A 56,916-nucleotide genomic window follows, 5' to 3' on the forward strand; every position below is an offset into this window, starting at 1 on the left:
AACGCCTCAGCGCCGATGGTACTGCGTCTTAAGACGTGGGAGAGTAGGTCGCCGCCAGGTCACCACGGCACACGCCACGCCATCCAAGGACGTGGACGCAGCAGGTTTCACACACACTTGACAATCGACTTCATGAACGGCAAGGCCGGCGCTTTCCCCTGTGGGAGGCGCCGGCTTTTCGTTGTGCTTGAGGTGTCGCTGCGGGCCCCCTCCCTACCCCTCCCCCCTCCCTACCCCTCCCCCGCCGCAGGCGGGGGAGGGGTAGGGTTGCCGGAGCGGTGGTCGAGTTGGGTCAGGATCGTCTGGGCCTCGGTCAGCAGGGCGTCGCGGACGCGGATGTATTGGTCGAGGGAGGTCCCGGATCGTTGCCGCGCCTGCAAAGCGGCGATCTGGATGTCGAGCGCGTCGAGATCGCGGTCGATGCATTTCAGCGCGTTGCGCGCCCGTTGCTCTTCCTGCGCGTTCATGGCCACTCCTCCCGTGTCTGGTCTGGATTTCCGGCGAATCGCATCCGAACGAGGTACGGCTTTTTGTTTTGATCTCCCTGGCACTGCTTTTGCTGAACGAATTCCGTTCACGAGCGTCCGCTCGGCAAGCTGAGAGGGAGACTACGATGGCGTCACGCGGAATCAATGCCGGTTTGGTGATTACGGTCGCTCAGAGTGCCATCGACTTTCTGTGGTCGCATTGGGACGGCTCGTCCAAATCCGTCCGTTCGGCGCTGATGGCCTCGGAATTCTGGACGCTGCAAGCCTATGGCCGGCATGGCCAGTGGGTGCAGTCGGTCACCCGCGACGCGTTGGTCGAGTTTCTCGGCAATTACATCGACCGGCGCCTGGAGGTCGGCGACAGCGAGGATCGGGCGGTCGCCACCGCGGTTTACCGTCTCACGGGCAAGACGGTGGGTGCGGTCTGAGCGCAGGCTGAGGGCTGGGGTGCATGCTTTTTGTTCGGATGCCCATGGAGTGAGCAGTGCTTCCCATGGGCGTCCGGGAAGCGGATGTCACTCGGGATCGGACCACAGCTTGCCGCCGCTGGCCCAGTCGCTCTTCTTCACGTCGTGGAAGATGACATCGACCGCCTCCGGGCTGCAGCCGAGCACCGCGACCGAGGCGTCGGTGAGCGCCTTGGCGTAGGCGCGCTTCTGCTCTGGCGTGCGGCCTTCGAAAAGCTGAACGTTGATCAGCGGCATCGTACTTCCATTCCCTCTGTTGCGGACCGCGGTCCGGAAAGCTCAGTTTCTGTAGTCCGGGCAGCGCCGGTCCAGGCGTCGCAGCAGCGCCGGCCATTCCAGTTCGCCTTCGGGCTCCGGATCGGCGGTGAGCTGCCGGAAGGTCTTGTCGCACAGCTCCGGCGGCGGCGACACCAGTTCCGCGCCGGTTGCCTGCGCGGCGAGCTGCATCCGGCAGGCCTTGTCCAGCATGTCCATCAGGCAGAAGGCCTCCGCCACCGTGCGCCCGGTCACCAGACTGCCGTGGTTGTGAAGCAGCATCGCCCGGCAGGAGCCGAGATTGGCGACGAGGCGGACCTTCTCGCTGTCGGTCAGGGCCAACCCCTCGTACCGATGGTAGGCGAGGTCGCGGTAGAAGCGCAGGGCGTGCTGGGACAGCGGGAGCAGCCCGTCCTTCAGCATCGACACCGCCACCGCCGCCTCGTTGTGGAGGTGCATGACGCAGCGCGCGTCCTCGCGCGCCGCATGGACGGCGCCATGGATGACGAAGCCGGTGGCGTTCACGGGATGGGGGCTGTCGCCGATGATGGCGCCGTGGATGTCGATCTTCACAAGGTTGGAGGCGGTCACCTCGTCGAAGGTCAGGCCGAAGGGGTTGATGAGAAAGCGCCCCGGCTCCCCCGGCACGGCCAGCGAGATGTGGGTGTAGATCAGGTCGTCCCAGCCGCGCTCGGCGACCAGACGGTAGGCGGCGGCGAGATCGACCCGCGCCTGCCACTCGGCGTCGCTGTGGCCGGCGTCATTGATGCCGGTATCGGCGATGCGCGGTCCGGCATGGACGAATGATCCGCGGGTGTCGGTCATGGTCGGCTCCCGGTCTGTGCGATGAGCGGCGGAGCGTCGCACGGCGCGGCGCGGTTGTCCAAGCGGGACGCTGGAACTATTCCGGATTTCGGAAATCACTGGCCCGGCTTGATTGCGGTCCCTTAGACTGTGGGGCTTTCCGCCGCCGAGTGCACACCGATGACCATGACCGCGCCAGTCTCCACCCCGTCCGACCGCAGCGCGCCGGAAGGGGGCCGGATGGAGGATCAGGCGAAGCCCTCCATCCTCGTGGTGGACGACGAGGAGGGCATTTGCAGCTTCCTGTCGCGCGCGCTGGAGCGGCGGGGCTGGCGGGTCGAGGTGGCGGGCAGCGCCGAGGAGGGCGCCCAGAAGCTGGAGCGCATCCACCCCGAGGTGATCATCCTCGACGTCGCCCTGCCGGGCCGCTCGGGGCTGGACTGGCTGAAGGAGCTGATGGCCGGCGGCTATGCCGGCGAGGTGATCCTGGTCACCGCCTTCGCCGACATGGACACCGCCATCGACGCCCTGCGCTCCGGCGCCGCGGATTTCGTGCTGAAGCCCTTCCGGGTCGAGCAGATCCTGAACTCCATCGACCGCTGCGTCGAGCGCACCCGGCTGACCCGCGAGAACTACGTGCTGCGCCGGCAACTGTCGAAGAAGGACAGCGGGCGCGACGAGATCGTCGGGCGGTCGGACGCCATGATGCGGCTGCGCTCACTGGTCCAGCGGGTGGCGCCAACCCCGTCCACCGTGCTGATCCAGGGCGAGTCCGGCGTCGGCAAGGAACTGGTCGCCCGCGCGCTGCACGACCTGTCGCCGCGCGCCGACCGGCCCTTCGTGGCGGTGAACTGCGCGGCGATCTCCGCCGACCTGATCGAGGCGGAGCTGTTCGGCCACGCCCGCGGTGCCTTCACCGGGGCCAAGGACGCGCGCAAGGGCCTGTTCTACTACGCCCACGGCGGCACGCTGTTCCTGGACGAGATCGGCGAGCTGTCGCTGACGTTGCAATCCAAGCTGCTGCGCGTTCTGGAGGAGCGGCGCATCCGCCCGGTCGGCAGCGAGCAGGAGGTGCCGGTGGACGTCCGCGTGGTCACCGCCACCAACCGCGACCTGAAGGCGGAGGCCGCGGCGGGGCGCTTCCGCCCGGACCTGTTCTACCGGCTGGAGGTGATGACCCTGACCATCCCGCCGCTGCGCCAGCGCGCGGTGGACGTGCCGGAGCTGGCCGCGCTGTTCATGCGCTTCCTGCCGGCGCGGCTGGCCGTGCCGCCGCTGACCCTGACGCCGGAGGTGACGCGGGCGTTGATGTGCCACTCCTGGCCCGGCAACGTGCGGGAGCTGCGCAACTTCGTGGAGCGGTCGCTGCTGCTCGGCGAATTCCCGCTCGACGATCTGGACACCGCCAACGCCGCGGCGGTGGAGGCGGGTCTGGCCGCGGACCCCAGCCTGTGCGCCGCGGCGGTGGCCGGGAACCCACCCTGCGCGCCCTGTCCGGTCCGCCACGTCCGCATGGACGGCGACAGCGACGTGCTGCCGCTGGCCGAGGTGGAGAAGCGCCACATCCTGACCGTGCTGGCGCGCTGCGACGGCAGCAAGACGCGCGCCGCCGACCTGCTGGGGGTGTCGCGCAAGACGCTGGACCGAAAATGCGTGGAATGGGGGGTGTGACGCCCCAATTTCCGACGCCCCGCTCCAATCCGATGAAGCGGCTGGCGGCGGCCTACGCGGAGTCGGTGCGGCTCAAGCTGCTGGCGCTGGTGCTGGCGCCGCTGCTGGTCGGCGCGCCGGTGCTGCTGATGATCGTCTGGGCCTGGGGGACGCAGGGCTACGACCAGCTTCTGGTGAACAAGGTCAGCTCCGACCTGGGGACGGCGCGGCAGTTCTTCGACCGGGTGCAGATGTCGCTGCGCAACGGGCTGGAGGGGGTGGCGACCTCCCACCGTTTGGCCCTGGTGCTGGAGCGCGGCACACCGGCCGATCTGCGCCGGCTGCTCGACGAGGAGGCCGAGGAGCAGGGGCTGGACTATCTGCTGCTGCTCGACGCCGGGGGCATGGTGCGGGCGGGCGGGTCCTTCGCCGTCCCGGCGGACCGCAGCGGCTGGTCGGTGGTGCGCGAGGCGCTGCACGGCTACGCGCAGCACGGGCTGGAGGTCTTCGCCCCGGCGGAGCTTGAGGCGCTGAACCCGGCGCTGCGCCGGGCCGCCCACACGCCGCTGGTGCCGACCCGCGCCGCCCGGCCCGATCCGCGCAATGTCGAAAATCATGGGGCCGAGGACCGTGGGCTGGTGATCCAGGTCGCCATTCCCTTCGACGGGCCGGACGGCCGGCTGCTCGGGGTGCTGGAAGGCGGGGTGCTGCTGAACGGCAACCAGGGCATCGTCGACCGGCTGAACACCATCGTCTATCAGGACGCCTCGCTGCCGCTGGGCAGCCAGGGCACCGCCACGCTGTTCCTGGGCGACACCCGCATCGCCACCAACGTCCGGCTGTTCGAAGGGCAGCGGGCGCTGGGCACGCGGGCGTCGCAGGCGGTGGCGGAGAAGGTGCTGGACCGCGGCGAGCCGTGGCTGGGCTCGGCCTTCGTGGTCAACGACACCTACGTGTCGGGCTATCAGCCGCTGGCCGACACCGCCGGGCGGCGGATCGGCATGCTCTATGTCGGGTTCCTGGAATCGCCGCTGCGCGACACGCTGTACAAGGCGCTGGCCGGGCTGTTCCTGCTGTTCCTGCTGGTGTCGGGGCTGGGGACGCTGGTCGGCCTGCGCGGCGCGCGGGCCATCTTCCGGCCGCTGGAGCGCATGGCCGGCGTCATCGTCCGCATCGAGCGGGGCGAGGATTCCGCGCGCATCGGCCCCACCGCCAGTCGGGACGAGCTGGGGCGGCTGGCCCGCGCCTTCGACCATCTGCTGGATTCCGTGGCGGCGCGGCGGTGGGAGCTTCAGCGCTCCGCCGAGGAGCTGGACCGCAAGGTGGCGCTGCGCACCGCCGCGCTGGAGGAGGCCAACGCCACGCTGCGCCGCGCCCAGCAGCAGCTGGTGATGAACGAGAAGCTGACCGCCATCGGCGAGCTGACCGCCGGGGTGGCGCACGAGATCAACAACCCGGTCGCGGTGATCCAGGGCAACCTCGACCTGCTGCGCGAGGTGCTGGGCGACGGGATCGAGCCGGTGCGCCAGGAGGTCCGGCTGATCGACGAGCAGACCCGGCGCATCCACGCCATCGTGACCAAGCTGCTGCAATTCGCCCGGCCCGGCGACTTCGCCGGCTACGCCGAGCCGACCGACGTGAACGGCGTGCTGTCCGACTGTCTGGTGCTGACCCGGCACAACCTGAACCGGGCGCGGGTCGTGGTGACGCTGAAGGCCGAGGCGGGCGGGCCGGTGGAGATGAACCGCGGCGAGCTTCAGCAGGTGCTGATCAACCTGATCGTCAACGCCATGCAGGCGATGCCGGAGGGCGGGAGCCTGACGCTGGACAGCCGCGACATCGGTCCGGACGAGCGTTTGCCGGGGGCGGAGCCCTTCGAAGGGGTGCTGGTGGGGGTCGAGGACACCGGCCACGGCATCGCCGCGGGCGATCTGGCCCGCATCTTCGACCCGTTCTTCACCACCAAGAAGCAGACCGGGACGGGGCTCGGCCTGTCGATCAGCTACGCCATCGTCCAGCGCTACGGCGGGCGAATCACGGTGGAGAGCGTTCCGGGGCGCGGCACCCGCTTCACCCTGTGGCTGCGGCGGCAGGCCGTCTATTCCGACCAGCCGACCGCGCCCTTCTTCGCCGCCCAGCGGATCACCGCGGGGGGCTGATCCCCCTTGACCCGGCGTCTCTTTACCCAGCAACCGTCAGGAACGGGTTGACGCCGATGCGGCGGTACTCCTCCTCGCCCAGCAGCAGGTCGAGCGCCAGGGTGGCCAAGTCGTCGGCCACCGGGTCGAGGCTCGGCGCCTTGTCCAGGAACAGCAGCTTCAGATAGCTGTGGCAGGCGTCGCAGGTCTCCGCCCGCACCGCGCCGTTGGCCTCCGTGCCGTCCGCCCCTTCGACGAAGCGCTGGGACACGTCCTTGCCATCGCCGCAGGCCACGCAGGACGAGCGCACATGGTGCCAGGCGGTGTGGCAGATCCCGCAATGGAGATAGCGCAGGCCGCCGCTCTCCATGCCGACCTGCAACACCCCGGCGACCGGCGCGCCGCCGCAGACCGGGCAGGCCGTGGCGGTGGCGTGGGTGGTCACCGGCGCCGGGACGAGCGCCGCGGCGTGGCGCGTCCAGGCGGTCTGGAAGGCGGCGGCCAGGAAGGGTGCTGCGGCGAGGTCGCACTCCTCCAGCGCGTCGCCGGCCCAGCGCCCGGCCAGCGCCTCCAGGGTGTCGGCGTCGGACGTGGCGAGCGCGGTCAGGGCTTCGCGCGCGCCGCCGGGCAGGCTGCTCAGCCGGGCGGCCAGGGCGCGCAGGTCGGCGGCCCATTGCTCCTCCGGCGGCAGGGCGGCGGGGGTGGCGGCCACCGCCGCCTGGGCGTCGGCCAGCGTGGCGACGAAGCGCAGCCAATCGCCCATGGCGTGCCCCTCCGCCAGCGCGCGCAGGCGCGCCGCCCGCCGGGCGAAGATCGCCGCGTCGGGCAGGCGCAGCGGAGCCGGCGACTGGCCCGGCACCAGACCGGCGGCCGCCATGGCGGCGGCGGTCGCTTCGGAAATCGGAGCGTCGGAGGAAGAGGCGGTCATGGTGGCTTTCCCGGTCACGAATCACGAACAGTAAAGAAGGGATAGCACAGCGCAAGAACGGTGCCAGGGGGACCTGTATTCCCTCTCCCGCCTCGGGAGAGGGAAGGGGCCCACGCAAAGCGTGGGAGGGGTGAGGGTACCGGCAACGGGCAGGGGCGTTGATTCTCGGACGACCCTCACCCGGCTCTCAGCGGATGCCAGGGGCATCCGCCTGTCGCCGTCAGCGCTGGCTTTCAGCCAGCGTGAGAGGCGCCTGCGGCGCCACCCTCTCCCGGGGCGGGAGAGGGAATGGACACCCCCGACAGATTGTCCTCCACACAAAGGTTAGGGACATTTTGTCCATCGCCGGCTGGACAAAATGTCCCTCGGCGCGGTGCGGGCATGGCCGGCCCGTCCGTCCGCCCCAGCAAACTCCCCGCATTCCGCCCATGGCCCCGGCTGGCACGGAATCTGCCCTTTGGAGGATGCGCCGCTTCGGCCGGGTCACCCCGGACGGTGCGGCGCCCCGGCTCCAGGCGCACAAGCGCCGGGCCGGCACATCCTGACATCAGGGCCGACACCAGGGAGGTTTCATGCCCATCACACCCATGCAGGTATCACGGCGGCAGTTCTTGAAGGTCACGGCGGGCGGTCTCGCCGCCTCCAGCATGGGGGTTCTGGGCTTCCTGCCGTCCGAGGCGCTGGCCGAGGTGCGCCAGTTCCGCCTCGCCCGCGCCAAGGAGATCCGCAACACCTGCCCCTACTGCTCGGTCGGCTGCGGCCTGCTGATGTACAGCCTGGGCGACGGTGCCAAGAACGCCAAGGCCGAGATCATCCACATCGAGGGCGACCCGGATCACCCCGTCAGCCGCGGCTCGCTCTGCCCGAAGGGTGCCGGCCTGCTGGACTTCATCCACAGCCCGAACCGCCTGAAACACCCGGAGGTCCGCGAGGCCGGGTCCAACAGCTGGAAGCGCATCTCCTGGCATGAGGCGATCGAGCGCATCGCCCGCCACATCAAGGACGACCGCGACGCCAACTTCGTCACCAAGACCGCCGACGGCGTGACGGTGAACCGCTGGCTGTCCACCGCCATGCTGACCGCCTCGGCCTCGTCCAACGAGACGGGCATCCTGACGCAGAAGGTCATGCGGTCGCTGGGCATCGTCGGCACCGACGCGCAGGCCCGCGTCTGCCACGGCCCGACCGTGTCGGCGCTGGCCTCGACCTTCGGGCGCGGGGCGATGACCAACAGCTGGGTGGACATCTCCAACGCCGACTTCATCCTGATCATGGGCGGCAACCCGGCGGAGGCGCACCCCGTCGGCTTCAAGTGGGCCGTCGAGGCGAAGAAGCGCGGCGCGCGCATCGTCGTCGTCGATCCGCGCTACAACCGCTCCGCCGCGGTGGCCGACGAATACATGCCGATCCGCGCCGGCTCCGACATCGTGTTCCTGGGCGGCGTCATCAACTGGCTGGTCGCCAACGACAAGATCCAGTGGGAGTATGTCCGCGCCTACACCAACGCCGCCTACATCGTGAAGGAAGGCTACGGGTTCGAGGACGGGCTGTTCAGCGGCTACGACGCGGCCAAGGGCCAGTACGACCGCTCCTCCTGGAACTACGAGTTCGAGGCGGACGGCGTCACGGCGAAGACCGACCCGACGCTCCAGCATCCGCGCTGCGTGTGGAACCTGATGAAGGCCCACTACGCGCGCTACACGCCGGAGCTGGTGACCGACCTGACCGGCACGCCGAAGGACGCCTTCCTGCGCGTCTGCCAGCATCTCGGCTCCACGGCGGTGCGCGACCGGGTCGGCACGATCCTCTACGCGCTGGGCTGGACGCAGCACACGGTGGGCGCCCAGAACATCCGCACCATGGCGATGATCCAGCTCCTGTTGGGCAACATCGGCATGCCGGGCGGCGGCGTGAACGCCCTGCGCGGCCATTCCAACATCCAGGGCCTGTCCGACCTCGGCCTGCTGTCCACCAACCTGCCGGGCTATCTGACCCTGCCGTCGGAGAAGGCGCACCCGACCTTCGCCGACTACATCGCCAAGACCGCGCCGAAGGCGCAGGCGCCGGGCCAGCTGAACTTCTGGGCCAACACGCCGAAGTTCTTCGTCAGCCTGCTGAAGTGGTTCTGGGGCGACAAGGCGACGGCGGAGAACAACTGGGGCTACGACTGGCTGCCCAAGTGGGACAAGATGTACGACGTGCTGCAGGTCATGGACCTGATGCACAACGGCAAGGTCAACGGCTTCATCGTCCAGGGCTTCAACCCGCTGACCTCCTTCCCCGACGCGCGCAAGACGGCGGCGGACTTCGCCAAGCTGAAATACATGGTGGTGATCGACCCGATCGCCACGGAGACCGCCTCCTTCTGGCAGAACCACGGCGAGGTCAACGAGGTCGACACCGCGTCGATCAAGACCGAGGTGTTCCGCCTGCCCTCGACCTGCTTCGCCGAGGAGGACGGGGCCATCGTCAACTCCTCGCGCTGGCTGCAGTGGCACTGGAAGGGCGCCAACCCGCCGGGCGAGGCGAAGACCGACCAGGAGATCCTGGCCGAGCTGTTCATGGCCGTCCGCACCCTCTACGCCAAGGAGGGCGGCACCGCGCCGGAGCCGATCCTCAACCTCTCCTGGCCCTACAAGAACCCGCTGGAGCCGACGCCGGAGGAGCTGGCGAAGGAGCTGAACGGCCGCGCGCTGGCCGACATCCCCGACCCCAAGGACCCGGCGAAGTTCCTGGCCCGCAAGGGCGAGCAGCTTCCCAACTTCGCCCTGCTGCGCGACGACGGCACGACGATGAGCGCCTGCTGGATCTTCGCCGGCAGCTGGACGCAGGCGGGCAACCAGATGGCCCGGCGCGACAACACCGACGCGGGCCTCGGCAACACGCCGGGCTGGGCCTGGGCGTGGCCGGCCAACCGCCGCATCATCTACAACCGCGCCTCCTGCGACCCGTCGGGCAAGCCCTGGGACCCCAAGCGCACCCTGATTTCCTGGAACGGCACCGCCTGGGCGGGCGCCGACGTGCCGGACTTCAAGGTGGACTCGCCGCCGGCCGACGGCATGAACCCCTTCATCATGAACCCGGAGGGCGTCGGGCGGCTGTTCTGCACCGACAAGCTGGTCGACGGCCCCTTCCCCGAGCATTACGAGCCGATGGAAAGCCCGCTCGGCACCAACCCGCTGCACCCGAAGGTGGTCAGCAGCCCGGCGGTCCGCATCTTCAAGGCCGACCGCGAGCGTCTGGGCACCCATGACCAGTTCCCCTACGTCGGCACCACCTACCGCCTGACCGAGCATTTCCAGTTCTGGACCAAGAGCGTGCGGCTGAACGCCATCGCCCAGCCGGAACAGTTCGTGGAGATCGGCGAGACGCTGGCGGCGGAGAAGGGCATCCAGGCCGGCGACTGGGTCCAGGTCTCCTCCAAGCGCGGCCACATCAAGGCCAAGGCGGTGGTGACCAAGCGCATCAAGGCCCTGAAGGTGGCGGGCCGCACCGTCCACCAGATCGGCATCCCCCTGCACTGGGGCTGGGAGACGGTGGCCAAGAAGGGCTTCCTGTCCAACACGCTGCCGCCCGCCGTCGGCGACTGCAACACCCAGACCCCGGAATACAAGGCGTTCCTCGTGAACGTCGAGAAGATCGGAGTGGCGTAAGTCATGGCACTGCAATCCCTCGATATCCTGCGCCGGTCCGCCACCCCGACGCCGACCCCGCAGGCCCGCAACCCGCAGGAGGTGGCGAAGCTGATCGACACCACGGTCTGCATCGGCTGCAAGGCCTGCCAGGTCGCCTGCTCGGAATGGAACCAGCTGCGCGCCGAGGTCGGCACCTGCGTCGGCGTCTACGACAACCCGACCGACCTGTCCGCGCAGGCCTGGACGGTCATGCGCTTCAACGAGGTGGAGGAGAAGGGCAAGCTGGAGTGGCTGATCCGCAAGGACGGCTGCATGCACTGCGCCGATCCCGGCTGCCTGAAGGCCTGCCCGTCGCCGGGCGCCATCGTGCAGTTCAAGAACGGCATCGTGGATTTCCATCAGGAGAACTGCATCGGCTGCGGCTACTGCATCTCCGGCTGCCCGTTCAACGTGCCGCGCCTCAGCCCGGCCGACAGCAAGGCCTACAAGTGCAACCTGTGCTCCGACCGCGTCGCGGTGGGGCAGGAGCCGGCCTGCGTCAAGACCTGCCCGACCGGCGCCATCCAGTTCGGCAGCAAGGAGGACATGATCGAGGTCGCGGCGACCCGCATCACCGACCTCCAGTCGCGCGGCTACGACCAGGCGGGCCTCTACGACCCCGCCGGGGTGGGCGGCACCCACGTCATGTACGTGCTGCACCACGCCGACAAGCCGACGCTCTACTCCGGCCTGCCGGACAACCCGTCGATCAGCGCCGTGGTCGGGGTGTGGAAGGGCATGCTGAAGCCGCTGGCGACGCTGGGCGTCGCCGCCGCCGGCCTGTTCGGCTTCTTCCATTACATCACGGTCGGCCCGAACCGCGCCGATGACGAGGACGAGGCGGATCACGGCACGCCGCCGGCCCCGCCCGCCCAAGGGACCAAGCATAAGGAACGGGAGAACGCGCTGTGAAGACGTCGGAAAAGCTGATCCAACGCTACTGCGCCGCCGAGCGCATCAACCACTGGATCGTGGCGGTCTGCTTCGTGCTGCTGGCCATCTCCGGGCTGGCCTTCTTCTACCCGGCCTTCTTCTGGCTGACCGGGGTGTTCGGCACGCCGCAGCTCGCCCGCATCGTCCATCCCTTCGTCGGGGTGGTGATGGTCCTGGCCTTCGCCCGCCAGTTCTTCCGCTACGCCCACCACAACCTCATCAACAAGGAGGATGTGACGTGGATGATGTCGGTGAAGGAGGTGATGAAGGGCAACGAGGTCGGCGACATCGGCCGCTACAACGGCGGCCAGAAGGGCATGTTCTGGGTCATGGTGCTGTGCATGATCCTGCTGCTGGTGTCGGGGGTGATCGCGTGGCGGCCCTATTTCGCGGGCTACTTCCCGATCCCGATCATCCGCGTGGCGCTTCTGGTCCACGCCGCCAGCGCGCTGGTGCTGATCGCCAGCATCATCGTCCATGTCTACGCCGCGCTGTGGGTGCAGGGCACGATCCGCGCGATGGTCGAGGGCGTGGTCACCCACGCCTGGGCGCGCAAGCACCATCCGCGCTGGTTCCGTCAGGTGACCGGCAAGGAAACCGGGCATTCGTGACTCTTGAACCCCTCTCCCGCCCCGGGAGAGGGTGCCCGCGAAGCGGGCGGGTGAGGGTCGCGCAAGGGTCAGATGTTTTTCCTTGCCGGCACCCTCACCCTCCCACCGCTTCGCGGCGGGCCCCTCCCTCTCCCGGGACGGGAGAGGGAATATCTTCCATAAGGACACCGCCATGAGCCTCGCAACCGACGTCGCAGCGCCGTCCACCACCCACCGCATGACCGTCCTGCGGCTGGGTCCGGATGCCGCCCAGCTCTGCGACGACGCGGTGGTGGAGGAGGTGCCCGTCGCCATCGCCTACAACGGCATCGTCCATGCGGTGATGCTGGCGACCCCCGACGACCTGGAGGAGTTCGGCCTCGGCTTCTCCCTGACGGAGGGGATCATTGCCGACGCGGAGGAGCTGGACAGCCTGCGGGTGGTGGAGAGCTGCGACGGCATCGAGGTGCGCATGGAGATCCCGATGGAGCGCTTCATGGCGCTGAAGGGCAAGCGGCGCAGCATTGCCGGGCGGTCGGGCTGCGGCGTCTGCGGGGTGGAGAGCCTCCAGGCCATCGCCCGGTCAGGCCGCCCGGTTCCCTCGGGCGGGCGGCTGTCGGTCGGCGCGGTGGAGCGGGCGCTGGCCCGTTTCGCCGAGCGGCAGACCCTGCACCGCGCCACCGGGGCGGCGCACGGCGTCGCCTGGGTGGACGCGGCGGGGGAGATCCTGGCGGTGCGCGAGGATGTCGGCCGCCACAACGCGCTGGACAAGCTGATCGGCTGGCTGGTGCGCACAGGCGTCGACCGGCGGGGCGGCTTCGTCCTGACCTCCAGCCGCGCCAGCTACGAGCTGGTGCAGAAGGCCGCCCGGCTGGGCATCAGCGGGCTGGTCGCCATCTCCGCCCCCACCGGCATGGCCGTGCGCATGGCGGAGAGCTGCGGCGTGTCGCTGGCCGGCTTCGCCCGCGGCAACCGGCTGGTCGTCTACAGCCACGGCGACCGCTGGGTGTAGGCGGTTTCGGGACGGACGTCACGCAGGGGGGCGGCTTACTTCCCCTCGCCCTTTTCCCCACCCTTTTCCTCGCCCTCGCGCAGCCGCTCCAGGACTTGGCGCAGATCGCCGGGGTGGAGGGGCTTGTGCAGGAAGGAGCAGCCGCGGCGCTGGCCTTCCAGAAGCGCGCTCTGGGCGGTCTCGCCGCTGAGCACCACGGCGGGGATCTCGCGGCCGTAGAGGCGGCGCACCCGATCGATCACGTCGAAGCCGGACACCTTTCCAGGCAGCCGCAGGTCGGTCAGGATGACCGACGGCGGATCCGGCAGGGCGTCCAGCACCGCGAAGACCTCCCGCATGTCGCCCGCGGCGGCAACGGTGCAGCCCCAGCTTTCCAGGATCATCTGAAGCCCGGTCAGCACCATCGCCTCGTCGTCCACGGTCAGCACCGTCATCCCGGTCAGGGGCGGTGCCGTCGCGGTGGAGGGCGGCGGGGAAACGTGGCTGCACGGCGGCTCGGCAAGCGGGCTCGCGGCTTCCAGCGAGACGGAGAAGACGGTGCCGCGCCCGATGCGCGACCGCACCTCCACCCGAAGACCCAGAAGCTCCGCCAGCCGGCGCACGATGGCGAGGCCGAGGCCCAGCCCACGGGTCGGATCGCGGTTGGGGTTCTGGAGCTGGTGGAACTCGTCGAAGATGGCGGTCAGCTGCTCTTCCGGGATGCCGAAGCCGGTGTCCCACACGTCGACGCGCCAGCGGTTGCCGCGCCGCCGCATGGCGAGCAGGAGGCCGCCGTGCCGGGTGTAGCGGATGGCGTTGGTCAGCAGGTTGCGCATCACCCGCCCGAACAGCACCGGGTCGGTCTCCACCGTGCCGGGGCACAGGCGGGCGCGCAGGCGCAGGCCCTTCTCCTCGCTCTGAGGACGGAACTCCTCCACGAGTTGGCCCAGAAGTTCGTCCAGGGCGACCGGCTGAGGGTCCGGCGTCACCGTGCCGGCGTCCAGCGTGGAGATGTCGAGCAGCGCGTTCAGCAGCCGCTCGCCCGCCGTCATGGCGTTGCCCAGCATCTCGGCCGTGCTCAAAGCCTTCTCATCGGTGATCTGGCTGCACAGCGCGTCGAGGAACAGGCGCATCGCCTGGAAGGGTTGGCGCAGGTCATGGCTGGCCGAGGCCAGGAAGCGGGAGCGCGCGGCGGTGGTCCGTTCGATCTCCGCGCGCATCGCCCGCTCCATGCGGGCAACGACCCGGTCGTCGGGGGCCGCCTGGGTGGCCAGGGCCAGCACGGCGACCGTCTGCCCGCCCTCGATCAGCGGCACGCCCTGGAACGCCGCGGGATCGGCGTCGCCCACGGGCAGAAGCCCGATGCCGACCGGCCCCTCGGTGTCGCCGGAAAACAGTGGATCGACGGCGCCCAGCACCGCCGGCCAGACCGGTCCGAACCAGGCCGGGGCCGGCAGCCCGCCCGCCGCCGGCTCCTTGCCGAGGAGGGCGCAGAGCGCGTCGTTGGTGAAGAGGGTGGCGGCGTGCGGCGGCCCGGTCAGCACGAAGGCCGGCAGCGCGGCGGTGCGGCAGATGCGCAGCGCGTTCTCCACGCACTCCGTCTCCGCTGGCGCGGCGTCGATGCTGGTGCTGTTCCTGTGCCGAGGCGTCACGTCGGTCTCTCTAACCGCTGGAGCTGAAGGTATAGCACCTTAACCTTTGGTGCACTGGGGATGAAAGCGCCTGAAAGCCCTATACGCTCCTATGCGGAAGGCATTGGGGGGGACAGGCGGGTGAGATGGTCCTCCACCATGTATTTCCGGCGGAGCAGGGCCATCAGGCGGATCTTCAGGATGTCCATCGGCTGCGACTTGCCCACGAAGTCGTCGGCACCGGCGGTCAGGCTGGCGGTCAGGCGGTCGTCGCCCTCCTGGCTGGTCAGGATGACGATGTGGAAGAACAGGCCACGGCGCCGGCGGAAACGGTCGAACCGCTCGCACAGCTGGGTGCCGCTGGTGCCGGGCATCACGAGATCGAGGATCACGCAGTCCAGCCCGCCGTCTTCCAGCGCCGCCACCGCCTCGTCGGCGTTGCGCGCAGCGACGACGTGGCAGCCGTCCTCCTCCAGCTCGGCGCGCAGGAACTCGCGGTAAGTCGCGCTGTCGTCCACCACCAGGATGCGCGCCCGCTGCAGGATGTCGGACACGGTCGGCGGGGCGTTGCGCCGGTCGAGCAGCGCCATGGCCTGCTGCACCACGCCCTGGGAATCGGCGGGGTCCACCCGCTGCACGTCGGCGGGAACGCCGGACTCCGCCGCCCGCTCCGCCGACCCCAGCAGCATCGCCGGGGCCGGGCAGCGCCGCCGCAGCTCCGCAAGCGTGCGCGCGGCCTCGCCGTCGGCCTCCACCATCAGCAGGTCGAAGGGACGGCGCGACAGCTCCGCGACGGCGGGTTCCACCGTTTCGACGCAGCTCGCCTCGATGCCCTGCTCCTCCAGCATCAGCTTCAGGAGAAGTCCCTGCGTCTGCGAGGCGATGACGATCAGCGCCCTGGGTCCACTCATGAGGGCTCCACTCCCGTCGAAACCAGTTCCAGCAAACGGGCCGCCACCTTGTCGATGGGCAGCTCCTCGGTAACGCCTCCCAGCCGGACCGCGGTCCCCGGCATGCTGTGGATGACCGCGGTGGAGGCGTGTTCTGCGATGGTGTAGGCGCCGGCCCGGTGCATGGCGGTGAGGCCGCGTGCCCCATCCTCCCCCATGCCGGTTAGCAGCACGCCGATGGCGGTGGCGCCGAAGGCCGAGGCCAGGGAGGAGAACAGCACGTCCCCGGACGGCCTCTGGCCGCAGACCGGATCCGCCGTGGGCCAGCCGCATCCCGCCGGGCTCGGCGGTCAGATGAAGCTCGCCGGGGGCGACATAGACGTGGCCGGGCCGGTGCGGGGCGTCGGAGGCCAGCGCCACCGGCAGCGGCGTGACCGACCCCAGCCAGGAGGCGAAGCCGGCCACGAAGGGCGCGCCGATGTGCTGCACGACGAAGACCGGCAGGGGGAAGTTGGTCGGCAGCCCGCGCAGCAGCTTCACCAGGGCCGCCGGCCCGCCCGTCGAGGCGGTGATCCCCAGCGCGCGGAACTGCCGCTTCGCCGTGGACGGCGGCAGGGGCGGCGGGGGCGGGACGGCGGCGCCCTTGCCGCGGCCGCCGTCGCCACGGGTTTCCTCGTCGCCGCTCCGCGGGCGCCCGCGCTGCCGGATCACCTTCACCTGGCTCATGATGGTGAGCTGGGTGCAGAGATGCCGGGCGACGGTCTGGTAGTCGGCGCGGGCCATGCTGCCCGGCTTCTCCACCACCGCCAGCGCCCCGGCCTGGAGCGCCCGCATGGGGATGTCCAGGTCGCGCACGTCGGAGGCGACGACGACGATGGGCACGGGATGGTCGCGCATCAGCCGCTGGGTCACCGCGAAGCCGTCGATTCCCGGCAGGCGGATGTCCAGCGACACCACGTCCGGCCGCAGCGAGTCGACCATGCGCAGCGCCTGTTCGCCGGACGCGGCGATGCCGGCCAGCTCCAGCCGCGGGTCCTCGCCGATGACGTGGGCGAGAAGCTGCTGGACGACCGGCGAGTCCTCGACCACTAGGACGCGGATCTTGCGGGCGCTGGTCACAGCAGCCGCCGGATGCCGGCCAGAAGCTCGTTCTGGTCGAAGCGGGTCTTGACGATGTAGGCGTCGGCGCCGAGGTCCAGCCCGCGTTCACAGTCCTCGTCGCTGGCGCGCGAGGTGACCAGGATCACCGGCAGGTCGGAGGTCATGAGGTTGCCCTTGACGGCCTGGAGCAGGGCGAACCCGTCCATCCTCGGCATCTCCACGTCGCTGATGATCAGGTCCACATCCTCCAGTTCGCCGAGCGTTTCGACCGCCTCGCGCCCATCCACGCACAGCGTGACCCGGTAACCATGGGCTTCCAGGATGCTCTTTTCCAGGGTTCGCGTGGTGATGGAGTCGTCCACAACCAAAATGTGCGGGCGCCGCCGCGCCGACTCGTCGACCGGGCGGACCAGCGGCGGCAGCGCCATGCCGGGGCGCGGCGACAGGGCGGCGGGATTCAGCACCAGGGCCGGCGATCCGTCATCCATCAGCACCGTGCCGAGGAAGCGGGCGGCGTCGATTCCCACCTCCTCCGCCGGGGTGACCACCGAGTCGCGGGTGGCCATCAGCGCGTCGACGACCAGCGCGACCCGCCGCCCGGCGGCGCGCAGGACGACCAGAGCCAGCGGCGTCCCGTTGCCGGGCGGCATGGCGCCGTCGTAGCCCAGCAATGCCGCCAGCGGCGTCACCGGAACGTCCTCCTCCTCCAGCCGGATGGTCGGGGCGGCGAGGTCGGTGAACAGCGTGTCCGCCGGGACGCGCAGCACGCGCGCCACATCGTTGCTGGGAATCGCCAGGATGTCGTCCTGAACCGCCACGAAGACCAGCCGCTGGCTGAGCAGGCTGAGCGGCACCTCCACCGTGACGACGGTCCCGCCGCCCTCGCGCGCGGCCAGCGTCACCGAGCCCTGGAGCCGGGTCACCTCCCGTCGCACGATGGCGAGGCCCATGCCGCGCCCGGCGTATTCGTTCGCGGTGGGGGCGGTGGAAAAGCCCGGCTCGAAGATCAGGTCGAGCAGCCGTTCGTCCGGTGCCGAGTCCGCCTCCTCGGCGCCCAGCAGGCCGCGCTCGATGGCGTGGCGGGCGATGGCCTCGCGGTTCGGGCCGCGCCCGTCGTCCTCGACGCGCAGGACGAGGCGGCGCCCGACGACCGAGGCTTCGAAGCGGACGGTCGCCGCCGCGCGCTTGCCCGCCGCCACCCGCTCCTGCGGGGTTTCGACGCCGTGGCTGACGGCGTTGCGGGCGATGTGCAGCACCGGGTCCTTCAGCCGTTGCAGGACCACCCGGTCGGCCTGGGTCTCCAGCCCGCGGATGTCCGCCTCGACCTCCTTGCCCTGGGCGCGGCTGATGTCGCGGATCATCCGCCCGAGGTTGCTGAACTGCGACTCCGCCGGCAGCATGCGCAGCTGCCGCACCTCGTCCTGGAAGCCGCTGCCCCAGCGGCGCAGCGACCAGAGATGGCGGTCATGGGCGCGGTGCGCCGCGTCCAGCGAGGCGCCGAGCGCACGGAAGCGCCGCTCGAAGGAGGACAGCCGCAAGGCCGTCTCGTCGCCCGCGAAGCTGATGGGGCCGGCCCCCGTGGCGTCGTGGGAGCCGCCGCGGAGCAGGCGGGGCCGCATGGCGTGCCAGCTCCGTTCCAGCGCCCGCCATTCGCCGCGCAGCTCCCGCAGCTCGGCGACCAGGGCGGACTGGTTCTCGATCTCCGGCAGGAGGCCGGCGGCGGCGGTGAACAGCCGTTCCAACCCGGCGCTGCGGATGCGGACCAGGGCCGCGCTCTCGGCGGGACCGGCGGAGCGGCCCGGGCGCGGCGCGGCGGTCGGAGGGGCGGCCGGAGAGGTGCTCCGGGCGCCATCCGCGGCGGGAGAGGGGCGGCGCTGGACCGGTTCCGGGCCGCCGCCTTCGCCGCCCATGCGGGTCAGTTCGGCCAGAACCTCGGCGATGTCGACCTCGCCGCCGCCGCGGGTCGCCCAGGCCACCACGTCCTCGATGGCGTCCAGCGCGCGGCGCACCACGTCGCGGGCCGCCGCGTCGAAGGGCACGGTGCCGCGCTGGATGGCGATGAAGGCGGCCTCCAGCCAATGGGACAGCCGCTCGACCTCCGGCAGGTCCACGGCGCGGGCGGCGCCCTTCAGGCTGTGGGCGCGGCGGTGGATCTCCACCAGATCGGGGTGGTGCGCCGGGTCCTTTTCGACCGCGCGCAGGGCCTCGCGGATGGCCGCGAGATGCTCCTTGTGCTCCAGATCAAAGGCGGCGAGCAGGCGCGTGCGGATGTCGTTCATGCCGCCCGCACCTTTCGTCCGTCCTTGTCCGTACCCTCGCCGCCGCGTGCCGTCGCCATGGTCACACGCGGTAGTTCCGCACGGCCTCGACCAGACCCTGGCCGAGATCGTTGAGGTTGGTGGCGGCCCCTTCGAGCTGGCGGGTGCCGGCGGCGGTCTGGCTGCTCGCCTCGCGGATGTTCTGGAGCGCCTGGATCACCTGTTCCAGGCCGATCTGCTGCTGGTTGGTGCCGGCGACGATCTGCTGGAAGGCGAGCACGCTCTCCTGCACGCTCTCGGCGAGGTCGCGGATGGTCGACTGGGTGGCGTCGGTCTGGCGTTTGCCGGCGCCGACGCGCTTCACCGCCTCCTCCGTCAGCATGACCGAGGCGTTGATGCCGTGCTGGATCTCGCTGAGGTTGGAACGGACCTGGGCGGTGGCCTCCTTCGACTGGTCGGCGAGGCTCTTGATCTCGCTCGCCACCACGGCGAAGGTCCGGCCGTGCTCACCGGCGGCGGCGGCCTCGATGGCGGCGTTGAGGGCCAGCAGGTGGCAGCGCTCGGCGATGTCGTTGACGGTCAGGATGATCTCGCCGATCGCCTGGGTGCGCTCCGACAGGATGACGATGTTCTCGGCGACGGCCTCCGCCTGCTCGCGGATGGCGTCCATCGCCTGGTTGGTGTCTTCCACCGCCTTCAGGCCGGTCTCGGAGTTGGAGGCGGCGACTTGGGCGTTCTGCGCCACGTCCTGGGCGCGGCGGTTGATCTGCGCGCCGGATTCGGTGATCTCGCTGAGCGTCGCCGTCGTCTCCTCGACCGCGGCGAGCTGCTGGGCGACGCTGGCCGCCTGCTGCTGGGTGGAGGCGCGGATCTGCGCGGTGGCGGCGTGCATGCTCTCCGCCGTGGCGCGGGTGGTCTTGGCCATGCTGCGCAGGTTGCCGGTCATCTCGTTCAGATGCGTGCCGAGTTCGGCCAGCTCGTCGTCGCCGGGCACGACCACCGTCTTGGTCAGGTCGCCCCTGCCCACCTGGGTGACGTAGCCGATGGCGGTGCCGAGCCGCTTGGTGACCGAGCTGCCGATCAGGATGGCGATGGCAACGGCCAGGGCCACCACGATGATCAGCGCCAGGATCGAGGAGCGCACGGCATCGTCGTAGAGGGCGCGGATGTTCTGGCGCCCGGCCTCCGACAGGCGGCTGATGTCGCTGTGCAGGCTGGCGAGCTGGCCCGCCATGGCCACCCGCATCTCCTCCACACGGGTCAGACGCGCCAGTGCCTCCGGCTCGGTCCCGGCGGCCACCCGGTCCATCAGCGTGTTGGCTTCCTCCAGCATGCGACGCGAATGCTGGTCGAAGCTGTTGATCTGAGCGACCAGCTCGCCCCAGATGCGGCGCCGGTCCTCCGTGGTGCCGTCCTCGGCCCGCGCGCCGGCGATCCTCTTGAGGTTGTCGATCTGCTCGAACATCACCGCCGAACCGTCACGATAGCGCTGGCGCAGCTGCGTGATGTCCGGCACGCCACCCTGGATCTGGGCCAGCGCCGCGGCGTGGGTTGCCGCCTCGCGGTAGCTGCGCAGGTTGCTTTCGGTCACCTCGATCTCGCGCACCGCCTCCGACACCTGGATGTCGTAGGTGGCGATGCCCATCATGACCTTCATGCCGTCCGCGAAGCGCATCATCTGGAACGCCGCCAGCAGCCCGGTCAGCAGGCAGACGACCCCGAAGCTGAGCATCAGCTTGTGCTTGACCTTCAGTTTCATTCTTCTTTCATGCTCCTCAGCGTCTCCAGGATCGCCGGCACGTCCAGCACGGCGACGCGGCCCCGGGTGATGGCGGTGACGAAGGGGCCGGCTTCCGGCGGCGCCTTCAGGCTGCTTTCCAGCTCCGTCACCGTGTCCACGGTGCGCAGGCGCAGCGCCACCGGCCGTTCCCCGCCGCGCAGCACGACGGCGAAGCCGCCGCCCGCGGGGACCGCGTTGCGCCCGCACAGCCGGTCCACGTCGAGCAAGCGCATCACCCGCCCGTCGATGGCGATCAGCCCCAGCAGCTCCGGCGTCGCGTGGGGGACGCGGGCCACCCGCGGCAGCGGCACGATGCGGGACAGATGGCGCAGGTCCAACCCGTACAGCCCGTCCGCCCCGCGCCCGACCAGCAGGGCGACCGGCGCCTCGGCCTCCGCCGCGGCGTCGGCCTCGTCGGCGGAGGGGACGCGCGCCAGATCCTCGGCGCGGCGGCGCAGGAGCGCGTCGGCCCAGGCGCCGCCCGGCGCCGCGACCTCCTCCGCCTCCCGGCCCTGGCGGGCCAGACGCGCGCGGACGGCGGCCCAGTCGATGCCGCCCGTCTCCTTGGCGGCCTCCTTGGCCGATCCTCCGGCTTCGGTCCGGTCGTCCATCACGGCTCCTCACCCGAGAACCAGAGGTCGATCATGCTGCGCAGCTCGGCCACGGTCAGGCCGCCGCCCTCGGCCACCAGCTCCGTCGCGTCGTGGGCGGCGACGGTGGCGCGGGCGTTGCGGAAATGGCGCTGCGCCGGGGCCAGCTTGCCGCGCCGCCAATAGGCCAGCGCCAGATGATAATCGGCGAGAGCGAAGTCGGAATCCAGATACAGCGCCCGCTTGAAGGCGGCGATCGGGTCGCCGACGCCCAGCTCCTCCTCCAGCAGGCCCAGCCGGAAATGGACCACCGGGTCGAGGCGGTTGCGCTCCGCCAGGGCGATGCAGGCGTCCAGCGCCGCCGCCCGGTCGCCTTCGGAGGCGGCCACGGCGAGGGAAGGCGCCGGCTTCGCCGTGGTGGCGCGCAGCCGCGCCACGGGGGCCGTCGCCGCGCTCCGCTTCTTCACGGGCTTCGGCCCGGCGGGTTTCGACTCGGTGAACTTCGGTTCGGCCGCGGGGGGCGGTTCGACGGCGAGGGTCGGCGTGAAAACGGGCAGGGCCGCCGTGGGGGCGCCGCCGGGGCGCGGCTTGCGGTAGATGGTGGCGCCCGGCACCGGCACGGGGGTGAACAGGCTGTTGACCTGCTGCCCCGTTTCCGCGTGGCCGACCACCAGCCAGCCGTTGGGCACCAGCACCTCGTGAAGGTTGTCCAGCAGGCGGGTGCGCGTCGGCTCGTCGAAATAGATCATGACGTTGCGGCACAGCACGACGTCCAGCGCGCCCAGGCCCCGCGGGTAATTGGGCAGCGGCCCGTCCACGAGGTTGAAGACCGAGAAGCTCGTCCATTCGCGGAAGCGCGGCTTCACCGCCCACAGGTCGCCCTTCCGGTCGAAGCATTCCGCCAGGACCGCCGGATCGAGGCCGCGCACCGCCCAGTTCCCGTAGACGCCGCGCCGCGCCGTCTCGATGAAGCTGGCGTTCAGGTCGGTGCCGACGATGCTGACCTGCCAGTCGCGGAGCTGGTCGGCGAAATGCCGCTTCAGCAGGATTTCCAGCGTGTAGGCCTCCGGCCCGATCGAGCAGCCGGCGCTCCAGATGCGCAGCAGGCGGCTCTCCCGGTTGCGGCGCAGACATTCCGGAATGGCGACGGCGCACAACGCCTCGAACTGCTCGGCGTAGCGGAAGAAGAAGGTCTCGCCGACCGTCAGCTCGTTGATGAGCGCCTGATACTCCGGCCCGGTCGGCCCTTCCGCAGCGAGCTGCGCCAGATAGGCGGCCAGGCTGAGAGTCGGCTTGTCCGACAGGCGGCGGTTGATGCGCTCCGCCAGGGCGGCGTCCTTGTCGGCGTAATAGGCGAGGCCGGTCGCCCCGATGACGGCGGCCTTGATACGGAGAAAGACGGGGTCGTGCAGGATGGCGTCGATGCGGTTCATCGGACGGCCTCTCCGGCTTCATCCGCCGGATCGCCCGCCGATTCGGTGGCGCCGAGACGGGCCAGCCGCTCGCCGGCCATGGCTTGGAAGGCGGTCAGCAGCCGGCCCTCCGCCTCGGTCAGCAGGCGCGACGGGTCGATCACCGTGGCCGTTCCGGCGCCGTGGGGGATGGTCGCCACGGCGCAGCCGTTGAAGGTCAGGCCGGCGTCGGCCGGCGTCCTCTCCGCGTCGGGGATGGACAGGATGTCGAGCACCCGGTCGGCCAGCAGAGCCAGCGGACAGCCATCCCAGTCGGTCAGGAACAGCGGGGCGTACAACTCCGGCGGCGCGGCTTCGAAGCCGAACAGCAGGTCGAGCCGCAGGACCGGGACGGCGCGGCCCTGGTAGCGGAAGAGGCCCGCAACCACGGCGGGTGCCGCGGGCGGGCGGTCGAGCCGGGGCAGCGGCAGAAACCGGCGCACGGCGTTCGCCGGCAGGGCCAAGGTCCTGCCGGAGACGGAAAAGATCACGTACCGTGTCGCGGATGCCGTCGCAGCCATCGCGGGCGCACACCTTCCTATGTCGTCAGTCCGTTGCCGGGTCCGGGAAGCGCAGCCGGGCCCTGGACCCTACATCATCGGGTGGCGCCGGGGGGCTTGAAACCGGCGCAGAACATGCCGCATCGCATCCGGGATGGAAATACCACCAAAGGCAAAAGCCTCAGCCCAAGGTGGCGGTATGACGCCGGTCATACTGCGGGCGCCGGAACGCTTGCTGTTTTCGCAGTTGCGGTTACAAACATCCCCGGCCGCCGTCCGGCCCGCGGCCACCGACCGGGAGGGGCTTCATGATCAAGGTTGTTCGAGCGAAACTGCACTGCCTGCGCGTCACCGACGCCAACCTGAACTACCAGGGGTCGATCACGCTCGATCCGGAGCATTGCGAGGCGGTCGGGATCTACCCGCTGGAGTTCGTGGAGATCTGGAACAAGAATTCCGGCGCGCGGATCAGCACCTACGTCATCTATGGCGAGCGCGGGTCGCGCTGCTGCGTGCTGAACGGTTCGGCGGCGCGGAGCTGCCAGCCGGGGGACGAGGTCATCATCGCCGCCTCCTGGTACTGCCAGCCGACCGAACTGGCGACGCTGCGGCCGCGGGTGCTGACCTTCAACGCCGACAACGGCATCGACCGCTCGCTGACCTACGACGTGACGGCGCTGGACGGTGGACGGTTCGATTTCGCGATTCGCGAGGGCGCCTTTCTGGAGCCGGAACCGGCCTGACCCACGGGCGGCGAGTCCTCGCAAACAAAAGAAGCGGACCTGAGCGAGTCCACGCGCAAAGCGAGTGCTTCGGCGACTTGCGCGTGTTTTGCGAGGGATAGGCCGTGAGTCCCACTTGAACGCGCGGCAATTTTTGCCTACTCTACCCGGGTGGGAGTGCGGACAGCGAGGAGTGCGTGTCATGGGCGTCAGCGGCATAGGGGGCTATCAGCAGCAGCCTTTCACGACACCGTTAAGCAGCGGGCCGGCGGCCCTGCAGCAGACACGGGGAACCGACGCGAACCAGCAGGCCCAGAAGGCCGAAGAGGATCGCCGTCAGCAGGTCCAGGCCCAGGACCAGCAGGCGCAGCAGAGCCAGCAGGCCCTGTCGTCGGGCGGCAACACCACCCCGACCCGCGGACAGAACCTCAACATCTCGGTCTGATCGCGCGTCGTCCAATCGGGGCCCGCCCGGCTGGTCCGGGGCCGGGCCCGCAGGGGAAAGGCGGCCAGCCATGGACATCCGAAGCGTCTCCGGCATCCAGGCGAACCGGCCGACTCCGGCATCGACGGTCCCGACGCCGCCGTCCGTGGCCGATGCCGCGGCACAGACCTCACAAACCGCGTCCAGCGCTGCGGACCAATCCGGCCCGGCGGCGTCCCCCTCCGATCCCGTGGTGGTGGCCGGCGGCTACATCAGCCCGGTCCTGCGCTATGACCAGGGCGCCCGGCTGGCCGTCATCTATTTTCGCGACCGCTCGTCGGGCGAAACCCAGAACCAGATCCCGGCACAACAGGTGGTGGAGGAGTACCGCCGCACCGCCAGCCGCCTGGGCGTTGCGACCGGTGCGGCGACGGAAGGCCACGACACGGGCAAAGGGACCGCGGCATCCGGCGGTACCGCCACGCCGGGTGGAGCCGGACGGAGCGATGGACCCGGATTCGGCGTCACCGCCTCGAGCGGCGCCCCGTTCACCGGAACGACGCCCGCGACGGGCGCCAGCCCGGCGGGAACCGCTCCGGCCGCCGTTCCCCGTGCCGCGGGGGCCTACGGCGCCGGTTCGCCGGGCGCCATCGTCTCCGTGACCGTCTGATCCGGCAGCTCGAAGCGGGCGACCAGCGGCGCGTGGTAGCTTTCCGGGGAATGGCTGACCGTGGCGTGGGCGACCAACTCGTCGCCCAGCGCCTCGTTGTGGATTTCGGCGGAGCGGAACCAGCCCAACAGGGCGCGCGACACCAGCAGATGGTCCAGCATCACCGCGTCGCCGCCGTGCAGCACGGTGAAGCGCCGCTCCTCCGGGACGGAGCGTTCCAGCGGCACCAGCGACCGCCCGGCGAGATGGCCGTTGCCGGTCTCGTCGAGGTCGGCGCGGATGATGCGGACAGGGGTCTGCTCGATCTCGGCGTTGAGGTCGCCGGCCACCAGGATCAGCGCCTGCGGGTCGGCGTCGAACACCCGCTCGACCGCCAGCCGGGCCTCCAGCGCCTGCCCGGCCCGCTTGATCGAGGCCAGATAGAAGCCCTCCGCCCAGCCGCCGACGCTCTTCCAGGTGGAGGCGTTTTTCTTCTGCCCCGGCACCGGCGCGGCGATGGGCGCGCGCAGATGCAGGTTGAAGACGTGCAGCCGCCGCCCGCCGGGCAGCTCGATCTCGCCATGCAGCACCGGGCGGTCCCAGGTTACGGCGTCGCCGCCGGGCTGGGCCGGGTCGGCGGTGACCATGCGGACCTGCGGGGACGGCACCAGATCGTGTCGGTACTGCCGCGCCGCCAGGATCGGCCAGCGGCTCACCAGCACGAGGTTGTGGCGGTCGGCCAGCTTGGTCCCCTCGCCGCCGGAGGTCCGGTGGAAATCGGCGTAGGGGCCGCCCTCCAGCAGCCGGGCCAGCGCGCGCAGGGTCCGCGGTTCCCCCTTCGCCTCGCGCTGGCCGTTGACCTCCTGAAGGCACAGGATGTCGGCGTCCAGCCGCTCCAGCTGCGGGCGCAGCACGGCGGCGCGCTCCTCGAAGGAGAGGTCGCCGGTGTCGTCCAGGCTTTCCAGGTTGAAGGTGGCGATGCGGATGCTGCTGCGGACGCTGCGGCTCATGACCCCTCCCCGGACGCCCGGTCGGCTCCGGCGCGTGGGCGCGCCAGGAACAGGTGGTTGCGGTTGATGCGCCGCCGCCGCCGCCGGTGCGCGCTCAGCATCGCCGTGGAGGCGACGAGCGTGGCGTCCAGCCCGGACTCGGCCATGCGCTGGGGGGTATCCGTACCATAAATCCGGTAGTGATAGGGATGGCCGAAGGCGGCCAGCCGCTTGGCCGGGGTGTCCATCGCCGGGTCCTCCCGCGTCGGCCCCTTGGGGTCGTAGGGGAACAGCAGGATGGCGCGGCCCGAGGGCTTCAGGACGCGGGCGATCTCGCGCAGCGCGGCGCGGTCGTCGGGGACATGCTCCAGCACGTGGCTGGACAGCACGAGGTCGAAACGGCCGTCCGGGAAGGGCAGGTCGGTCAGGTCGGCCTGCACGTCGGCGGCGGGGTTGAAGCGGTCCAGCGTGACGTAGCGCCGGCCGTGCCGCGCCCGCAGCAACGGCTCCAGGCAGGGCTCCGGGGCGGTGTGCAGGATGCGCAGCGAGCGGCGCAGCACGTCCGTCCGCTCCGCCAGGAAGCTCCACAGGAAGCGGTGCCGCTCCAGCGACCCGCAGTCCGGGCAGCGGGCGTTGCGCCGCCCGCCCAGGCCGAAGGGGAGGAAGCGCGCCGCCTCCCGCCCGCAGAGCGGGCAGAGCAGGGGGCCGGCGGCGGGCGTCAGGCCGTGGGCGTCCTCATAGCGCGGGCGCTCGTACAGCGACTCCCGCCGGTAGACGGCGGCCTCGTCGAGATTCTGGTCCGCGATGGCGGGCAACAGGCGGGACAATCCATGGAGCATGGGGATCAGAACAGTTCCACGTCGCCATCGATCCCGGTCTTGCGCAGCCGGTCCATGAAGGAGGTCTCGGACCGCGCGATGTCGCGCACCGTCTCCTCCCCGATCAGGCGGCGCTGGGTGCGGCCGGAGGTCGGGTAGAAGCGCACCGCGCGGGCCGCCGTGCCGCCGACGTCCCAGCTCATCGTCGGAATGCCTTCCGCCGCCAGATACTCCATGACGAACTCGACGTTGCGCTGGCCGATGCCGGCGCTGCGCGGGGCGCCGTTCACGCTGGCCCCGCCGAAGATCTTGGCGCGCAGCCGGTCGCGCCGCCCCGTCGCCGCCAGCAGCCGGTTGATGAGCTGCTCCATGGCCGCACTGCCGTAGCGGGAGGAGATGGACAGCCGGTCGCCGTTGTGGTCGGGCAGCAGGAAATGGTTCATCCCGCCGATCGCCGCGACGGGATCGAACAGGCAGGCGGCGATGCAGGAGCCCAGCGTCGTGGTGATGACGACGTTCGGGTCGTCGCTGACCACGCAGCCGCCGACCACGATGTTGACCACCTCCGCGCCCAATTGCCAGTCGTGGTAGCGGTTGGCCGCGATGTCCGGTGTGTCGGAACCCTGCTGGAGTCGGCGTGCGCGCGGGGTGATCGGCATCCAGAACCTCGGTGGGACATTCGGTCGCAGTGTACAACCCTCTGTCGCCTTCCGCCAAGCGTCGCGGTTGCGGGCGCGATTGCCCCCTCTCCCGTCCCGGGAGAGGGGAGGGGCCCACGCCGCAGGCGTGGGAAGGGTGAGGGTGCCACCAAGGATCATGCTTCAATCCTCGCACGACCCTCACCCGCCCGCTTTCGCGGGCACCCTCTCCCGGGGCGGGAGAGGGGGGAAGACCCTCACAAGCCGGCGATCCACAACTCCAGCAGGTCGGCCTGGAGCTTGCGGGAGCGGGCCAGCCAGGCGCGGGCCTCTGGAGGGATCTCGGCGATGCGGCGGTCCATCGTCCGGTCCATGGCGGCGCGCCGCTCCTCGTCGGTGACGAAGAAGGCGAAGCCGAGCGTCCGCCCCTTCGCCGTCGTCAGCGTGCCGGCCAGCGCCTTGGCGTAGGCCAGCGTGCCCGATTTGGCGCGCACGCCGGGGGGCAGGACCTTGCCCTCGTCCTCGCCGGGCAGAAGGGCCAGGACCGTCGGGCCGGCGCCCTGGATCAGCGCCATGGTCTGGGCCGGGCTGATCCGCGACGCGCTGCTGAGGCCCGAATGGTTGAGCAGCCGCAACCCCGTCCAGTCGGTGCGCGGGGCCGCCAGCATGGCCGGGGCGGTCAGCACCGCCGCCGACTCCGGCAGTGTCCGCACCGCAGAGTCCAGCCGCCGGGCGGCGGCCAGCCCGATCAGCTCCGCCGACAGGTTGTTGGAGTAGCGCAGGACCTGACGGGCCAAGACCTCCAGCGGCTCGCTGCGGTGCAGGGCGGCGAGCGTGGCGGTCGGCGGCACCGCGCCGGGGGCCGGGGCGGGCAGGGCGATCCCCGCCTCCGCGGCCAGCCGGCGGAAGACGTACGCCGCCGCCAAGCCGGGGCGGGTGACCGGAAGCCACAGGCTGGCCGCCATGCGCGGTTGCGGGGCGAAGCGCCAGCGCTCGCCCTCTGGCTCTCCGACCGCAGCGGCGAGCGGGGTGAAGGCGGCACCGGACCCGGCACCCAGCTGCACCGTCACGCTGTCCAGCGGCACGCGCCCCGCGTCGGACACCGACCATGCGCTGACCCGTACCGGCTGGCCCGCGGTGGCGGGGCGCGCCCAGTCGAAGCGGAAGCGGTTGAAGTTCAGCGACAGCGCCCCGACCCCGGTGTTGTAGCCGGCGGTCCAGGGCTGACTGGCGTCGATCTCCGGCAACTCGGGCAGGGCGGAGGTGTCGTAGAGGAAGCGCCCGGTCACCCGCGTGACGCCCAGCGCGCCGAGGTCGCGCAGCAGCTCCGTCAGCCCCTCGGTGGACAGCGACGGGTCGCCGCCGCCCTTCAGGATCAGGTCGCCGTCCAGCACGCCGTCCCCCACCCGCCCGGTGCCCAGCCGTCCAGTGATGTGCAGCGTGGTCTCGAACCGGTGGTCCGGCCCCAGCACCGCCAGGGCGGCGGCCATCGCCGGCAGCTTGGCGACCGAGGCCGGGGCGAAGGGCTTGGCCGGCTGCCGCTCCGCCAGAACGGCGCCGCTGTCCGGATCGAACAGCACGTAACCGACGTCATCGGCGGAAAAGCCGTTGCGGGCAATCGCTTGGCGGTCGTCCGGACCGGTGGCGGCGGTGGGGGACGCGCAGGCCGACACCGCGGTGACGCAGGCCAGCAGGAGCAGGATGGTGAAAGTCGGAAGCCGCATGATGCACAGTCTAGCGCAAAGCCCCCGGCAGCATCCGCGTCAATCCTGGGGTGGGCCAGGAATCTTGCTGCGCAGACAGTCCGCTTCCCGTACCATTACAGTCTGGAACGACGCCACGCCTTTGGGAAAGAGCTGCAAAGCCCATGATGTCACGGCGCCAAAGCGTCACGTTCGAAGTGGTCGTCGAACAAGGTGGCAAACCCAACATCGACGGTGTCTTTCCCGACGAGGCCGCGGCCCGGGAACGCGCGGCGTATTTGCTTCGTCTTGCAAAATTTCCGGTTGTCCGGATTTTGAAGGTGAATCAGGCGGGCAAGGAAGAGGTCATCTTCCAGAAGTCCACCTCCGGTGGTGGCAAGCCGACGACCATCTCCTCTATCGACGAGGCCGACGTCGGGCCCGCCAGCCTCTGCACCGACGCGCTCCAGCTCTTTTCCTTCGAGAGCCGGATGCTGCTGCTGCGCCTGCTGCGCGGCTATTGGGACGATCAGGCGGTGATCCCGGCCGAGCAACTCCACCGCTACTACCCGCTGCGCTATTTCGAGCGGGAGGCGCTGCTGTTCAACCCGGCGGTCAGCCGGCTCGCCACCCTTCAGGCGCCGCTGCTGGGCGTGAAGCCGCTCGACCGGCACGACCAGCTCCTGCGGATGTTCACCACGCTGAAGGAGATGGCGCAGGGGTCGGACGCGCTGACGCCCTTCGACGCGGCGCTGGCCCGCGGCGGGGTGGGCGGCCTGCTGGCGGCGGCGGCGGAGCGCCCGCCGGAGGAGCGCGACCGGCTGGTCACCCACGCCTTCGCCGCGGTGCTGGAGCCCTGCCGCGACTGGCCTGGCAAGGTCAAGGCGCTGCTGCGCTTCCACCGTGAGGACGGGGAGGAGGAGACGAACCGCCGTCTGCTCGACCAGATGCTGGCGGAAACGGTCGACGGGCGGGAGCCGGTGCGCGCGCTGATCGGCTACGCGCCCGACCTGGGGGCGGCGCTGCACAGCCTGATCGCGGCGGTGCACGGCGACCTCGACGACCGGTTGCCCCATACGGATGAGTTGCTGGCCCTGTCCAACGCGCTGGGCGGCGGCGGCTTCGACGAGACGCGGCGGGCGCTGCTGCGCCGCATCCAGGGCGGTCTGGCCGGCTTGACCCCGCTGACCCGCACCGGCACCGCCGCGGAGGGCAAGGCCTTCGGCGTCATCGTCGACCGACTGACCAACTTCGACGGCTTCCTGGGCGGTGCCGGCATGGCGGAGGCGCTGACCCGGCGCGCCAAGACGGTGTGGAGTTCCGGTGGGCAGGACGCCCCCTTCGACACGGCGGTGCAGCGTCTGGCGACCCGCCTGCCGGCACCGGCCCAGCGCATCGGCTATCTGCTGGACCTCGCCACCAGTCCCTTCGGGCGCAACAAGCTCAGCGTCCTGATCCGGCAGGTCGCCACCGAGTTCGAGAGCATCACCTCGGCCCGCGAGCTGGTCGCGCCCGGCGTCAGCACGGACGACGTGCGCAGCGGCCTGGGCCGCCGCCTGCGCGCCGCGGGCATTCCCCGCGCGCTGGCCGAGGGGCTGATCGCCAAGATCGCCGCGATTCCGGACGGCGAGCGGTCGCTCGGCCTGCCCTTGCTGGCCGCTCCGGCGGTCGCCGCCGTGACGCGGGCGACCCAGGAGACGATTCTGATCGACGTCCCGAAGGCGGCGGAGCGGCTGGTGCTGTTCTGGCGCGGCCAGACGCGGGCGATCCCGGAGGACGGGACCCAGCTCGTCATCGGGCGCTCGTCGCAATGCCAGTTCGTCCTGGACATCGCCTCGGCCTCGCGACGGCACGCCGCGGTGTCGCGCCAGGACGGCGTCTTCATGGTGGAGGATCTCAGCCGCAACGGCACCCAGATCGCCGTTCCGGGGGTGGTGGAGCCGCGGCGGCTGACGCCCGGCGAACCGCTGGCGCTGCCGCCGCGCGGCGAGATCGTCATCGGCTCCGCGGAGCTGGGCGAGGAACCGGCGCGCATCGCCTGGGAAATCGTCAAGCGCTGAAGGCTTCGTCCAGCGGACGGAACACGGGGCGCCAGCCGTCGCCGCGCACCGCCAGCGCGCCGACCAGCCCCGGCGCCGGGCGCAGGTCGAACAGCGACCACTCCGCCGCGTCACCGGCCTCCAGCGCGCCGTCCAGGCTGAGCAGGCGGGCGGGGCGGCCCGGCGTCAACTCAACCGCGAAGCGGTCGAGCGGCGTCGACAGGCCCTGGCCGGTCGCCTTGATGAAGGCCTCCTTGCGGGTCCAGCCGTTCAGGAACGCCTCGTCCCGCAGCGCCTCGGGCAGGGCGGCGAAGGCGTCGCGCTCCTCCGGCGCGAAGAAGCGCTCGGCGATTCCGGCGGCGTCCGGCAGGCGGCGCAGCCGTTCGACGTCCACGCCCAACTCCACCGTTTCAAGGGGGGCGATGGCGATCAGCACGTGATCCTTGCAGTCAGCGAGGTTGAAGGCCGGGCCGCCGGGGAGGAAAGGCTTGCCCATCGGGCCGTAGGCGAAGGCCAGGGTCGCCGGGTCGCGGCCCAGGACCCGCCCGAGACGATGGCGCAGCAGCCCGCGCCGCAGGACGCAGCGGGTGCGCAGCTCCTCGGTCGCGAAACGGGCGGCCCGCGCCGTCTCGTCGGGGGAGAGCAGGGCGCGGAACGCCTCCAGCCGGTGCGCCAGCCCGCGCAGGTCGGCATAACAGAGTTGAATTTCTCCCGTCTCCCACATCGGATGTCCCCATTCATCGGATTCGGGACTATAACCGCGCTGGCCCCGCGCGGCGATTGCGCTATCATGCGCCTCCCTTTTGCCGGATCTGGAACCATGGTCGATACCGCTCAGCTTGCTCCGCATCTGTCCAACGTCGTCAAGGACGCCGCCATTCCCGAGCTGCCCAACCACTACCGGGGCAAGGTGCGCGAGAATTACGACCTTCCCGACGGGCGGCGCGTCATCATCGCCACCGACCGGCTGTCGGCCTTCGACATCATCCTGACCGCCATCCCCTTCAAGGGGCAGGTGCTGACCCAGATCGCCCGCTACTGGTTCGAGGCGACCAAGGACCTCTGCCCGAACCACGTGCTGGAATACCCGGACCCCAACGTCGTGGTCGCCAAGCGGCTGACCATCATGCCGGTGGAGATCGTGGTCCGCGACTATCTGGCCGGCACCACCGGCACCTCGCTGTGGACGATGTACAAGAAGGGCCGGCGGGAGATGTACGGCCACGTCTTCCCCGACGGGCTGCGCGAGAACCAGAAGCTGCCGGATACCATCATCACCCCGACCACCAAGGCGTTCGACGCCGGCCATGACGAGGAGCTGACCGCCGCCCAGATCGTGGAGCGCGGGCTGCTGACCCAGGCCCAGTGGGACGAGGTGACGGAGAAGGCGCTGGCCCTGTTCGCCCGCGGGCGCGAGATCGCGGCGGCGCGCGGCCTGATCCTGGTCGACACCAAGTACGAGTTCGGCTTCGACGAAGCCGGCAACATCATCCTGGCCGACGAGATCCACACGCCGGACAGCAGCCGCTACTGGTTCGCCGCCAGCTATCCGGAGCGGTACGAGGCCGGGCAGCGCCCGGAGAGCTTCGACAAGGACTTCGTGCGGAGCTGGGTGACCCAGCGCTGCGACCCTTACAAGGACGCCATCCCGGAAATTCCGGCGGAGGTCGTGCTCGAGGCCGCGCGCGTCTACATCGAGGCGTTCGAGACGATCACCGGCCAGACCTTCCAGGTTCCGCAAGCGGTGACGCCGGCGGTGGAGCGCATCCGGGCCAATCTGGCGCCCTATTTCGCGAAGCCGTGATGAAGATCGCCATCCTCGACGATTACCAGAACGTCGCGCGCGATCTGGCGGAATGGCATCGCCTGCCCAACGGCAGCGCGCTGACGGTCTTCGAACGGCCGATCCCGGCGGCGGAGGTGGCGGGGATGCTCGCCCCCTACAGCGTCCTGGTGATCATGCGGGAACGCACCCCGTTCCCCGCGTCGCTGATCGACGCGCTGCCGAACCTGCGGCTTCTCGTCACCACGGGCGGGCGCAACAACGCCATCGACCTGGAGGCCTGCAAGGCCCGCGGCATCACCGTCTGCGGCACCGGCATGGTCGGCACCCCGACGGCGGAGCTGACCTGGGGCCTGATCCTGGCGCTGACCAAGCGCATCCCGCAGGAGGAGCGCGGCCTGCGCGCCGGGCGCTGGCAGGCCGGCCTGACGCAGGGGCTGGCCGGCAAGCGCCTCGGCCTCGTCGGGCTGGGCAAGCTGGGCACCCAGGTGGCGCAGGTCGGTCAGGCCTTCGGGATGGAGGTCGCGGCCTGGAGCCCCAACCTGACCGACGAGCGGGCCGCCGCGGCGGGCGTCATCCGGCTGGACAAGCGCGACCTGTTCGCCACCTCCGACATCGTCAGCGTCCATCTGGTGCTGGGCGAGCGGACGCGCGGCGTGGTCGGGGCGGAGGACATCGACGCGATGAAGCCCTCCGCCTTCTTCGTGAACACGTCGCGCGCCGGTCTGGTGGATGGGGACGCCCTGCTGGCGGCCCTGCACGAGCATCGCATCGCGGGCGCCGGTCTGGACGTCTTCCCCGTGGAGCCGCTGCCGGTGGACAGCCCCTGGCTGGAGGCGCCGAACACGGTGCTGACGCCGCATCTGGGCTATGTCACCCGCGAGAACTACGACGTCTTCTACCGCGACGCGCTGGACGACATCCTCGCCTGGCACGCCGGCGAGCCGGTGCGGATGCTCGCTTAAGGACGGGACGGCCCCGCCCCGCCCTTCCCCATGGCGGGGGAGAGGGCGGGGCGTCCCGCATGGGCTCAAGCCCTTGAAGCTTTTCCGAAGTTCCAAGCCTTGCCCGCATCGGCTTCCGGTGCGGCGATGGGCTGGATTCGCCCCGTGCCGCCTGTCCGTTTTTTGCCCCCTTCACGCGGATCGCGGGATTACAGCCGCGGCCAAGACGTAGATGGAAGGCGACCCCGCCACTTGCGGGGCGCGATTCCATTCCCAAAATGGGTGTGGAGCCTGCGGCAGGGGCTGAGATGGACGAGGTCATGTGTTGCGAGGCGCGGGCCTTACCGGGGCTGCGTGTCCGTGGGGTGGGGCAGCCACCGGTCCTGGCGGCGATTGGCGCTGTGGGTATTGGCACTGTGGACAAGGCGTGCCGAATTTGATTGGAAGTCTGTTGGTTCACGGCCATCCCGGCGCGGGCCGCGGCTGGCCGGGACAGGAGACGGAAGGTTTGCCACCCATGGAGACAGGAATGAACATCTCGGACCTCTTGTCCGCACACAACGTCATTCTCGATGCAGGGCCGGCCAACAAGGGAACCCTGCTCGACCTTCTCGCCACCGAGGCGGCCAGCCGCATCGCGGCACCAAAGGAGGATATTCTCAAGGCCCTGCAGGCGCGGGAGCACATCGGCTCAACGGCGCTGGGCAAGGGCGTGGCGCTTCCCCACACGGAGCTGCGCGGGGCCGAGAGCCCGCTGGTGCTGTTCGCGCGGCTCCGCAAACCCATCGATTTCGAGGCCCGCGACGACGAGCCGGTGGACCTGTTCTTCCTCGTGCTCTGGCCGACCGCGACCCGCAAGGGCCTGCTCCCCGTCATGGGCGAGATCTGCCAAGCCCTGCGCGACCCGCAATCCCTGCGCAAGCTGCGGCAGGCGGAGACGCCCGACGCGGTGGTGGAACTCGTCCGGCAGGCGCTTCCCCCCAACGCCGAGCGGGAGCTTGACGACGAGGATTTCTGACCGAGCGATTTCTGACCTGACGACGTCCGGCCGGCGCGGCGAGGGACCTCCATCCTTCCTATATTCGTAAAGCCGACAGTTCTCAGCATTTTGGCCCCTCCGATTGCCCGAGACCCCCTTTGTCACAGACCATGTCCGATGCCCTGTTGCTCCTGGCCGCCACCGGCCTTCCGTTTGTTGGCGCGATCGTCGCCGGGATGCTGCCGACGCACGCGCGCAACACCGCGGCGTGGTTGGCCGGTGCGATCGCGATCATCGGGCTGGGGTTGGTGTGGGCCGCCTATCCGACGGTGGCGGCGGGCGGGGTGATCCGCCATTCGATGGCCTGGATGCCGTCGCTCGGCCTCGACCTCACGCTGCGGATGGACGGCTTCGCCTGGCTGTTCGCCGGGCTGGTCTTCGGGGTCGGCGTGCTCGTCGTGCTCTACGCGCGCTATTACATGTCGGCGGACGACCCGGTCCCGCGCTTCTTCGCGTTCCTGCTGGCCTTCATGGGGTCGATGACGGGGGTGGTGCTCTCCGGCAACCTGATCCAGCTCGCCTTCTTCTGGGAACTGACCAGCCTCTTCTCCTTCCTGCTGATCGGCTACTGGCACCACACGGCGGCGGCGCGCGACGGCGCGCGCATGGCGCTGACCATCACCGCGACGGGCGGGCTGTGCCTGTTCGCGGGGGTGCTGCTGCTCGGCCACATCGTCGGCAGCTACAACCTCGACGTCGTTCTGGCCTCGGGCGACAAGATCCGCGGGCACGCGCTCTACCTGCCGGCGCTGGTCCTGATCCTGATGGGCGCCCTGACCAAGAGCGCGCAGTTCCCGTTCCATTTCTGGCTGCCGCACGCCATGGCGGCGCCCACCCCCGTCTCGGCCTATCTGCATTCGGCGACCCTGGTGAAGGCCGGGGTCTTCCTGATGGCCCGGCTGTGGCCGGTGCTGGCGGGAACGGAGGCGTGGTTCTGGATCGTCGGCAGCGCCGGTCTGGCCACCCTGCTGATCGGCGCCTACGTGGCGATCTTCCAGAACGACCTGAAAGGACTTCTGGCCTATTCGACCATCAGCCATCTCGGGCTGATCACGCTGCTGCTCGGGCTCAACAGCGAACTCGCCATGGTCGCGGCGATCTTCCACATCCTCAACCACGCCGCCTTCAAGGCGTCGCTGTTCATGGCCGCCGGCATCATCGACCATGAGACGGGAACCCGCGACCTCCGGCGCCTGTCCGGCCTGAACCGCTTCATGCCCTTCACGACGCGGCTGGCGATGGTGGCGGCGGCGGCCATGGCGGGCGTGCCGCTGATGAACGGCTTCATCTCGAAGGAGATGTTCTTCGCCGAGACGCTGACGGCCCAGGGGTCCGTGACCTTCCTCCTCGACATCCTGCCCTTCGCGGCCATGGTGGCGAGCGCCTTCGCCGTGGCCTACTCGTTGCGCTTCATCCACGGCGCCTTCTTCGGCCCCGACCCGGTCGACCTGCCGCACCGGCCGCACGAGCCGCCGGCCTGGATGCGCCTTCCGGTCGAGATCCTGGCGCTGGCCTGCATCATCATCGGTCTGCTGCCCGCGGCCACCGTGGGTCCGTACCTGAACATGGCGGCCCACGCCGCGCTCGGCGCCGCGACGCCCGAATACAGCCTGGCGGTCTGGCACGGCTTCAACACGCCGCTGGTGATGAGCCTGCTCGCCCTGGCGGCTGGGGTGACGCTCTACTTCCTGCTGCAGCCGCTGTTCCGCCGGAACATCGAGGGGCCGCCCTTCATCAGCCGTCTGGAAGGCCGCCGCATGTTCGAGCGCAGCATGGTCTTCCTGTCCTGGCGCCTCGCCCGGTCGCTGGAAGGGCTGCTGGGCACCCGGCGCCTGCAGCCCCAGCTCCGTCTGGTCGTCTGCGTCGCCATCCTGGCCGCGGGCTGGGCGGTCTACCGGCGCGGACTCGGCCCCGGCAATCTGGTGCCGCAGGGCATCGACCCCGTGCTCGCCCTGATCTGGGCGATCGGCGCGGCCTGCGCCCTGGGGGCGGCGTGGCAAGCCAAGTTCCACCGCCTCGCCGCGCTGATCCTGCTCGGCGGCACCGGGCTGGTCACCTGCGTCACCTTCGTCTGGTTCTCCGCCCCCGACCTCGCGCTGACCCAGTTGCTGGTCGAGATCGTCACCACCATCCTGCTGCTGCTCGGCCTGCGCTGGCTGCCCAAGCGGCTTCCCGGCACCGGCACGTCGGAAGTGATGCGGACGGGACGCCGCCTGCGCGACCTCGCCATCGCCATCACCGCCGGGCTCGGCATGGCCGGGCTGGCCTTCGGCGTGATGACCCGCTTCCCGCCGGAAATCCTGGCGCAGCATTTCCTGGAGCGCGCCTACACCGAGGGCGGCGGCACCAACGTCGTCAACGTGATCCTGGTCGACTTCCGCGGATTCGACACGCTGGGCGAGATCGCCGTGCTGGGGGTGGTGGCCCTGACCGCCTACGCGCTGCTGCGCCGCTTCCGCCCGGCCCCCGACAGCGTGGACGTGCCGGAGCAGCAGCGCGACCAGAGCGCCTACGACATCGCCCGACCCGAGCGGCGGGAGGGCGACACGGTGGCCGATTGGCTGCTGATCCCGTCGGTGATCGCGCGGCTGCTGTTCCCGGTGGTCGGCATGGTCGCGCTGTTCCTGCTGCTGCGCGGCCACGACCTGCCCGGCGGCGGCTTCGCCGCGGGGCTGATGGGGTCGATCGCGATGATCCTGCAATACATGCTGGGCGGCACGCAGTGGGTGGAGGCGCGGCTGCGCGTGCTGCCGCTGCGCTGGATGGGCCTCGGGCTTCTGCTGGCCGCGGGCACGGGCCTGGGCGCCCTGCTGTTCGGCCGGCCCTTCCTGACCACCTATTTCGCCTACGCGGACCTGCCGCTGATCGGGGAGATTCCGACGGCGAGCGCGCTGCTGTTCGACATCGGCGTGTTCGCGCTGGTCATCGGCGCCACCATGCTGACCCTGATCGCGCTGGCCCGCCAGTCGGTCCGCGGCCATCGCGCCGCCGCGCCGCGCGCCGCGGCAGTGAGCGCGCCGCCCGCGTCCGCTCCGGTTCCGACCACCGCCCCGACCGCCGCAACCGGAGACGACTGATGGAACTTATCCTCGCCCTCGGGATCGGGGTGCTGACGGGCTCCGGCGTCTGGCTGCTGCTGCGTCCCCGCACCTTCCAGGTCATCATCGGCCTGTCGCTGCTCTCCTACGCCGTCAACCTCTTCATCTTCTCGACCGGTGGCCTGCGCACCGGGGCGGCCCCGGTGCTGGAGCGCGGCATGGCCGGCAGCCTCGCCACCCACGCCGACCCGGTGCCGCAGGCCCTGGTCCTCACGGCCATCGTCATCAGCTTCGCGACGACGGCGCTGTTCCTCGTCCTGCTCCTCGCCGCGCGGGGCCTGACGGGAACCGACCATGTGGACGGTAAGGAGAAGTCCCGGTGAACGGGTGGCCAATGAGCGCTTGGATGAATCATCTGGTGATCGCGCCGATCGTCATCCCGCTGCTGGTCGGCGCGTTGCTGATGCTGATCGACGAGCGGCGGCGGGCGTTGAAGGCCACGCTCGGCGTGGTGTCGGCGTCGGCGCTGCTGGCGCTGGCGGTGCTGCTGCTCTATCTGACGGACCACACCGCCACGGGGGCGGACGCCACCGTGCGCGTCTATCGGCTGGGCGACTGGCCGTCGCTGTTCGGCATCGTCCTGGTGCTCGACCGGCTGTCGGCGATGATGCTGGTGCTGACCGGCATCCTCGGGCTGTCCGCCCTGGTCTTCGCGCTGGCGCGCTGGCAGAAGGCGGGGGCGCATTTCCATTCGCTGTTCCAGTTCCAGCTGATGGGGCTGAACGGCGCCTTCCTGACCGGCGACCTGTTCAACCTCTTCGTCTTCTTCGAGATCATGCTGGCCGCCTCCTACGGGCTGGCGCTGCACGGCTCCGGCCTCGCCCGCGTCCGCGCCGGGCTGCATTACATCGCCATCAACCTGGCGGCATCGCTGCTCTTCCTGATCGGGGTGAGCATGATCTACGGCGTGTCCGGCACGCTGAACATGGCCGAGCTGGCCGTGCGCATCGCCGGGATCGCTCCGGAGGACCGCGGGCTGCTGGAGGCCGGGGCGGCGATCCTCGGCGTCGCCTTCCTGATCAAGGCGGGCATGTGGCCGCTGGGCTTCTGGCTGCCGAACACCTACACCACGGTCGGCGCGCCGTCGGCGGCGATCATCTCGATCCTCAGCAAGGTCGGCATCTACGCCATCATCCGGATCTGGCTGCTGGTCTTCGGCGACAGCGCCGGGACCTCGGCCGGGTTCGGCGGGCACTGGCTGCTGATCGGCGGGGTGTTGACCATCGCCTTCGGCTCCATCGCGGTGCTGGCGACGCAGAATCTGGCGCGGCTGGCCGGGGCCAGCGTGCTGGTCTCCTCCGGCACGCTGCTCGCCGCCGTCGGCGCGGGCCAAGCGGCGGTGACCGGCGGGGCGCTGTTCTACATGACCAGCTCCGTCCTGGCGATCGCCGGGCTGTTCCTGCTGATCGAGCTGGTCGAGCGCGGCCGCATGGTCGGCGCCGACGTGCTGGCCGTGACGCGCGAGGCCTTCGGCGAGGGCGAGGACGAGGAGTCGGACGACGACGATGCCATCGGCGTGTCGATCCCGGCGATCATGGCGATCCTCGGCATCGCCTTCATGGCCTGCGCGCTGCTGCTCGCCGGCCTGCCGCCGCTGTCCGGCTTCCTCGCCAAGTTCGCCATCCTGGCGCCGATGCTGGCGCAGGGGGCGGAGGGGCTGCCCTTCACCACCTGGGCGCTGATGGCGGCGCTGATCCTGTCCGGCCTGGCGACGGTCGTCGCGATGAGCCGCACCGGCATCGACGTCTTCTGGGCGTCGCCCGCGGGCGATCTGCCGCGCGTGCGCCTCGTCGAACTTGGGCCGGTGATGCTGCTGCTGGCGCTCTGCGTGGCGCTGACCGTCCAGGCTGGGCCGGTGATGCGCTACATGGAGGATACCGCCCGCTCCCTTCACGGGCCGGAACGCTACGTCCAGGGGGTGATGACCACCGCCGCGCCGGGGACCGGCAAGGGAGTCGCGCCATGAAGCGCTTGTGGCCGTACCCGCTGCTGACCGCCGCGCTCGTGGCGATGTGGCTGCTGCTGACCGAGAGCGTGGCGCTGGGCTCGATCCTGATGGGCGCCATCCTGGCGACCGTCGCGGTCTGGGGATTCGCGGCGCTCGACCCGCCGGGCGGACGGTTGAAACGGCCGCGCGCCGCCCTCGCGCTCGCCGCGCTGGTGATCGCCGACGTCGCGCGTTCCAACGTCGCGGTCGCCAAGATCATCCTGAACCCGCGCAAGACCGAGCGGGTGTCCGGCTTCCTCCGCATCCCGCTCGACATGCGGGCGCCCTACGGGCTGGCGACGCTGGCCTGCATCATCACGGGGACGCCGGGGACGATCTGGGTGGAATACAACTCCGCGAACAACACCATCCTTCTCCACATCCTCGATCTGGTTGACGAGAGCACCTGGATCGACACCATCAAGGGTCGGTACGAGAAGCGCCTGATGGAGATCTTCGAATGACCGCCACGCTGCTGCTCTGGTCGATCGTCCTGGCGCAGATCCTGCTGGTCGCCGCGATGGCCTGCGCGGCCTACCGCGTGCTGCGCGGGCCGCGGGCGCAGGACCGGGTGCTCGGGCTCGACACGCTGTACGTCAACGCCACGATGCTGCTGCTGACCTTCGGCATCCGCACCGGCAGCACGCTCTATTTCGAGGCCGCGCTGATCATCGCGCTGCTCGGCTTCGTCGCGACGGCGGCGCTGGCGAAGTTTCTCATGCGCGGAGAGGTGATCGAATGACGCATCTGGCCGACCTGCCGGTATGGGCGGCGATCCCGGTGGCGCTGTTCCTGCTGCTCGGCGCCGCGCTGGCGCTGATCGGGTCCATCGGGTTCGTGCGGCTGCGCAGCTTCTACGAACGCGTCCACGCCCCGACGCTGGGCACCAGCATGGGCATCGGCTTCGTCCTGCTGGCCTCGATGCTGTGCTTCACCGTGCTGCAGTCGCGGCTGGTGCTGCACGAGATCCTGATCGCGGTCTTCATGGTGGTGACCACGCCGATCACGCTGATGCTGCTCGCCCGCGCCGCCCTCTACCGCGACCGCACCGAGGGCAGCGACGACGTGCCGGCGCCCCCTCCGGTCCCGCCGGTCGAGAGCGCCGTGCCGCCGGCTCCGGACTCCGCTCCGCCGGTTTAGGATTCCTGGCGCGTCAGGTCGCCTCGACCTGGGCGAACATGCCGGATTCGCTGGTGAAGCTCTTGAACTCCAGCCCGTTGCCCGAGGGGTCGAGGATGAAGAAGGTCCCCTGCTCCGACGGCTTGCCGGGGTAGCGGATCTGCGGCTCCAGAAGGAAGGTTGCGCCGGCGGCCTCCAGCCGCTCCCTCAGCGCGTCCCAGACGGGGCGCGGCAGCACCGCCCCGAAATGATGCAGCGGCACCGCCTTGCCGTCGACCATGCTGGTCTCCGTCGAGCGCGGCTCGGACGAGCGGTGGGCGGAGATCTGGTTGCCGAAGAAGTCGAAATCGATCCACCGCTCGGTGGAGCGCCCTTCGCGGCAGCCCAGGACATCGACGTAGAAACGGCGGGTTTCCTCGATGTCCCGGATGGGAAAGGCGAGATGGAACGCGAACACCGGCGCACCCTTTTGACGTTGATTCGGGTGGCCAGGGTAGACCGCGCTCCGTGGTGCCAACAAACGATTTAAGCGCGGGTCGATGGTGCGAAAACGCTGCGACCCCGGATTGATCCAGGGCCGCAGCGGTCGGCCCGATCAGAAGGCCAGACGGGTGTCGAGCATCACGATGTGCGCGCGGTCCTTCAGGTCGCCGCCGTCGGGGCGGCCCGCCTGCAGGGTGGACCGCACGTAGTCGTACTCCAGCCCGGCGGTGAAGCCGGGGGCGACCGTCCAGGTCACGCCGCCCTGCCAGATGTCCGCCTTGCTCGGCGTGGACATGGTCGCGCTGTCGTTGCCCAGCGCCCGCAGGTAGTTGGCGGCGAACAGCAGCGGCCCGGCGGTGTACTGCGCGCCGAAGATCCAGTTCTGCTGCGCCCGCGTCTGGGCGAGGCCCTCGGCGTAGCCGCTGTCGCCGCTGTAGGCGTAGCTGGCGCCGACCTTCACCGGGCCGTAGCCGACGTTGGCGCCGACATGGACGGAGTTCAGATCCTCGAAGGACTGGCTGACGACGCCGTCGGTCTGGCGCACCGCTTGGCCGGTCGCGTAGAAGGCGCTTCCCTCGACGCTGAAATCTCCGACCGCGGTCTGGAAGGCGGCGCCGGCCTCGACCACGTCACGGAAGGACAGCAGGTCGCCCAGCACGTCCGTGGTGCGGCGGTTGACCGAGCTGTTGGAGTCGCCGCTGCGCGGCATGTAGGACACCGCCGCCGACAGGCCGCCGAAGCTCGGCGTGATGTAGACCAGCTTGGTGCCGGTGTCGTAGGCGATCAGCGTGCGCATGCTGGTGGCGGCCAGAGGCAGGGCGCCGAAGGTGGACGAGCCGTTCAGGAACAGGATGCCGTTGCTGTCCGGGCTGCCGGCCACGCCCTCGACGTTCGGGCCGATCATCCCGTATTCGTCCGACAGGCCGTTGATGACGCCGGCCTGGATCGTGCCGAAGCCGCCGTTGGCGAAGAGGAAGGCGCGGTCGTTCTCGATGTTGCGGGTCGAGACGGTCGGATCGCCGTTGCCCGCCACGATGCGCAGCCGCGCACCGTAGGTCAGGCCGTTGTCCGCGGTGGCCGTCGGGGTGACGACCAGACGGTAGCGGTTGGCGAACTCGCGCGAGCGCAGGCCGTCGTCCCGCTGCTGGCGGATGTAGGCGCCCTGGAAATAGGCGTCGCCGCCGAGGATCAGGTCGAAGCTCGGTTCGGCCAGGGCCGGAGCCGACGTCAGGGCGGCGAAGGCGGTGCCGGCGAGAGCGGCGGCGCGAAGGGAGAAGGCGTTCATGGGCGTCGTCATTCCAGGGTCGAGGCTTGCGGGGGCGATGTTTTGGTATCCCCTCTCCCCTCCGGGAGAGGGTTAGGGTGAGGGGGTTGCGCGTGGCGCCGCGTTCGGCAAAAGCGCAACCCCCTCACCGGCCCTACGGGCCACCCTCTCCCCAGGGGGGAGAGGGCTATTGGCCGGAAACCAGCGGCGGCCGAAGGCGGTGAGGTTGTCGTCCTGCAGCCGGGCAAGGCAGAGGACTTCCACGCTGTCGGCCCAGCGTGGGTTGATGCGGCGGAACTGGGCGACCGCCGGGCTGTCCAGCTTGGCCTCGCTGATGGCGCGGGCCTCCTCGGTCAGGCCGTAGCCCTGCCATTGCCAGTCCACGGTTCCGGTGTCGGCGTCGTAGTACTGGGCGAAGCACTCCCGCCCGATGTGGTCGCGGAACGCCCGGTCGAGGGCGTCGGGGGGCTGGTCCGGATGCGGCGTGTGGCGGACGAACAGCATCGGCATGTAGCGGTAGGAGCGGTAGCCGACCGCGCTGTAGCTCCAGTACCACAGCCGTCCCGAGCGGTCGGCGCGGGCGCGGGCGACCATCTCGGCGACCATCGAGCGCACCAGATCGTTCGACCCCCAGAAGCGGCGCTCCAGGATGCAGTGGGCGGTGTGGAAGGCGCCGACGGCGGTGCCGTCGATCTCCACCGCCTGCCGGTAGACGGTGGCGAAGCCGACCAGCTCCCCGGTCCCGGCGTCCTCCTGGAGCACGCAGTGGTCGAGGTCTTCCAGCTCCTCATTGAAGTAATCCTCGCCGTAGCCTTCGAACCAGACGCTGAGCAGGGCGAACATCGCCGCCCGCCGCTCGGGCGTCAGGGCCACTGGCTCAACGAAGCTGGTCCGCAGGGGAGGACGGGACGAAGAACTGGTCATCCCCCGGCACCGGTCAGATAGAGCGCCGCCCCGGCCTCGCGCACGTCGGCGCAGATGTCCTCATAGTTGCAGGTGATCTCCTCCCCGGCGGCGATGGCGCGGCGGGCGACGAAGCGCCGCCAGTCGCCGGGATCGGCCCGCCCGATGGACGGACCATCCGCGTGATTGAGGAACCGGGCGTCGTCCCCCGGCAGAAGGACGCCGACCCCCTCGATCACGCAGCCGTGGAAGTCGAGCAGCCGGGCGACCTGGGGAAACTCGGCCAGCACGGCGTCGTCGGGCGCCAGCAGGCGGTCGATGCGGGCGTCGAACGCCCACACCGGCGTGCCGGCGGCGACCGCCTCCTCGGCGAAGAGCCCCAGCCCGTGGATCGGGCTGGAGGCGACGCGGGTGGCGATGAGAAGCGGCATGGCGTCCTTCTCCGGCGATAAGACTTAAGCGGCGGCGGTGGCCGGCGACCCGGCCGGCGCCAGCGATTCGTCGAACTCGAAGCTGGCGGCGTCGTCGACGAACTGCTCGGCGATGGTCGTGCCGGGGTTCGTCAGGCAGACGCCGATGTAGTCGGCGAAGCGCGGCGGCGGGGTGAAGCCCTCGGCCAGCAGGCGGCTGTTGTCGAAGGCGATGTCCTGCGCGGTGAAGCGGTGGTACTTGCGCCCGCCCGCCATCATCGTCCGGTGCAGGATGTCGCGCTGCGGGAAGGCCAGGCGGAAGGCGCGGTCGAAGGGCTTCCAGCCTTCCGGACCCTTCGGGTCGAAGAAGCTGTAAGGGCGGGTGCCCTCATGGCCGTGCGCGGCGAAGGCGGCCTGGAAGTCGCTCCACAGGGTCCGGCTGCCGAGGCCGGCGGAGATGTGGTAGAGGTTGTGCTTCAGCTCGGGCTTGCGCAGCAGGTCGTGCAACCGGGCCGAGGCCCAGTCCACCGGAACGATGTCGATGAAGCCGTCCGGCGAGCAGGGCAGGACGCCGGTGCGGTCGACCAGCCGGAAGAACCAGAAGATGCTGGCGCTCGGGCGCACGCCCATCGCGGTGTGGCCGACGACGATGGACGGGCGGCAGACGACGATCGGCAGGTCGGGGAAGCCGGCGGCGAGCGCGCGCTCCGCCGCCGCCTTGCTGCGGGTGTATTCGACGATGTGCGGCGTGTCGTGGCCGGGGGCCGGGGCCTCCTCGACCATCTCCAGCCACGGCGTCTCGCCGCAGCAGAAGGCGGTGCCGATGTGCAGGAAGCGCTGGAGGTGCTTCATGCGGCGGGCGCGGGCGGCCAGCGCCAGCGTGCCGTCGACGTTGATCTGCCAGACCGAATGCCGGCTGTCGAAGGAGGTGTCGGCGGCGACATGGACGATGTGGGTCACCGCGTCCAGCCGCGGGTCGGCGCTGGTCGCCAGCGACTGCAGGTCGCCCGGAATGATCTGGCAGAGATCGGCGTAGGCCTGGGCCGTGGCGCGGTCGACGCAGCGCATCAGGTTGGTGGCGAGACGGGCGCGGCAGGCGGCCTCGTCGGCGCCGCGGATCAGCAGCAGGCAGTCCGCCGCGGTCCCGTTCTTGACGGCGTCGAGGTAGAAGGAACCACCGAGAAAGCCGGTGCCGCCGGTGAGAAGGATCATGGTGTGCCTCTGTCTCGCGTCTGGGGGAGGGGAGGGATGGCTGATGGCCGTGACCGGCGGGCCCGGGTTCAGGCGGGCAGCAGGTCGGGGGCCGGAAGGGCGGGTGCGTCGAGCCGGCGGAGACCGCCCTGCTCGACCTGGATCTGCACGTCGGCGGCGTCGAAGTACGCGTCGTCGTGGGTGACGGCGATCACGGTGATGCCGCGCGCCTTCATCCAGGGAATGATCTCGCGGTAGAATTTCCGCCGGAAGTAGGGGGACTGGTCGGCCGCCCACTCGTCGAGCACCAGCACGGGCTTGCGCTCCAGCAGGGCGGCGGCCAGCGCGAGGCGCTTCTTCTGCCCCTGCGACAGGTCCACCGTCGTGAAGGCGCGGTCATTGACCGCCACCTTGTCGGACATCTCCAGCAGGTCGAGCAGCTCGTCGGCGAAGCCGTCCTCCGGCGACACCGCGCCGTAGAGCTGGCGGGTGACGTGGTTGTCGGAGAAGACGACGGAGAACAGGTCGCGGTAGGAGCCCAGCGTGTCCGCCGTCACTACCGCGCCGTCCACCGTCAGGCTGCCGCGCTGCGCCGGGTAGAGGCCGAGCAGCAGGTGGATCAGCGTGCTCTTGCCGGCGCCGTTGTGGCCGGTGACGAAGACGACGTCGCCGCGCTCGACCTTCAGGTCGATGGGGCCGACGGTGAAGGAGCCGGTGCCGTCGCGCCCGGGGTGGCGGTAGGACGCACCGTCGAGCGCAATGGTGGCGAAGTCGGCGAAGCCGGTCGGTGGCGCGTCCTTGGCCCGGCGCTGCGCGGGGCGGGGCGGCGCCTTCAGCTCCGCCTCCACCGCCAGATAGGAGCGGGCGGCGGTCTCGGCGCTGATGTAGGAGGGGTAGGAGGCGACGATGGTGATGACCGGGTAGGCGATGAAGGCGGCGGCGTGGCCGGCCAGCACGACGGTCGTGATGTCGGTGTTGGTCACCGCCGGCAGCAGGAAGATGATCCCGGCCAGCGCCGCGTAGTAGGTCAGCTCGCTCAGCGTGAAATAGTGGCTGTACTCGGCGCCGAAGCGGTGGCGCTCCGTCCGCAGCGCCTCGGCGCAGGCGGTGGCGTCGGACAGCGCGTTGGCGGCGCGGCGGCGGTTCAGCTTGCACTCGCGCAGGGTCTGCAGGATGTGGTCCGATCGTTCGGACAGCGCGCCCTCGGCCTCGTGGATCGTCTCCGACAGCCGCTCCAGCCGCAGGACGGAGCGGGTGATCAGGATGCCGCCGACCGTCAGGAAGGCCAGCACGATCAGCACCGCGGCGTTCGACAGCGAGGCGAGGTAGAGCAGGCACAGCACGATGGCCGCGACCGACTGGAAGCTGATGACCAGCGTCGGCACCGCTTGGGCGAGCAGTTGCAGCTCCGGCCCGGCCACCTGGGCGAGGCGGGTGGAGCCGACCGCCATGGCGTCGGGCAGGTCGGCGGCCACCGCGCGGCGCAGCAGGTCGACGCGCAGGATCGCCAGCGCCGCCTGCATCCGCTTGGACGCCGCGCTCATCATCCAGCCCTGCGCGAACCGCCAGGAGAAGGCGGACAGCAGGAAGATGAACAGCAGACGCTGCAACCCCTCCGGATCGTCCATGATGACCAGCGCGCTGTTCAGCGAGGTCAGCAGGGCGAGGTTGAGGGCCGCCGCCAGCACCGCCAGCAGCATCAGCGGCTGCATGTTGCGCAGGGCGTCGCGTCTCAGGATGCGCCAGAGGTCCATCGCCGGCTCACTTGGACTGGATGAGGTCGATCAGGCGGGACGGCGACATGTTCGACAGGATGGGGGCCGAGGCGGCCTTCCCGTCCTTGGCCGGTCCGCTGGCGGCGCCCGCCGGCTCGGGCTTGACGCCGGGAACCGGCGCGGTCGGCGAGCGGTGGGTGGTGGGTTCGGCCCCGGCGGTGTTCAGGCTGGGCATCTGGGCGACCGGCACCTGTCCGGGCGTGCCGTCGCCGCTCAGCGAGGGGAGCTGCGAGACGGGCGGGACCGGCAGGCTGCTGGGCGGCAAGCTGGTCTGCGGCAGGGTCACGGTGCCCGGTGCACCCGCATGCGGCGCACCGGGGGCGGGGGCGCCCGGCATCGGGAGGGTGGCGCCCTGGCCAGAGGCCGCGTCGAGGATCAGCGGCAGCCCGCCGCTGGCGGCGTTGCCGATGACGACGATCTTGGCGTTGGGCGAATGGGCCAGCTCCAGCGTCGCCTCGATGCCGCGCCAGCGCAGGTAGTTCTCGGTCAGGTTGGCCTGGACCGTCTCCTGGAAGGCACGGATGCCCTGGCCTTCGAGCTGCTTGCGCTGGCTCTCGAACAGCTCGCGCTGCAGGCGGAACTGGTACTCCTGGGCGGCCTGGTCCTGCTGGATCTTGCGCTCGATCGACACCATGATCGCTTCGGGCAGCGAGACGTTGCGGATCAGGATGTCCTGGATCAGCATGTAGCCGGTCTTGGTCCGCCCGTCGGGTTTCGGCGTGTCCTCGGCCCCGATGATCTGGGCGTACATCACGCGGTCGGCGACCTGCTCGAAGGTCTCGGTCTGCACGCGCAGGCGGCGGTGGGCGTAGAGCTCGTCGGCCTTGAAGCGCGACACGATCTCGCGCGAGACCGACCCGACCTCCGGCACCAGCAGCACTTCCAGATAGTTTGGCCCGACGTTCTTGTGCAGGGCGGCCAGCATCTCCGCATAGGGGCGGTAGCGCACCGTGATCTCGATGCTGACGTTCAGGCCGTCGTTGGCGATCGCCGAGTAGGAGCGGGTGTCCTCCTGCAGGCGCAGGTCGTAGACCTCGATCTTGTCCCAGGGGAAGATGACGTGCACGCCCTCGGCCAGGGCCGGAGCCATCTGGGTGCCCTGGTGGAAGCGCTTCCACAGCACGCCGCCGTGGCCGGCGGGGATGAAGACGACGATCGACGGCGCGAAGTAGAGGAAGATCAGGATGCCGACCAGCAGCGTGCACAGCAGCGACCGGCGGTGCTCCTCGTACCAGTGGCCGAGCAGCGCGCGCAGGCGCGACTTCGGCTGCGGCGTCGCGTCGGCGTCGTCGTAGGTGAAGGCCTGGTCAGCCATGTCACGCGGTCTCCTGGAGCAAAGCCGTGGCGGGGCGGGGCGCGGCCTTGTCGGCCGGCGTGTCCATCTGCCCGTTTGTCATGTGAATGGTGACGTCGCAGACCGACGAGGCGTTGCCGTCGTGCGACACGAAGATCACGGTGCGGCCGAGCGCCCGCAGCTTGCCGATGATCTCGTTGGTGAAGCGGGTGCGGAACTCGGCGTCCTGGTCGGACGTCCATTCGTCGAGGATGATGATCGGACGCCCCTCCGCGACCGCGACGGCCAGGGCGACGCGGCGCCGCTGGCCCTTGGACAGGTCGCGGTTCAGCAGGCCGTCGCCGGTCTCCGGAACCAGATGGTCGATCTTCAGATAGGCCAGCATCTCGCGGAACAGCTCCGCGTCGAAGGTCGGCCCCTGCGGCAGGCGGGTGAACAGGTGGTGGTCCTGGAACACCGCGCAGAACAGGTCGCGGTAGGATTCCAGCCGGTCGCCCTCCACCGCCTGCCCGTCGAGCAGCACCTGCCCCTCGTCCGGGCGGAACAGCAGCGGGATGACGCGCAGCAGGGTGGACTTGCCCGACCCGTTGGCGCCGACGATGCCGACGACGCTGCCCGCCGGGATGGTCATGTCGATGGGACCGATCACGAAGGGCTCGGGCCGCAGCCCGGCGCGGTAGGCGAAGCGCACGCCGCGCAGCTCGATGGCGGAGAAGCGGCGCGGCGCGCGGGCCAGCTTCGACGGCGCGTACTCCGCCGCCGGCATGGCGGCGAGGAGGGTGGTGAGCTGGTTCGCCGCATCCTCCGCCGCGATGTAGTCGGGCACGGCGTTGAGGAACTTCGACAGGGGCCGGGCGAGGAACAGGATGACCGAAGTCACCAGCGGAAGCTCCGCCGCCGACAGCGCGCCCATGCGCGGGAAGATGAAGACGAAGACCGCGGAGAAGCCGATGACGATGGTGGCGATCCAGGAGAACAGCTCGCCCAGATTGCGCCCGTGGCGCCGCTTCAGGTCCTCCCATTGGGCGACGTCGGCCTCGACCGCCTGGGCCAGCTCGTCGCGCCGCGCCTTGCCCAGCTTGATCTCGGCGTTGCCGCCGACGATCTCGGAGAAGCCCTGGAGCATCCGCACCTCGGACTCCTTGGCTTGGCCCAGCAGGGCGCGGGTCCGCTGCGCCTCGCGCACGTACCAGCCGCCGATCATCGCGCCGGCCACCAGAAGCAGGGTGGCGCCCACCGTGGTCAGCGTCCACAGGTAGAGGTAGGCCACGACCGCCACCAGCATCATGTTGGCGGCGATCGACAGGTTCGGCAGCAGCGCCGCGATGCGCTCCAGATGGTGGTTGCCGAGGTCGAAGGAGCGCCGGGCCTGCATGTCGAGGATGTCGGCGTGATTGCCCAGCGTGACGGTCTGCAGGAAGCGCCGCCGCACCCCGGCCAGCGCGCTGAAGCCGGTGGTCAGCACCAGCCCGACGAAGCGCTTGCTGAAGGCGTAGGAAACCAGCAGCGACAGGCAGAAGATCAGGAAGGGCGTGTCCAGCACCTCGCCGCGCATCCAGCCGTTCAGCTCGGCGCTGAGGCTCATCAGGCTGATGAGGTTGGCGGTGGCGGCGACGCAGCCGGTGACCACGAGCCGGGTCAGGATCTCACGGTCGGCCAGCCCGATCAGGGGCAGCAGAGCCGAGACGGGCCGGCTGGGAGCGACACGCTTGGTTGTCTTGCTTTTGCTCATCGCTCCGCCTCACTCCGCCAGCCAGGAGTCGAGGATGCGGGTGATCGTGCCGTTGTCGCGCAGCTTGACGAAGGCGGCCTGCAGCCGCTCGGCCTTCTCCTTGCGCGCCTTGGGCATGGCGATGTAGCGGGGGATCAGGCCGAGCGGCTTGGGCAGGACGCGCACGTCCTTCAGGCGCCCGTCCTGCTTGGCCATGTGGTTCAGCACATGCAGGTCGCCGACGATCACGTCCACCCGGCCCAGGATCAGGCGGCGGAAATTGACCACGTTGCTGCTCGACGGGACCTTTTCCAGATAGGTCGCGGCGTCGAAGTCCGGCGCGTAGGCGAAGCCGTCGACCACGCCGATGCGGTAGGGGGTCAGGTCCTCCAGACGCTCGAAGGCGATGGGAGAGTCCTTGCGCACCATGAAGACGGTCGTGCCGGTGCGGAACGGGCCGATCATGTTGTATTGCGCGAAACGGGCGGGCGAGGCGATGAACTGGAAGCCGACGTCGGCGGTGTTCTCGTCCATCGACCGCACGACCTCGGTCCAGGACAGCGGCCGGTGGACCGGGGTGATGGTCAGCTCCTTCAGCAGGGCGACGACGATCTCGGTGTCGATCCCCGTGCGGGTGCCGTTGAAGGAGTAGTTGTAAGGCGGGAAATGGTCTTCCGACGCGATGGTCCAGTATTCGGCGCGCGCCGGAAGGACCGCGGCGAACAGCGCCAGCAGGACCGGCAGTAGGAGCCGCAGGATCGGGCGGAGGATGGACGCCGTCGCCGCCGTCATGCCTTCGCCCGCTTCTTGCCGCGGGTGGTCAGCAGGATCATCACGAGAAGGGCGCCGGGCGGCGTCAGGACCACCGCCAGGAAGGCGTAAAGCAGGAAGCCGCCGCGGCGGCCGATCCCCAGAAACCCGACCAGCAGGCAGAGACCGATGTAGATCAGCTCGAACACGGCGATGCTTCCTTCTTTGCCCGGCGCCCCGGCGTCGTGCCCTTAACCGGCCTTCTGGACCGGCTGCTCTTCCATCTGCGGCGCCGCGGCGGGGGCCTCGTCCTTGCCGGCGTCGTTCCGGGCGGCCTCGAACTCCTTGCGGAAATGCTCGCGCATCGTCTCGACGTCGAAGTCCAGCAGCGTGCCGCCGGTCTCGAAGTGCCGCGCGAACACGCGGCCGAGCGCCTGGGTGGCGGCCAGCGACAGGGCCGGCATGACGGCGACGCCCAGGGCGGTGCCGATGAACGGAACGGCCTTCACGGCGGAGCCGAGCACGCTGGAGCTCAGCGCGCCGGGCATGACGCCGCCCATCAGCGCGCCGATGATCGCGCGGGTGCGCTCCTGCGCGAACTCGATCTCATAGAGCTTGGCGAGCTTATGGATCAGGTTGAGCTGGGCCACGCTGACCGCGGCGACGTCCGCGCCGGGAACGGGGATGAGTCCGAAGGCGCCCGAGGCGTAGCTGTGATACTTGATCAGTTCCTGGGCGCGCTTCTTACGGTCTACCATGATCCGAAACCTTTCGAGGGTCAGGTGAGGTTGATTTCAGGTGGAAACGGTCGGCTTAAACACGCGTCTTAGGACGTTATCCGTCGCAAGTTTGGCATTCCGAAAGAAACAAAGCATCGCCAATCAACCGCTGTCGAAGCGATTGGTAAAAGAATGTCCCTATTGTCGATGGTAAATTTGACGATGGTCTTCGAGGCTGGAGTTGAGCGGAGAATGACCGCCCAACGATCCAATATGCCCCAACGACTTGATACATTTTCAGTACTTAACAACGCATTAAATGCCTATGACCACCGTCGGTGTTTTTGTCGGAAGCTGCGTCATCTTTCTGCGAATTGTAACAAAGTTCATCATCAGCTTTTCTTTGTGCATCGACCTCCACTACCTCTGCGGGAAGCGTGACGGCAGGTCGAGAGCGCGCGCCGACAGCTCGTTGCGCCCGCCCGCGTTGACCGCCGCGCCCAGCACCAGGACGGTGTCGCGCACCGGCTGTCCCTCAATGGTCTGCGTGGGCAGGGCGACGCGCAGCAGCAGGCCGTCCCGCGACGAGGATGGGGCGTGGCTCTTCAGCAGGCGCAGCAGCGCCCACGGTCCGCGCTCGGCCAGCGTGATGGTGTCGCCGGTCGCCGCGGCGGTTCCGCCGGCCGCGGCACCCTTCGGACGGAAGGGCGACCCGGCGGCCCAGCGGGCGCTCAGCAGGACCGGCTGGCCCGGCGTCCAGGCAAGCGTCCCGCCGTTGGCCGAAGCCCCTACCGCGCTGGCGCCGGAGCGCACCGACCAGTCGATGATGTGCTCCGCCCCGACCTCCTGCGCGCGGTTGGCGCCGTAGGTGAGGCGGATGCTGACGGGGGCCGGGCGCGCGATGGCCTCCAGTAGCGGGCGGGCGGCTTCCATCCGCTCCATGAAGGCGGCGACCTCGGGGGTCGCGGTCCGCATCACCGCCGCCCGGTGCTCGTCCAACTGCCGGTAGAAGCGGCGGACGTCCTGCGGGTCGGCGTCCGGCGCGCCGCGCGCCTGTTCGGAGCCGACGAAGGGGAAGCGTCCGGCGAGGCTTTGCGCGAAGGCGCTGGACAGCTTCGACAGGGCGACGTCGCTGTCCGGGACCGGGGCTTCCACCGGCATTCTGGGCAGGGTCGGCAGATGCGCGACGACGGCAGGCGCTTCCACGACGGCGGGCGGCGGAGCCGCGGGTTCCGGCGACGGGACCGGGCGCGGGGGAGGCGGGGGGGCTGCCGCGACCGGCTTGGCCGGCTCTGGTTTTGGCGGCTCCGGCTTCGGCGCGGCGGGCTTTGGCTCGGCCGGCTTGGCAACCTCGGCGGGCGGAGCGTCGGGAACCGCTGCGGGCAGGGCGGCGGCCAGGGCGTCCGGCAGCGCGGTCACCGCCGGGTTCAGGGCCAGGGCTCCGCCGTCACTGACGGCGAACAGGGGGCCGGTCTGCGGCGTGTCGAGCGCCAGGACGGCGGCGCGGGCGCCGGTCGCGGCGGTGGACAGGGCCTCGGTGATGCGGTCGGTGGTGTCGCGGCCCGGCAGGTCGGCGATGGCGGCCTTCTGGAGGATCACCCGGATCGCGTCGGGCAGGCCGCGGGCGGGCTCCTGCAGGGCGCCGGCGATCGGCCAGGAAACGGCCTCGGCGACGGCCCCGGTCAGGCGGCGGACGTCGTCCACATCCTCGGCGGTCGGCGTCTCCGGCAGGCCGCGCAGCCGTTCGGCCAAGGCCTCCGCGCGCTGGCGGAGCGGGTTGCGGCCGTACAGCTCCTCGGCCAGCGGGGCGGCGAGCTGCACCGATTCCGCACGCACCGCCGCGGCGATGGTCCGGGCGTCGAGGTTGGGCAGGTCGGCGCCGGCGGCGATGCGGGTGATGTAGCCGTCCGTCGCCGTCAGCGGCGACCGGGGAACGGCGCCGTAGACGCTCTCGGCCAGCGCGTTCAGCTCGTCGAATCCGCTGTTGCGGCGGAAGCGGTCGTAGCGCTCCAGCGCGTCGCGCCGCCCGCCGATGCGGTCGAGCTGCTCGGCGAGCCGGCGGAAGGCGGGCAGATCCTCCACCCGCTGCGGGTTGGCGACCGGCGGCAGGTCGGCCATGGTGGCGCTGGGCAGCAGGGCGTCGCGGATCGGCCGCAGCACCGAACGGCGCAGCGTGACCGAGGCGAGCCGCTTCTTGTCCTCGTCGAAGGTGCTGAACAGCGAGGTCGGGAGCAGCGGCGTGGCGAGGGAACTGCGCTCCATCACCGCCGTGGCGGCGATCACCCGACCGGCCAGAGCCCCGTCGGTGACGGCGTCGCGCGCCAGCAGTGCCCGGCGCAGGTCGGCGGTGGCGGCGGCGACCGGCGGGCTGCCGGCGGACACGCTGGACACGCCCTGCCACGCGGCGACCGACAGGCCGGCGACCGAGGCGGCGAGCGCGGCCTGGGCCATCCGGCGGCGCTTGTGGGCCTGCTGGTAGGCGGCGTCGGACGGCCGCCCGTAGCCGGCCTCGGCGAAGGCGCGGCCGGGCAGCAGGTTGCGGGCGAAGACCGGGCGGCGCCCGCCGGTGGCCGGGGCGTAGGCGCCGGTCAGGGCGATGCCGCGCAGCGGGAAGGGCTCCGCCTGGTCGTCGCCTCCCAGGGCGCCGTCGAGGAACAGCGCCAGCGGATGGCGCAGCGTGTCCAGGGATGCCGGCAGCAGCGGCAGCCGCACCCCGGCGGTGCCGGCGGCGAAGGCGTCGGCCTCCAGAACGGCGATGTCGGCGGCGATGGCCTCGAACGCCTCGTCGATGCGGCGCGGCTCGAAGGGCTTCGCCCAGTCCTGGGGGTTGGTCCATCCCAGCACGCCGTCCAGCAGGGCGGAGGGCATGGCGGCGCAGAGGTCGGTGAAGCCGTCCAGGGACTCGGCGCGGACCACGACCACATGCACCGGGCCGACCACGCCGAGGTCGTCGCGCAGAGTCCGCAGGCGCTCCCGCAGGGCGGCGCCCCGCTTGGCCAGCGCGTCGCGCGGTCCGGGGCGCTCGGCGGCGGCGCGCAGCTCATCAGCGCCGACCATCAGCAGGATGCCGTCCAGCGGGCGGCGCATCGGCCGTTTGCGCATCGCAGCGACCAGCGCCGGCCAGGACGCGCCCAGCCGGGAGCCGTCGGCGGAATCGGCGCCGGCGTGCAGGATCGCCGCACCCTCGCAGAACCACCAGCAGCCGTTCTCGCCGTTGCCGTCCTCGGGCCAGCGGACATGGGTCGGGTCGGTGGCGAGCAGGGCCGGGCCGCCGACGCCGAAGGCGAGGAACCACGGGATGTCGCCGCGGCGCAGGGGGCCGCGCATCTGCCGCGTCAGGATGTCCAGCCCCTCGCCGTAGACGCGGGCGTTGGGCGGCGTGTTGGCTGCGGCCTTCGTCGGCGGCGGCGCCTCGGCGCGGACTCGCAGCGGCGCCGGCGGGGCGGCCCGGCGCGCGGGCGCCTTCTTCTGCCCGGCACCCTTGGCGGCGGGCTTGCGCCGCCAGCGGCGCAACTTCGGCCAGACCATCCGGCCGAGGCGGTAGAAGATGTAGAGCGGCAGCGCCAGCAGCGCGTAGGGCGCCAGCGTGACGGCGAAGGACAGCAGATAGACGATGGCGGAGCCGATGGTGGAGAGCACCAGCTCCAGCGTGAGCATCAGTAGGACCATGACAGCCCCATGTCCTCGACCGCGGCGCGGGCGCCGCTCAGATCGCGTTGAATGCCGCCGACGGCGCCGGCCCACAGCAGGTGCGAGACGACGAGGAACAGCACGGCGGTCCCGCTGACCGCCCACCACCAGCGCCGCGTGGACGGCGCGAGGTACCCGGGCACGGCGCCGTCCGTCGGCTCGCAGGCGCGCGGGCTGGGATGGCTGGCCGCGGCGCGCTCGCCGACGACGATGCGGTGCAGGGCGGGGCGGCGGGCGGTCGCCTGGGCGTCGTCGGGGAAGCCCAGCGCCAGCGTGGCGAGATAGACGGCGGCCAGCCCGCGGTCGGCCTTGGCGCCCTGGCGGATCAGGTCGTCGGCCTGCACGAACAGGGTCTGCAGGGTGGCGTTCGCGCCGAACAGGCGGCTGGACACCACGGCGTCGCTGGGCCGCGTCTGGGCCAGCGCCCGGTCGGCCAGCATGGCCATGGCGAAGACCGCCTTGACCACCGTGCCGTGCGCGCCCGGCCCCTGCGAGACGGCGGCGCCGCTCATCCCGTGGAGCGTGGCGGTCAGGCGGTCGGCCACCGTCCCCGCCGGGGCCTGCGCGTCGGCGCAGCCGGCGAGCAGATCCTCCTGGAAGGCGCGGAACAGGGCCAGCGTGCCGGCGGGCTTGGCCCCCACGGGGGCCGCCTTCGTCGGGTTGGCTTGCGCCAGGGCGGGTTGGGCAGTCACGGCGTTCCCTCCGTCAGCGGAGCCACGGTGAAGCTGTCCCGTCCCAGCCGCACGTCCAGGGCGCCGGCGCCGTCCAGCGTCTGCCGGTGGGCGCCGGGTGCGCCGTACCGCGCGAAGACGAGGGTTTGGGTCGGGGGTGTCGCGAAGGGCGGCAGGCTGTGCAGGAGCACGCTCTGACCCGGCACCATCTCCCAGGAGGCGATGGCGATGCGGTTGCCGACCTCGGCGCTCAGCGCCTCGCGGTCGCGGAACCAGCCCGCGGCGTCGAGCCCGGCCAGCCGTCCGGCCAGAGCCGGGTCAGCCACCCGGACCACGTCGACCGCGACCGGGCGGCGTCCGTTGGCGTCGGGCTCGGCGACGATGCGCAGCACCGGCGCGTCGGCGCGCCCCGCATTGGGCATGGGTCCGCTGGCGGCGCAGCCGGCAAGCGTCAGGGCGAGAAGCATGGCGAGGCGCTTCATGTCAGCCTCCGCCGCCGGGTGTCGACCGACCGACGCAGACGTAGCCCGCCGGGGTGTGGCGGTACCAGTTTCCGGTCGCCTCGGCGCAGGGGGCGAGGACGCGGTCGTTGCGCTGCGGCTGCGCCGCCACCGGGGTTGAAGCCGGGGCGGCGTCCACCTCGCGGGCGCCGGCGGGGCGGTTGGTGACGACGAAGCCGTCCTCGTCCTCCTCGACGATCATCACGTAGCGGGTGCGCTTGGCGGGGTAGCGGATGCCGACGTCGTAGTCGCCGTCGGCCAGCTTCTCCAGGATCGCGCCGGGGCGCTCGGTGCCGAGCGGCGCGCAGCCCGTCCCGGCGAGCAGGACCGGCAGCAGCGCCGTCGCGGCGATCAGGGTTCGCATCATCGGAATGGTCCTGCTCATACCGGAATTGCCTGGCGCTGGGCGTTGGTGGCGACCGCGGCGGGGCCGGCGGCCTCCATCAGGTCGGGCGGGGTCGGCTCGATGCCGGCCTCGGCCAGCGTGCGGTAGACGGACCGCCAG

51 protein-coding genes and 1 pseudogene (1 of these 52 only partly in view) are annotated in these 56,916 nt (G+C 70.6%); 20 read left to right on the forward strand and 32 right to left on the reverse strand.

Annotated elements, in window-relative coordinates:
- Positions 1-230 precede the first annotated feature (230 nt).
- Positions 231-467: a hypothetical protein gene (locus DS837_RS18295; RefSeq protein ID WP_149166080.1), complete on the reverse strand. Its 237-nt coding sequence runs from the start codon at positions 465-467 to the stop codon at positions 231-233.
- 146 nt (positions 468-613) lie between these two features.
- On the opposite strand from DS837_RS18295, the gene DS837_RS18300 reads away from it, so the two are divergent.
- A complete protein-coding gene (locus DS837_RS18300; protein WP_149166081.1) occupies positions 614-916 on the forward strand; it encodes a hypothetical protein in 303 nt (100 codons plus the stop codon).
- A gap of 87 nt (positions 917-1,003) precedes the next feature.
- On the opposite strand, the gene DS837_RS18305 is transcribed toward DS837_RS18300, so the two are convergent.
- Both DS837_RS18305 and DS837_RS18310 read right to left on the reverse strand, forming a co-directional pair.
- Positions 1,004-1,192 (reverse strand): 4-oxalocrotonate tautomerase, encoded by a 189-nt coding sequence (locus DS837_RS18305; RefSeq protein WP_145626958.1) that lies wholly within the window; start codon positions 1,190-1,192, stop codon positions 1,004-1,006.
- Positions 1,193-1,234: 42 nt separating this feature from the next.
- Complete coding sequence (locus tag DS837_RS18310) at positions 1,235-2,035, reverse strand: class II aldolase/adducin family protein (protein WP_211102310.1); 801 nt, start codon at positions 2,033-2,035, stop codon at positions 1,235-1,237.
- 159 nt (positions 2,036-2,194) lie between these two features.
- Here DS837_RS18310 and DS837_RS18315 point away from each other — a divergent pair, with 159 nt between their 5' ends.
- Positions 2,195-3,685: a sigma-54-dependent transcriptional regulator gene (locus tag DS837_RS18315; RefSeq protein WP_149166082.1), complete on the forward strand. Its 1,491-nt coding sequence runs from the start codon at positions 2,195-2,197 to the stop codon at positions 3,683-3,685.
- Positions 3,682-5,823, forward strand: coding sequence for a cache domain-containing protein (locus tag DS837_RS18320; protein WP_247890009.1), 2,142 nt, complete (start codon positions 3,682-3,684; stop codon positions 5,821-5,823). Before DS837_RS18315 ends, DS837_RS18320 begins: the two co-directional genes overlap by 4 nt.
- Before the next feature lie 22 nt (positions 5,824-5,845).
- Here DS837_RS18320 and fdhE read toward each other — a convergent pair whose 3' ends face one another.
- Positions 5,846-6,730, reverse strand: a complete 885-nt coding sequence (fdhE, locus tag DS837_RS18325; protein ID WP_149166083.1) for a formate dehydrogenase accessory protein FdhE — start codon at positions 6,728-6,730, stop codon at positions 5,846-5,848.
- A gap of 572 nt (positions 6,731-7,302) precedes the next feature.
- Here fdhE and fdnG point away from each other — a divergent pair.
- The 4 genes from fdnG (at position 7,303) to fdhD (ending at position 12,939) form a co-directional block, all read left to right on the forward strand.
- Entirely contained in the window at positions 7,303-10,383 is a 3,081-nt protein-coding gene (fdnG, locus tag DS837_RS18330) for a formate dehydrogenase-N subunit alpha (RefSeq protein ID WP_486599238.1), read from the forward strand.
- Between the two features lie 3 nt (positions 10,384-10,386).
- On the forward strand, positions 10,387-11,316 hold the full coding sequence (gene fdxH, locus DS837_RS18335; RefSeq protein ID WP_149166084.1) for a formate dehydrogenase subunit beta: 930 nt from the start codon (positions 10,387-10,389) through the stop codon (positions 11,314-11,316).
- Positions 11,313-11,948, forward strand: coding sequence for a formate dehydrogenase subunit gamma (locus DS837_RS18340; RefSeq protein ID WP_149166085.1), 636 nt, complete (start codon positions 11,313-11,315; stop codon positions 11,946-11,948). Before fdxH ends, DS837_RS18340 begins: the two co-directional genes overlap by 4 nt.
- A gap of 172 nt (positions 11,949-12,120) precedes the next feature.
- Positions 12,121-12,939, forward strand: a complete 819-nt coding sequence (gene fdhD / locus DS837_RS18345) for a formate dehydrogenase accessory sulfurtransferase FdhD (protein ID WP_149166086.1) — start codon at positions 12,121-12,123, stop codon at positions 12,937-12,939.
- A 35-nt stretch (positions 12,940-12,974) separates the two neighbouring features.
- Here the strand turns inward: fdhD and DS837_RS18350 are convergent, their stop codons facing one another.
- The 7 genes from DS837_RS18350 to DS837_RS18385 all read right to left on the reverse strand — a co-directional run bounded on the left by DS837_RS18350 (position 12,975) and on the right by DS837_RS18385 (position 23,110).
- Complete coding sequence (locus tag DS837_RS18350; RefSeq protein ID WP_149166087.1) at positions 12,975-14,570, reverse strand: hybrid sensor histidine kinase/response regulator; 1,596 nt, start codon at positions 14,568-14,570, stop codon at positions 12,975-12,977.
- 89 nt (positions 14,571-14,659) lie between these two features.
- Complete coding sequence (locus DS837_RS33345) at positions 14,660-16,558, reverse strand: response regulator (RefSeq protein ID WP_425599260.1); 1,899 nt, start codon at positions 16,556-16,558, stop codon at positions 14,660-14,662.
- The gene (locus DS837_RS18365) at positions 16,555-18,819 is read right to left on the reverse strand and encodes a hybrid sensor histidine kinase/response regulator (RefSeq protein WP_149166089.1); all 2,265 of its coding nucleotides are present in this window, start codon (positions 18,817-18,819) and stop codon (positions 16,555-16,557) included. The genes DS837_RS33345 and DS837_RS18365 overlap by 4 nt, the downstream gene beginning before the upstream one ends.
- Before the next feature lie 61 nt (positions 18,820-18,880).
- On the reverse strand, positions 18,881-20,557 hold the full coding sequence (locus DS837_RS18370) for a methyl-accepting chemotaxis protein (protein WP_149166090.1): 1,677 nt from the start codon (positions 20,555-20,557) through the stop codon (positions 18,881-18,883).
- Positions 20,554-21,189: a chemotaxis protein CheW gene (locus DS837_RS18375; RefSeq protein WP_149166091.1), complete on the reverse strand. Its 636-nt coding sequence runs from the start codon at positions 21,187-21,189 to the stop codon at positions 20,554-20,556. The genes DS837_RS18370 and DS837_RS18375 overlap by 4 nt, the downstream gene beginning before the upstream one ends.
- Positions 21,189-22,601, reverse strand: a complete 1,413-nt coding sequence (locus tag DS837_RS18380) for a CheR family methyltransferase (protein ID WP_149166092.1) — start codon at positions 22,599-22,601, stop codon at positions 21,189-21,191. The genes DS837_RS18375 and DS837_RS18380 overlap by 1 nt, the downstream gene beginning before the upstream one ends.
- Positions 22,598-23,110, reverse strand: a complete 513-nt coding sequence (locus DS837_RS18385) for a chemotaxis protein CheW (protein ID WP_247890010.1) — start codon at positions 23,108-23,110, stop codon at positions 22,598-22,600. Before DS837_RS18385 ends, DS837_RS18380 begins: the two co-directional genes overlap by 4 nt.
- Positions 23,111-23,427: 317 nt before the next feature.
- Between DS837_RS18385 and panD the strand changes: the two are divergent.
- The 3 genes and pseudogenes from panD to DS837_RS18400 form a co-directional block, all read left to right on the forward strand.
- Positions 23,428-23,826, forward strand: a pseudogene (gene panD, locus DS837_RS18390) (aspartate 1-decarboxylase); the annotation flags it as partial.
- A gap of 217 nt (positions 23,827-24,043) precedes the next feature.
- Complete coding sequence (locus tag DS837_RS18395) at positions 24,044-24,286, forward strand: hypothetical protein (RefSeq protein ID WP_149166095.1); 243 nt, start codon at positions 24,044-24,046, stop codon at positions 24,284-24,286.
- Between the two features lie 70 nt (positions 24,287-24,356).
- Positions 24,357-24,935 (forward strand): hypothetical protein, encoded by a 579-nt coding sequence (locus tag DS837_RS18400; RefSeq protein WP_149166096.1) that lies wholly within the window; start codon positions 24,357-24,359, stop codon positions 24,933-24,935.
- Here DS837_RS18400 and DS837_RS18405 read toward each other — a convergent pair.
- The 4 genes from DS837_RS18405 to dacB form a co-directional block, all read right to left on the reverse strand.
- The gene (locus tag DS837_RS18405; protein WP_149166097.1) at positions 24,890-25,924 is read right to left on the reverse strand and encodes an endonuclease/exonuclease/phosphatase family protein; all 1,035 of its coding nucleotides are present in this window, start codon (positions 25,922-25,924) and stop codon (positions 24,890-24,892) included. The genes DS837_RS18400 and DS837_RS18405 overlap by 46 nt on opposite strands.
- Entirely contained in the window at positions 25,921-26,718 is a 798-nt protein-coding gene (locus tag DS837_RS18410) for a class I SAM-dependent methyltransferase (RefSeq protein WP_247890011.1), read from the reverse strand. The genes DS837_RS18405 and DS837_RS18410 overlap by 4 nt, the downstream gene beginning before the upstream one ends.
- Before the next feature lie 29 nt (positions 26,719-26,747).
- Complete coding sequence (locus DS837_RS18415; RefSeq protein ID WP_149166099.1) at positions 26,748-27,380, reverse strand: chemotaxis protein; 633 nt, start codon at positions 27,378-27,380, stop codon at positions 26,748-26,750.
- A gap of 236 nt (positions 27,381-27,616) precedes the next feature.
- The gene (gene dacB / locus DS837_RS18420; protein ID WP_149166100.1) at positions 27,617-29,083 is read right to left on the reverse strand and encodes a D-alanyl-D-alanine carboxypeptidase/D-alanyl-D-alanine endopeptidase; all 1,467 of its coding nucleotides are present in this window, start codon (positions 29,081-29,083) and stop codon (positions 27,617-27,619) included.
- A 299-nt stretch (positions 29,084-29,382) separates the two neighbouring features.
- Between dacB and DS837_RS18425 the strand changes: the two genes are divergently transcribed.
- The gene (locus DS837_RS18425) at positions 29,383-31,101 is read left to right on the forward strand and encodes an FHA domain-containing protein (RefSeq protein ID WP_247890012.1); all 1,719 of its coding nucleotides are present in this window, start codon (positions 29,383-29,385) and stop codon (positions 31,099-31,101) included.
- On the opposite strand, the gene DS837_RS18430 is transcribed toward DS837_RS18425, so the two are convergent.
- Positions 31,091-31,804, reverse strand: coding sequence for a 4'-phosphopantetheinyl transferase family protein (locus DS837_RS18430; protein ID WP_149166102.1), 714 nt, complete (start codon positions 31,802-31,804; stop codon positions 31,091-31,093). The genes DS837_RS18425 and DS837_RS18430 overlap by 11 nt on opposite strands.
- Before the next feature lie 96 nt (positions 31,805-31,900).
- Between DS837_RS18430 and DS837_RS18435 the strand changes: the two genes are divergently transcribed.
- The 9 genes from DS837_RS18435 to mnhG all read left to right on the forward strand — a co-directional run bounded on the left by DS837_RS18435 (position 31,901) and on the right by mnhG (position 41,071).
- Positions 31,901-32,884: a phosphoribosylaminoimidazolesuccinocarboxamide synthase gene (locus tag DS837_RS18435; RefSeq protein WP_149166103.1), complete on the forward strand. Its 984-nt coding sequence runs from the start codon at positions 31,901-31,903 to the stop codon at positions 32,882-32,884.
- Positions 32,884-33,828 (forward strand): D-2-hydroxyacid dehydrogenase family protein, encoded by a 945-nt coding sequence (locus DS837_RS18440; RefSeq protein ID WP_149166104.1) that lies wholly within the window; start codon positions 32,884-32,886, stop codon positions 33,826-33,828. The genes DS837_RS18435 and DS837_RS18440 overlap by 1 nt, the downstream gene beginning before the upstream one ends.
- 508 nt (positions 33,829-34,336) lie before the next feature.
- Positions 34,337-34,825 carry a PTS sugar transporter subunit IIA gene (locus tag DS837_RS18445; RefSeq protein WP_149166105.1) on the forward strand — a complete coding sequence of 163 codons (489 nt, stop codon included), beginning with the start codon at positions 34,337-34,339 and terminating at the stop codon, positions 34,823-34,825.
- 131 nt (positions 34,826-34,956) lie between these two features.
- Positions 34,957-37,923 (forward strand): monovalent cation/H+ antiporter subunit A, encoded by a 2,967-nt coding sequence (locus DS837_RS18450; protein WP_149166106.1) that lies wholly within the window; start codon positions 34,957-34,959, stop codon positions 37,921-37,923.
- Positions 37,923-38,267, forward strand: coding sequence for a Na+/H+ antiporter subunit C (locus tag DS837_RS18455; protein WP_014197933.1), 345 nt, complete (start codon positions 37,923-37,925; stop codon positions 38,265-38,267). The genes DS837_RS18450 and DS837_RS18455 overlap by 1 nt, the downstream gene beginning before the upstream one ends.
- Positions 38,268-38,290: 23 nt before the next feature.
- A complete protein-coding gene (locus DS837_RS18460; protein WP_149166107.1) occupies positions 38,291-39,910 on the forward strand; it encodes a monovalent cation/H+ antiporter subunit D in 1,620 nt (539 codons plus the stop codon).
- Entirely contained in the window at positions 39,907-40,395 is a 489-nt protein-coding gene (locus DS837_RS18465; protein WP_149166108.1) for a Na+/H+ antiporter subunit E, read from the forward strand. The genes DS837_RS18460 and DS837_RS18465 overlap by 4 nt, the downstream gene beginning before the upstream one ends.
- Complete coding sequence (locus tag DS837_RS18470) at positions 40,392-40,673, forward strand: K+/H+ antiporter subunit F (RefSeq protein WP_149166109.1); 282 nt, start codon at positions 40,392-40,394, stop codon at positions 40,671-40,673. Before DS837_RS18465 ends, DS837_RS18470 begins: the two co-directional genes overlap by 4 nt.
- Positions 40,670-41,071: a monovalent cation/H(+) antiporter subunit G gene (gene mnhG, locus DS837_RS18475; RefSeq protein WP_149166110.1), complete on the forward strand. Its 402-nt coding sequence runs from the start codon at positions 40,670-40,672 to the stop codon at positions 41,069-41,071. The genes DS837_RS18470 and mnhG overlap by 4 nt, the downstream gene beginning before the upstream one ends.
- 13 nt (positions 41,072-41,084) lie before the next feature.
- On the opposite strand, the gene DS837_RS18480 is transcribed toward mnhG, so the two are convergent.
- From DS837_RS18480 to DS837_RS18550, 16 genes are all read right to left on the reverse strand, one after another.
- Positions 41,085-41,507 carry a VOC family protein gene (locus DS837_RS18480; RefSeq protein WP_149166111.1) on the reverse strand — a complete coding sequence of 141 codons (423 nt, stop codon included), beginning with the start codon at positions 41,505-41,507 and terminating at the stop codon, positions 41,085-41,087.
- Positions 41,508-41,645: 138 nt separating this feature from the next.
- A complete protein-coding gene (locus DS837_RS18485; protein WP_247890013.1) occupies positions 41,646-42,830 on the reverse strand; it encodes a porin in 1,185 nt (394 codons plus the stop codon).
- A 60-nt stretch (positions 42,831-42,890) separates the two neighbouring features.
- Positions 42,891-43,721 (reverse strand): hypothetical protein, encoded by an 831-nt coding sequence (locus DS837_RS18490; protein ID WP_149166112.1) that lies wholly within the window; start codon positions 43,719-43,721, stop codon positions 42,891-42,893.
- A complete protein-coding gene (locus tag DS837_RS18495; protein WP_149166113.1) occupies positions 43,718-44,131 on the reverse strand; it encodes an SET domain-containing protein in 414 nt (137 codons plus the stop codon). Before DS837_RS18495 ends, DS837_RS18490 begins: the two co-directional genes overlap by 4 nt.
- A gap of 24 nt (positions 44,132-44,155) precedes the next feature.
- On the reverse strand, positions 44,156-45,322 hold the full coding sequence (locus DS837_RS18500; RefSeq protein WP_149166114.1) for an SDR family oxidoreductase: 1,167 nt from the start codon (positions 45,320-45,322) through the stop codon (positions 44,156-44,158).
- A gap of 68 nt (positions 45,323-45,390) precedes the next feature.
- On the reverse strand, positions 45,391-47,055 hold the full coding sequence (locus DS837_RS18505; RefSeq protein WP_149166115.1) for an ATP-binding cassette domain-containing protein: 1,665 nt from the start codon (positions 47,053-47,055) through the stop codon (positions 45,391-45,393).
- Between the two features lie 7 nt (positions 47,056-47,062).
- Positions 47,063-48,391, reverse strand: coding sequence for an SPFH domain-containing protein (locus tag DS837_RS18510; RefSeq protein ID WP_149166116.1), 1,329 nt, complete (start codon positions 48,389-48,391; stop codon positions 47,063-47,065).
- Position 48,392: 1 nt separating this feature from the next.
- Entirely contained in the window at positions 48,393-50,102 is a 1,710-nt protein-coding gene (locus DS837_RS18515) for an ATP-binding cassette domain-containing protein (RefSeq protein ID WP_149166117.1), read from the reverse strand.
- A 9-nt stretch (positions 50,103-50,111) separates the two neighbouring features.
- Complete coding sequence (locus DS837_RS18520) at positions 50,112-50,873, reverse strand: substrate-binding periplasmic protein (RefSeq protein ID WP_149166118.1); 762 nt, start codon at positions 50,871-50,873, stop codon at positions 50,112-50,114.
- A complete protein-coding gene (locus DS837_RS32105; RefSeq protein ID WP_014197919.1) occupies positions 50,870-51,040 on the reverse strand; it encodes a hypothetical protein in 171 nt (56 codons plus the stop codon). Before DS837_RS32105 ends, DS837_RS18520 begins: the two co-directional genes overlap by 4 nt.
- A gap of 42 nt (positions 51,041-51,082) precedes the next feature.
- The gene (locus DS837_RS18525) at positions 51,083-51,589 is read right to left on the reverse strand and encodes a YcjF family protein (RefSeq protein ID WP_149166119.1); all 507 of its coding nucleotides are present in this window, start codon (positions 51,587-51,589) and stop codon (positions 51,083-51,085) included.
- Between the two features lie 381 nt (positions 51,590-51,970).
- The gene (locus DS837_RS18530) at positions 51,971-55,219 is read right to left on the reverse strand and encodes a type VI secretion system protein (RefSeq protein WP_247890014.1); all 3,249 of its coding nucleotides are present in this window, start codon (positions 55,217-55,219) and stop codon (positions 51,971-51,973) included.
- Positions 55,207-55,932: a hypothetical protein gene (locus DS837_RS18535; protein ID WP_149166120.1), complete on the reverse strand. Its 726-nt coding sequence runs from the start codon at positions 55,930-55,932 to the stop codon at positions 55,207-55,209. The genes DS837_RS18530 and DS837_RS18535 overlap by 13 nt, the downstream gene beginning before the upstream one ends.
- Complete coding sequence (locus tag DS837_RS18540; protein ID WP_149166121.1) at positions 55,929-56,393, reverse strand: hypothetical protein; 465 nt, start codon at positions 56,391-56,393, stop codon at positions 55,929-55,931. Before DS837_RS18540 ends, DS837_RS18535 begins: the two co-directional genes overlap by 4 nt.
- 1 nt (position 56,394) lies before the next feature.
- Positions 56,395-56,778, reverse strand: coding sequence for a hypothetical protein (locus tag DS837_RS18545; protein ID WP_149166122.1), 384 nt, complete (start codon positions 56,776-56,778; stop codon positions 56,395-56,397).
- A 14-nt stretch (positions 56,779-56,792) separates the two neighbouring features.
- Positions 56,793-56,916, reverse strand: the final stretch of a protein-coding gene (locus DS837_RS18550) for an ABC transporter substrate-binding protein (RefSeq protein WP_149166123.1). The gene runs 2,963 nt beyond the window's last position; the window shows 124 of its 3,087 coding nt (coding positions 2,964-3,087); its start codon lies beyond the right edge, outside the window — the gene reads right to left on this strand; it ends in the stop codon at positions 56,793-56,795.

It is taken from the genome of Azospirillum brasilense (assembly GCF_008365405.1).
Lineage (GTDB): Bacteria > Pseudomonadota > Alphaproteobacteria > Azospirillales > Azospirillaceae > Azospirillum > Azospirillum brasilense_D.

Coding starts and splice junctions, on each gene's coding strand:
- DS837_RS18295 (WP_149166080.1), bottom strand. CDS start 467: ATGAACGCGCAGGAAGAGCAACGGGCGCGCAACGCGCTGAAATGCATC.
- DS837_RS18300 (WP_149166081.1), top strand. CDS start 614: ATGGCGTCACGCGGAATCAATGCCGGTTTGGTGATTACGGTCGCTCAG.
- DS837_RS18305 (WP_145626958.1), bottom strand. CDS start 1,192: ATGCCGCTGATCAACGTTCAGCTTTTCGAAGGCCGCACGCCAGAGCAG.
- DS837_RS18310 (WP_211102310.1), bottom strand. CDS start 2,035: ATGACCGACACCCGCGGATCATTCGTCCATGCCGGACCGCGCATCGCC.
- DS837_RS18315 (WP_149166082.1), top strand. CDS start 2,195: ATGACCATGACCGCGCCAGTCTCCACCCCGTCCGACCGCAGCGCGCCG.
- fdhE (WP_149166083.1), bottom strand. CDS start 6,730: ATGACCGCCTCTTCCTCCGACGCTCCGATTTCCGAAGCGACCGCCGCC.
- fdnG (WP_486599238.1), top strand. CDS start 7,303: ATGCCCATCACACCCATGCAGGTATCACGGCGGCAGTTCTTGAAGGTC.
- fdxH (WP_149166084.1), top strand. CDS start 10,387: ATGGCACTGCAATCCCTCGATATCCTGCGCCGGTCCGCCACCCCGACG.
- fdhD (WP_149166086.1), top strand. CDS start 12,121: ATGAGCCTCGCAACCGACGTCGCAGCGCCGTCCACCACCCACCGCATG.
- DS837_RS18365 (WP_149166089.1), bottom strand. CDS start 18,819: ATGAACGACATCCGCACGCGCCTGCTCGCCGCCTTTGATCTGGAGCAC.
- DS837_RS18370 (WP_149166090.1), bottom strand. CDS start 20,557: ATGAAACTGAAGGTCAAGCACAAGCTGATGCTCAGCTTCGGGGTCGTC.
- DS837_RS18375 (WP_149166091.1), bottom strand. CDS start 21,189: ATGGACGACCGGACCGAAGCCGGAGGATCGGCCAAGGAGGCCGCCAAG.
- DS837_RS18380 (WP_149166092.1), bottom strand. CDS start 22,601: ATGAACCGCATCGACGCCATCCTGCACGACCCCGTCTTTCTCCGTATC.
- DS837_RS18395 (WP_149166095.1), top strand. CDS start 24,044: ATGGGCGTCAGCGGCATAGGGGGCTATCAGCAGCAGCCTTTCACGACA.
- DS837_RS18400 (WP_149166096.1), top strand. CDS start 24,357: ATGGACATCCGAAGCGTCTCCGGCATCCAGGCGAACCGGCCGACTCCG.
- DS837_RS18405 (WP_149166097.1), bottom strand. CDS start 25,924: ATGAGCCGCAGCGTCCGCAGCAGCATCCGCATCGCCACCTTCAACCTG.
- DS837_RS18415 (WP_149166099.1), bottom strand. CDS start 27,380: ATGCCGATCACCCCGCGCGCACGCCGACTCCAGCAGGGTTCCGACACA.
- dacB (WP_149166100.1), bottom strand. CDS start 29,083: ATGCGGCTTCCGACTTTCACCATCCTGCTCCTGCTGGCCTGCGTCACC.
- DS837_RS18430 (WP_149166102.1), bottom strand. CDS start 31,804: ATGTGGGAGACGGGAGAAATTCAACTCTGTTATGCCGACCTGCGCGGG.
- DS837_RS18435 (WP_149166103.1), top strand. CDS start 31,901: ATGGTCGATACCGCTCAGCTTGCTCCGCATCTGTCCAACGTCGTCAAG.
- DS837_RS18440 (WP_149166104.1), top strand. CDS start 32,884: ATGAAGATCGCCATCCTCGACGATTACCAGAACGTCGCGCGCGATCTG.
- DS837_RS18445 (WP_149166105.1), top strand. CDS start 34,337: ATGAACATCTCGGACCTCTTGTCCGCACACAACGTCATTCTCGATGCA.
- DS837_RS18450 (WP_149166106.1), top strand. CDS start 34,957: ATGTCCGATGCCCTGTTGCTCCTGGCCGCCACCGGCCTTCCGTTTGTT.
- DS837_RS18455 (WP_014197933.1), top strand. CDS start 37,923: ATGGAACTTATCCTCGCCCTCGGGATCGGGGTGCTGACGGGCTCCGGC.
- DS837_RS18460 (WP_149166107.1), top strand. CDS start 38,291: ATGAATCATCTGGTGATCGCGCCGATCGTCATCCCGCTGCTGGTCGGC.
- DS837_RS18465 (WP_149166108.1), top strand. CDS start 39,907: ATGAAGCGCTTGTGGCCGTACCCGCTGCTGACCGCCGCGCTCGTGGCG.
- DS837_RS18470 (WP_149166109.1), top strand. CDS start 40,392: ATGACCGCCACGCTGCTGCTCTGGTCGATCGTCCTGGCGCAGATCCTG.
- mnhG (WP_149166110.1), top strand. CDS start 40,670: ATGACGCATCTGGCCGACCTGCCGGTATGGGCGGCGATCCCGGTGGCG.
- DS837_RS18485 (WP_247890013.1), bottom strand. CDS start 42,830: ATGACGACGCCCATGAACGCCTTCTCCCTTCGCGCCGCCGCTCTCGCC.
- DS837_RS18490 (WP_149166112.1), bottom strand. CDS start 43,721: ATGACCAGTTCTTCGTCCCGTCCTCCCCTGCGGACCAGCTTCGTTGAG.
- DS837_RS18495 (WP_149166113.1), bottom strand. CDS start 44,131: ATGCCGCTTCTCATCGCCACCCGCGTCGCCTCCAGCCCGATCCACGGG.
- DS837_RS18500 (WP_149166114.1), bottom strand. CDS start 45,322: ATGATCCTTCTCACCGGCGGCACCGGCTTTCTCGGTGGTTCCTTCTAC.
- DS837_RS18505 (WP_149166115.1), bottom strand. CDS start 47,055: ATGGACCTCTGGCGCATCCTGAGACGCGACGCCCTGCGCAACATGCAG.
- DS837_RS18510 (WP_149166116.1), bottom strand. CDS start 48,391: ATGGCTGACCAGGCCTTCACCTACGACGACGCCGACGCGACGCCGCAG.
- DS837_RS18515 (WP_149166117.1), bottom strand. CDS start 50,102: ATGAGCAAAAGCAAGACAACCAAGCGTGTCGCTCCCAGCCGGCCCGTC.
- DS837_RS18520 (WP_149166118.1), bottom strand. CDS start 50,873: ATGACGGCGGCGACGGCGTCCATCCTCCGCCCGATCCTGCGGCTCCTA.
- DS837_RS18525 (WP_149166119.1), bottom strand. CDS start 51,589: ATGGTAGACCGTAAGAAGCGCGCCCAGGAACTGATCAAGTATCACAGC.
- DS837_RS18530 (WP_247890014.1), bottom strand. CDS start 55,219: ATGGTCCTACTGATGCTCACGCTGGAGCTGGTGCTCTCCACCATCGGC.
- DS837_RS18540 (WP_149166121.1), bottom strand. CDS start 56,393: ATGAAGCGCCTCGCCATGCTTCTCGCCCTGACGCTTGCCGGCTGCGCC.
- DS837_RS18545 (WP_149166122.1), bottom strand. CDS start 56,778: ATGATGCGAACCCTGATCGCCGCGACGGCGCTGCTGCCGGTCCTGCTC.